The following is a 57,671-nucleotide window of genomic DNA, read 5'->3' on the forward strand; positions in this document are numbered from 1 at the left end:
TGGGATAAAATGGGATTAGGGTTGGAATGGGTGGGAGAGGTTGTGGGGAAAGGGATGAGGGGGTGTTGGAGGGGTGTTGGAGTTGGGACAGACTCTAATGTTTGTGTACAAAGTAGGAATTATAAGTCTTACGATCTATAATTAAAGTGTTACTTAGTTATACTTTAACTTAAATTTACAAATGTTAAAGGAAATAATAATCTTGTGTTGAATTTACACAGTAGATAGCAAATAATTATTAGAGCAAAAAAAAGAGGGGATAAAAATGATAAGCTTTATTTATGATGAACAATATACCACTTCTAATTTTAATGCGGATAAGAGAAAGGCAGAGGGAATAATTAAAAAATACTTTTTGGAAAACTTTGGGAATTACGCTGAACTTAATCTTAAATTAATATTTCTACCTAATAGTGAATTTGAAGTTCTTAGGTGTGTTGCTTCAGCTAATCCCTTTGAAATGAGTATTAAATTTAATTTTGATACATTTTGTATATATTTATTGAATTTGAAACCCCGACAGGGCAAGTTAATTATGGCTGACATAAAGAAAAAAAAGGATTTCCAATATTATATGTTTAATTGCTTACATCATGAAATGCAACATATCATAAATAATATAGAATACCATGAGGCGTTTGCTTATATTAATAGTATAGATAGTTGCGATTATGTAAAACTTGGTATATCGAATCTTCTTGATGAATACAAGGCATCATATTCTGCTCAAAAAAAGTTCTTTAATAAATCTGGGTATGCGGATGGTGGTTTAGAATGGTTATGTGGAAAAAACAATATGATAATTACAGCAAGTAGTGAAGCAGAAAAAATTACCTTGTACAATAATATTCGTGATGGGCTTTCTTATGCTATAGCTGAATGCAAGGTTCTAAGTGAAACAAAAGGTATAAATGATAAATTTGATAATATATTAGGAAATGAGAATGTTGCTGATTTTAAAGATATATTTGCAAATATAAGATTATTACTTGAAAATTTTAGTGCTAATAAATACAAAGAATATACGGTAGCTTGTGAAGATGAAATAAAGAAGTTTATAACAGTGTTACATATTGATATTGAGTCATTAAAAAAAATTCATAGTTAAACAAATAATAATTAAATACAAATATTATTTACTATGCCAAATCTCAATAATTTATTATACAATAGGCGTTAGTATATATGAATAGCATCCTTAACACTATCCATTCCCATCTTATAATAAAGTTCCCCAAACTCATAATAAAGTTCGGGAAAAATAGATGATGGACAGCCCTGTATTTAGCTTTTATCGGCTAAATGCAGGGCTTTTATTTTTGCCTATAATCTAACATCAGACCATCCCGAAAGCCCTCCATTATCCATTTCAAAGCATGAATAAAGCTCCTGATTTATACCCTACATCCTTTCATGTTTTTACCCCATAAATCGTAGATTAAAGGATAGAGCTTTTGCTTGAATAGTGATAAAAGTATAGAAGGGAGAAAGTGAGCCGAAGAGTTGGAAATGATAGGATTATGGGTGATATGGTGATTGATTTAAATGCGTGAAAAGGATTGAAAAAGAGAGAGAAAAAAAGAGGTGGAAGAGAGATGAAAGTGTGATAAAAGTGTGAAGGAGAGGGAGGATAAATGCGTGAAATTGGATAGATTAATTTATAGAAAATGAGAGATGAATTACGGAGAAAAAAGGTGAGAAAAGAGGTGAAAAAAGTGAGTGAGATTTAGTGCATATTTTTGGGGAACTTTATTATGATTTCTGGCTTTTATCTTGTTTCTAATCTGTGGATAAGTAGGGAAAAAGGGGTGATTTTTTGCGGGGGACTTTATTATGATACAGAAAAAGGAAAGAGGGTGTGAGGGGAGATGGGAGATGGGAGATGGGATTAGGGGTGGTCGTGGTGGTGGGGATCTTTTTTATGAGGGATCATAGATAGGGAAAATTCTAATGGATTTTCAAAGGTTAAGGTAAAAGTTAAAAAAGCAGTCATGTAAAATAATAAATTGAATTTCTTATTCTAAACTTATATAAGTATAAATAGTAAATTAAAAGTTGTATAATATTGTATATAATAAAGTATTATTGAGCTTGATGTAGAAAACTGGTAGATGATGTTTTTTAAATTTATATGTTGGCAAATAAGTCATTCACAAGTAAAGAAGGGATGTGATTATAATGAGGAACTTGAATGAATTGAATAAAACAAGATTAGATTTAACTGATATAGAAAAATTCTATAACATAAGCGAATATAGAGAATTAGTTCCACTAATAAATGAACTAATAGAAAAAGGTGTTATTATTCCAACAAAAAAGAGTAAAACAAATGGCAAAGACCCCTGGCTATTTACACGATATACTTTAGTTAAGGTTGAGGAGAATAACACAGACCATATAAATGAAATAAAAAACGAACTTTTTATAGGTTTAAATACATCATACTACCTATCCCATATTGATTTGTATAAGGCTGATAGAGAGTATGTAATAGAGTTAAGCAATTATCTAAGGAACAATAGACAAAGCCTCAGTGTGCCTGTTTCTATAAATGAGAGGTCTTTTGAAATTTGGGGAAAGGAAAAGTTTTTAAAAGATAGTAGAGGACAAACAATCATTAAGAATGTTGGTTTAAATATTGAAGATTTTAACTTTTATTATACACCAGAACCTTTTGTCTTTTTTTCTTTTACTAAATGTGAAAATCAAAGAGTTCTTATTATAGAGAATAAAGACACTTGGTATTCTATCCGAAAGCTAATGCTTGAAGGCGATAATAATATTTTAGGAACATACATTGATACTATTATATATGCGTCTGGTAAAGGCAGGTTCAAAGGGTTGTTAGAATACGACCTCATGGTAGAAAAGTATCTTAGAAACCCTAAAGAAGTTCTGTATTGGGGTGATATTGATTATGAAGGTATTGTTATATATGAAGGATTAAAGACTAAGTTTAAAGATATGTTTAATCTTCACATATTTAATGGAGCTTATAAAAAAATGATATTTAAATCGTTAGATAAAAAGCTACCCTCATTTAGTGAAGGACAAAATAAAAACATCACTGATTTATTCCTAAGCGAGTTAGATATGGAGGATAAAAACGAGGTCATTAAAATATTTGCAAATGGATTATATATACCACAAGAAATAATAACTTATAAAGATTTGAAGTACAGGGGGGATTGAATTGCAAGATTGTTTAAAAGATTTTGAAAAAAGAATGAAAAAATTATCGTATCCATTTTTAATAGATAGCCAAGTAATAAGTAAAAGAGAATGGGAAAAGTATGGACTAAAATTACAACAGATAATTAATCTGGTGTATACGGTATTATGTTTAATTATGGAGAATTCGTTAAAAGATGAAGAATGTACATATAAAGATATAAATAAATTTTTGTTGGAGTTACTAAGCCAATATTATGAAATAAATCTAAGTGAAGAACAGATTTATGAGTTGTCTAAATACATAGTTATGAAAGTTCTTAGAAATGAAGGGGCCATGTTTATATTTGAAGCCTATGACTATGAAAATGATTCTAAAAAAATATATCAATATCATTTGGTGAAACAGGAGAATTCAAAAGTAGACGCAACAAAGAGCACCTTTAATTTAACAGATGAAGGCTATAGACTTATGCTTAATAGTTTTGAAATAGACCAAAAGCTTAAAATAGAAATAGAAAGCATAATAGCCGAAGAAAGCATAAAAAGGAAAAACTATAAAGAGGGATTGATGGCTGTAAAGAACCTTGACAATTTAATCACAGCTCAAATATATTCTATTGAAACTTTCATATTAAAGGCTAAGGAAAATGTCCTTTATATAGAAGCCGAGGAATTTAACAATTCATATACCCAAAATTTAAGCGTAATTAGAGAACAAAATAAGAAATTTCGTAGTTTAAAGCAAATGATTATCAATGAGAAAACTAAGGTTGAGAGGCTTATTGAAAACCATATGGAGAAAGAACATATGGAGGCGTTGATTAATTTAGGGAATATAGAAAAAGGGCTTCAAAGAATAATTGAAAAAGCTACCAGACTTATAACGAGACACATGGATTTTAGTGAAGAGTATGTTAATGCTCTGGATAATTTAAGCTATCTATATAGCAATGATAAACTTGATATTAAAGAGAAATTTCTAAAGCCTATTGAAGACGATATTAGTAGAATAGATAATATGCATTTCTTTTTAAATTCTTTATTTTTAAAAAAAATTTCAAAGAAAATCAACTTAGATAAAATATTTGAGGAACAAAAGGTTGATAAAAAGGAAGATGTAGGTGAGGGAGTTATTATAGATAATTTCGATTACCAGGAGGATGACGAAGAAGAAAAGGAAAATGCTTTAGTTCAAGCTAAGTATGTAAAAATAGTAAGAAGTATTTTAAAATACATAGATAATAACAGGAATACGGAACTGAAAAATCTTATCGAGGATTATGAAAAAAAATCCTATCAAGAATATATAGAATTAGTACCTTCTATAAGGCTGTTTACAGAGATAATGGTTGAGTTTATAAGGATAGGTGAAATAGACGTGAGTGTATTCTTAAAAGAATACACTCAAACCTATGCAAATGATAAAATAAAATCTTTAGATATGAGAAATGTATTGTATGAAGTTATTAATAACGATAATAGCCTAAAAAACATAGAATTCATAAGATTTATAAAGAAAAACGATGAAGAAATTGTAGAAATTAAAGAGAGATGTTCGGAAGAAATAAATAGCTTAATACAGACTATGACCGCAAAATGCAACAACTTTTTATTGCAAATAGATTAAGGGGGCTAACGATGGCATATTCATTAGATGACGTAAAAAAAGCTACAGACATATATGTGTATCTTCTTGAAAATGGGGAGCTAAAAGCAGAGCCTAATAAAGAACTCTTTGACACATATGGAGAGGTAAATGTTAAGGAAGTATTAGAAGGTATGGCAGAGCGGTCTAATATCCATATAAGAAAGATAGTAGATGCCATATACCTTATCCCTAATATAGATAATGAGTTTTTAGGATATAAAAGAAGCGAATTAAAAGTAGCTATTTTAGGAAGGCAGTCTGAGTTCAAATTAGAGGATTATTATTTATCTATATATATAATTATTTTGATATTATCAGAATTCTATGGAGGTAAGGGTGCTACTATACAGTTAAAAGATTCTATAGAACTAACCTTTATTGAGAATACTGTTAGTGAAAGATTAGAGCCTCTTACAGAGAAAGACGTAACGGAATTAGAGGGAGAAACTAAACTGGCTATATCTGTTATAGCAAATCTGTGGTTTTCATCTGGAAATGATGATGATTATGCTAAGATTAGAACAAGAAGATGGTATGTAAAGAAAGTTTGTGAGTTTTTAAAGAAAGAAGGTCTTGTTAATATCCTTGATGATATTAATGTAACTCCTACAACGAAATTAAACAGGGTTGTATTAAACCACCTTTTAAATGCAGAAAGATTATACGAAATAAACTCATTGCTAAATCTTGAAGAAGTAGAGGTGGAAAACTAATGCCTAAAATAAGTAAAACTCGAATAATTAATGTTAAATACAATGATGATAGAAGAACTATAGATAATGCGATATTTGATTTCAAGGATGGTAAACATGCACTTTTTTCCATGGATAATGGAATAGGCAAGACTGTGCTAATTCAGTTTTTACTACAACCATTTATAAAAGATGGTTCATATAGAGAAATCGGTGATAGACCTTTCCAGGATTTTTTCAATTCAAACTCACCTACCGTAGTTATGCACGAATTAAAAATGGATGAAGGCGGGGAGTATCTGCTCATTGGAGTTCTTATAAAAACAGAGAAAGATGCCGAGGGTAAGAAAAAACTTAAGTTTTTAGCTTTCACCCACAATTATTCTTACAAAAACAGCTACGACATAGGAAGTATACCATTTGTAGTAAATGAAAATGGAAGAAAGAAAATATTGTCGTTTCAAGAATCGGAAGCTATGCTTAAAAAAGCACAAAAGGATGTAAAGGAATTTAAGGTATATAACTTTACTGACAAACCTCAAAAAGAAGAATATTTTAATAAGTTAGCTGAGTACAGGATAAGTTACAGAGAATATGAAACGTTGATTAGGAAAATTAATCAAAAAGAAGCGGGTTTAATTGCTTTATATGAAGGTATTAGAACCTCAGAGGAATTAGTTAAAAAGAATATTTTGCCTATTATTGAAAAAAAGATTAATAGCGGTAAAGATATTTTAAAAGAATTAAGAGATAGTTTGAATAAGTTTATTGTAAAGTATGTTGACCAAAAACATATATTAGATAAACTACAGCTATTTGATTCCTTTATTATAGATGCTCACACACTCACCCCTGAATTTGAAAAATATAAAATAGAGCATGAGGAATTTAAAAAAACAGAAAACACACTTGCTTATCTATGTAAATATATTTCCGATAAAATTGATGAAATCCAGTCAGAACTTACTGTATATGATGATTTAGTAAGAGAAGCAAATGAAAATATTGAAACCATTCAAATAGAAGAATTATCCTTTAAAATACATGATAAATTAATTAAATTAGATGGTTTAATTGAAAAAATGGAGATTGATAAAGAACAATCAACTGATTTAGAAGCAAAAAAGCATAGTTTAAGTAAAAATATATCTATACAAAGATGTGCAGATGAATATTCTAATCTTAGAAAGAAGAGAAATGAACTTACTGAGGTTATAGAAAGAATATCTAACTTGGGAAAAGGTGACAATGTAATACAACTGAACATAAAAAATTACAGGTTTACTCTAAGAGAATTATATAGTGTGAAAATCACTAAACTTGCAGAACGTATTGAGTTTATAATCAATGAGGTTGGATTATATGAAAATAAAATAATTGAATTAGAAACATCTTTAACAGCAGTAGGTGATACTAAAGTTAATATAAAATCAGAAACCAAAAATAACAATAATATAATATTAGACAATGAAAAGGCAGAGAGTATTTTCGTGAAAACATATAATGACTTCAAACTGCAAAAGAATTTGTTTGGCACATATGATGAAAGGGAGCTAATCTCTTATGAAAATAAACTAAAAAAAGAAATTGAAGAGTTAAAAACTAAATTAATTAAAGATAAACAAAGGCTTCCAGAATTAAAAGAAGAAATCAAATTATTAGAGGTCGAAAGAGGTAAAGCTGATAGTAATGTAAATGAATTAAATAAAAGGTTAAACTTAAAAACATATGAATTACAAAATTTCAACAAAGATACTAAAGAAATTAACTTGATATTTGAAAAACATGAAATAGCTAAAGATATAGTAAAAAACAAAGAGAAGCTCTTGGATAAACTCCAAAGTGATATAGAAACATATAAAGGTGACAGAGAAAACATACAAAAAAATAAATTCTCATTGGAGACTGAACTTTTAAGATTAGAGAGTTGTTCTTTGCTCGATATTCCTAAAAATTTTAAAAAAACATTAGAGGATAATGGGATTGATATTAAACAAGGCCTTCAAAGGTTAAAAGAAAGAAAAGATAGTTTTGAAGAGAAACTTGAGTTAATCGAAAAAAATCCTTTTCTTCCATATTCGTTACTTATGAGTAAGGAAGAAATGAAGACTCTGGCTGGTTTGAAAATTAACACATCAACACCAATACCTGTAATTGATGAAAATAACTTAAATTCACCATTAAACGCTGAAGTTTTAAATAACCTATATTCTGTTGGCTCAATGAACTTTTATATTTCATTTTCAGAGTATTTGCTTGATGATAATAAACGGGATGAAAAAATCAGAGAAATTAAGATTCTGATAACTATTGCTAAAGATGAAATGAAAGATATTGATAAAACAATAATTAATTTAAATTTAGAATTATCAAAAATTAATCAGTATAAATACAGAGGAAATGAAGATATTGTTCTTAATAGTGAAATAGAAACGACCAATATAGCAATTAATTTAGGAAAGTACAAATCATCTGCCATAAATGATTCAATGAAAAATAAAGGAACAGAAGTAGATTCATTAACGGAAGGAATATTAACAGATACAGGTAAAATGTCATCATTAGAGCAAAAGAATGATAAATTTTATGAATTAAAAGAAAAATATGAAAAACATTTGAAATCTAAAAGTGAAAATATAGTTCTTGGCAATAAACTTAAACTGCTTTTATCAGATGAAAAAAAGTTATTAGAGGAGTTGACTAATTTAAGAAATAAGAAGGAGTCCAGTAAAGTTAAGTTAAGCGAAGTTAAGACAAACAAGGGTTTTGCTGAAGATGAATCTTTAAAATATACAGATGCTATTGAAGGTATTATTGTAGATGGTGATATTGGTCAAATAGAGGGGTCTTTGAAAGCTTGCGAAGATAGTTATAACTCCGATTTAAAAAGAGATACAGGAATCCAGGAGGGACTCGAAGCGGATGTAAAAAAATCGAAGAAATTAATAGATAGAGAATCGGAAAACAAAGGTATTGTTTTAGAAGACTATTCTGATTTAAAATACGATGAAGAAACTTACAATCTTCTTAGGGAGGAATACTCCAAAGTTAAAACTCAAATTACAGAATTACAAGAATTATTTGTTAAAAACAAAATTGCTAAGGGCGGTCTTGAAAATAACTTAATTGAACTACGCAAAATATTGAGCGAGCATGGAGTAGAGTGCGAAATCCCGTTAGAAAAAATAAGAAATATGGATTTTCAAAAGAGTATTTGTGCAGAGAAAAAAAGAATAGAAGATTGTAGTGAGGAAACCAAGGACCTTAACAACCAAATTGTTTTATTTAAAATAGAAGCGGGTAAATTACAAAAATATGAAGATGTATCCTTTAGTGAAATAGAAATAGGAAAGTTAAATATCGTTGAAGTTGAAAAACTAATAAAGGAGACTTTATCCAAAGAAGATAAACAGACTTCCTCATTAGTAGTGCTTAGAAAAAATATTAAAACAAAATTAGAAATAATTAATAGGAATTATAGGGATAAACATGAAGTATTTAAACAGCATCTTAGTCATTTAATAATAGAGGATAATACTAATGTAATAGAGAAGGGAACTAATCTTCTAATTTGTATATTAGAAAGACAGATAAATGCTGAAAATATGATAAGACAAAATTTAAATGAATTAAGAAATAGTATTGTAGATGAAATAGAAACCTATGGATATGCAATATATGATGAACTCAATAGCATTGACAACAATTCAATTATAACTGTTAACAATGTTAAAAGAAAAATGCTTCAAATAAGTATGCCAACAAAAGAAAATCTAAACAAAGATGGAATAAGTGCTTATGTTAAAAGCGTTATAGAGCTGATAAGTTCAGATGTAACTCTAAAAAACATAGATGCAGAACTTGAATCACAGATAAATTCCGAACAGCTATTGTCTCAGCTTGTAGGTGGACTAAAGAGAATATCAGTTCAAATATACAAGGTGGAGAAGTATAATATAAAGTTAAAATACTGGGAAGAGTTAAATCACGAGAATTCTGGAGCAGAAAGGTTTGTATCTGTATTTGTTATATTTACTGCACTACTGTCATATGTTAGAAAGAGACCAGGGGATTACCAGAACTTTAAAGAAGGTATGATAATGATAATGGATAACCCTTTTGCAAATACTCAAGCTGAATACTTACTTGTGCCTATGTTTGATATAGCAGAAAAATACAACGTTCAACTAATCTGTTTCTCTGGAATCACTGGTAGCTCTATATTAAATAGATTTGATGTTATATATATGGCAAAAGTAATGAGGGATAAATACAGTCACAATGAAAAAGTGGATTTTTCAAATCTGCATGGCGATAATGGAATTAATGAAACACTTGAAATATCTTCAATAGCCATAGAACAAACAATGATATTCTAAGTCAAGAATATGGTTGAGCTAAGATAACTTTCACTTATTTCTAACTATGTAGAGAACAATTAATGATTTGAAAAATAAATAAAGTCTTGAAAATACAAATAAAGTTATGAACAGTATTGTCCACATTAGACCCTATAAACTGGGTTTTGATGTGGACAATTTTTCTTTCCTTCCATCCCTATCCAAATCCCACACCACCCCCACATAACATCAGTCATTGGAACGGTTTACCGTTCCTTTTCTTTTTTCTTCCCACGCACCAAGAGCCAGATAAAAAGATGGATTAAAGGATTGAAGTATTGATTGAAAAGATCGAATGGATGATAGATTAATTGATTGTGAACAGCCACAAAACTGATGAATGCTTTGATATGAGAGGGTTTAATGGGATAGGATAAGGGGACACGAGAGAATGATTGATAAGATACGGGAGAAAAAATGCCAGAGAATACTTGTGTAAAAGGAGCGAATGATTGATTTTTGAATTGATGGGATGGTCGGCAGACCTTTTGGGGAAAAAGGAGGAAAATAGGAGGAGTTTTTCAAGAGTTTATTAGTATTTTTTGAGGGTAAAAGAGAGGGGTGAGGGTGGAGGTTGGGTGAAATCGTTCAAGACTTTATTTGTATTGGGAGAAATCAGGGGACGTAGGAATGCGGGTTTGAGTGGTGTGTGATGAGTTGGGTTTTCAAATTTTTAATAATAGTCTACATAGTTAGAACGAAATTCTTAAAGAGAGTAGATCTAAGAATAGGAATGGGACAAAAAAAGAGCAATAAAGATGGCAATCCATTGATTGAATAAGATGGATTGGATTAAATATTTATAAGGTTTCTCAGTATGTAAGAGTTGGTCAGGATATGGATTGAAATATTTGAGTTAACAACAAAATGTCCTAAAAGCCACGATAATTAGTAGTTAACTATTGTATATGATGGTATAATTTATTTATTAAGTTATTTATTTATAATTGATAAGTATGAAGTAACTCTATACTATTGGTAAAGTGTCAATTTGGTCAAACACGAGTTTGGAATCATTGATTATCGTGTTTATATTTAGGTGATAACATCGATTTTTAAAAATGAGAAAAACCAGGTAAACCCAAATATTTTTTCAATGTTATTTAATTAGAAAAAAGATTATTCAGTATGCTTCCTTCTTAAAATGTGAATTAAGAAGAGTAATTTTGTACTTACCTAAAAATTTTAATATTACCAATGTTATCTTAAAACATTACATAAGGTAAACATAAACATAAAGTTAAAGAAGCTATTTATGGAGGGATGATATGGGATTATCAGATTTTTTACAACAGGTTAATGATGAAGTGAAAATCATCAATTCAAGTGACTTCAATATTGAAGTAATAGAAACTAAAACAGTTCCCACAAGAGAGGATAAAGAAATAACATACGAGAACATTGACACAAAAACAAAAAAATGTAAGTCTATTGAAACTTGTGTTCTTTATATAGATATTAGAAAATCAACAGAATTGAGTTTAACACACTATCCTAAGACTCTAAGCAAACTATATTCATCTTTTGTTAAAAGTATGTTAAGGGCTTCACGATATCATGGTGGACATGTTAGAAATATTATTGGGGATAGAGTTATGGTTGTATTCGACTCGGAAAATTGTATGACTAATGCTGTAAATACTGCCATTCTACTTAATACAGTTTCTTCAGGTATTATGAATAAGCATTTTAAGAATAATGAAGTGAAATGTGGAATAGGCATAGATTATGGCAAAATGCTTGTAACAAAAGTAGGCACAGTAAATCATGGAATTGAAAACATAGAGTATAAGTCATTAGTTTGGTTAGGTAAGCCCGCAAATATTGCATCTAAGCTAACTGATATTGCAAACAAGACACACAAAGGTAGAAACGAATTTATTAATGAAGGGCTCCACTACCCATTGACAGATGCTTGGTCATGGAGTAAATTATCTTATGGCGAATTTATAGATAATCTTGAGGCAAATTTCACAGTAAATTTAAAGTACAAAAACCCATATTTTAATGCCTTTATTAAGCATTCAGATGATATAACTACTAATGCTATTTTAATTACGGAAGTTGTTTATAATGAATTTAAGAAGAAAAATCCAAATGATGCTACGATAAAAAATAATTGGTGGATTAAGGAAGATATAAAAATACCTGAGTATGATGGGGTCATTTATGGTGGTAGTATCATATATAAAAATGCACTGGATAAAGTGAGGTAAAAATATGAAAGAAGATTTAAAAGCAACGTTGGCGAATATTAATGATTGGCTAAAATTTGCAGAGGCTAAAAATGCAATACTAATTACTTTAAATGGAGGAATGATTTTTGCATTTTTATCCTCTTTTAATGATAAAATGTCGTTTGCAAGTCACAATGTATTTTCATATAATTTTTTTCTAAGAATATATTATTGGGAATTTGTTATATTTGCCATATTAGGTTTAGTTATAGCATTAATTTCCTTTTATCCACAAATAAAAAGAGATATTTTTTGGTTTACTGTTAGAGCTAAGACTACAACGGATAATCTACAATTCTTCGGAGATATTGAAAAGTATACTGCTAATGAGTATTTAGAGTTAATTAAGTCAGATAGCAATTACTCATTTGAAAAACTTGAAAAAGATTACGCAAATCAGATTGTCATAAATTCCAGAATAACCTATCGTAAAAATAAATATGCTCAAGTAGCTGTATTCCTTACCTTGTCTGCAATTGGAACAATCTTTATGGGAATTATATTTAGTCTTATTCTAAATCCAAATGAATAATTATTTTTATTTTCAAAATCATAGGTAAATAAAAAAGAATATGAGAAAACCCCAAAAAGTGAATAGTAATAATAGTTAATTAACTATACATTACATTATGAAACGAAAAAAACATAAAATTTTTTTGTCTCAATTCAGCTATTACACCGTGTAATAAAAAGCTTATAGACTCAGCAGTAATATAGTTTTATGTAATAATCAAGAATTAAGAGGTATGAAAAATGAATAATGTATATCTAAATGTACTATATAATTCATTATAGATCTGCTTAATGTCTATCTAAAGTGTATTAAATATAGTATAAATAGTATTGGAAATGCACTTGTACAAGAACTAAAGTTCGCATATAATATTAAGTGAAGGAAAGTATTGGGAGGTGTAATTTGAAAGTTGTTGCAAAACAGATAGAGATGGTGGCATGGTTTAATATAAAGTTTTAAGTGCCAAAGTCTGATAGATGATGTACTTACGATGTTTGAAATTAAATATGAACTTAGTACTTGCAAGTGGATATTATTCAAGATATAGATATGTGATTATGGAATTCTGAAGATATATGTAAGTTAGTATTAATCCAAAGATTAATAATGGTAGAATTGAAATATACATATACATATACATATACATATATATGTACTTATACTATGCATAGCTTACTATCAAAAAAGATGGAGAGATAAAAATGAATGAAAATAAGTTAGAGAAATTGCGAGAAGAACTTCATAAATTAATTGAGCAGAATACATGTTTATATAATGATAATGTCGTTGAAGTTAGTGAAGAGTTAGACAAGTTAATAATAGAAGAGTATGCAAAGTGATTAATTGAAATATTGCTTAGTGAGATTGCTGTTAAGCATTAAAGTAAGTTTGTTGGTATAGGTGTGGAAAACAATAAAGGATATACAGAGTAAATGAAGGAGATGGAGGGGTAATCCCAGAACTTCTTCATTTTTTATTGAGTCTCACCTAAACCATATATTTATCATATACTCAGGAGCAAAGAGCATCAATAATTTCAGAAGTTATGTTTGATTTTATTGGAAAATTATAAAAATATTGAATATTACTATCTTTAATTTATGTCAGTTTAATGAGATAATTGTTGTATACAGGTTAAATGGGGGGGAGTATATATGCAAAAATGTAGATTGAATGGTGATGCTGTGTATGCTTTTAATGTTGTAGATTCTAATTACATAGTAAACCATGAATATGAGAAAAGCCTAAGACGGGCAAGTGAACGTGGAAATTTGAAATGTGAAGATTGTGGAGCAGATATAATATTTAAATATGGAAAGATAAAGATAGCTCACTTTGCACATAAGTTCGATATTTTAGGTGGTGGGTGTACATATTCAGCGGAATCAGAAGAACATATTGAGGGCAAAAAGTTAATCTTTGAATTAATGGTAAAACATTATTCAAATATAGAAGCTGAAATAAGACATAGATTTAATAATGGAAGATGGGCAGATTTATATTTTAAATTTGAAACTGGAGAAGAACTTGTAATTGAGTTTCAAAGAAATTTAAATAGTTTGTTAAAATTTGAGGATAAAAAGGAGTTTTATCAAAGCATTAATTTAAATAATGTATGGTTAGTAAGTGGCAGTGTAGATGAATTTCAAAGCATAGTTAGAGAATATGATTTTATTTTTTACCATAGGTTTATATTAAATGATAACAATAATAAGTTGTTAGTTTTAGATGTAGATAGGCAAAAGTTATTAATATCGTCTAAGGCAGTAGTCAAAGATAGTGTAAGTGATGAAATAATATTAGATAAGATAATTAGTAGGAGCTATAGTTTAAATGAAATTAAAATATTACCTAACGGGACTATAGAATGTAATTTTGATAGAGAATTTGAAAATGAAAAGAATGGATTTGTACAAGCATATTTAAAAGAAAAACAGTTGGAAAAAGATGAGCAGGAACGTACGGAAAAAGAAGCAAAGAATCGTAAGGAGAAATCAGAGGCACAGGAAAATATATTGAGAGAAAAAATTAAAAGTGAATATAAAGAAAATACTAATAGAACTTATGCATCAATCCCCAAAAAGGATTATCAAAGTTATGATAAAGATAATGAATATTACAAGGATAAAGTAAAAAAGGCAGTTTTGGGATATAGGTACGGGCAAGAAAATTTAATTAGAATATTAAAAAATTGTGGGTCAACTGAGTACAATTTAATAAGGAATCTATTTGAAGAAGAAATAAATAGTGGCAATGATAGAGCAAAAAGAATATATGATGAAATTATAAAATTAGCAGGCTTTAATTAACAAAACAGTTATTGAAGAATATTTAAGATATAATTCATTAGAGAATACAGTTACCTTTTGTAAGAAGTGTGTCTTTCTTTGGGATAAAAAAGGTATGAATTTATGTCCTATATGCAAAACCAGATATAAAAAGATAGACAATAGAACCTGTTATGAGTGTAAAGGATTGTAATATTACTAAATATTTGATTTAAATAATAAATGAGGGGGATTTATATGGATTCAATGTTATCTTTAGCTTATTCAATGTATTCAAATAAAGGTGTGTATGCACTATTACTTGGCTCAGGTATATCACGTTCAGCGGGGATACCTACTGGATGGGAAGTGGTTTTAGATTTAATAGAGGGCATTGCCAAAATAAAGGGTGAGGATATTGGTACTTCAGCAGAAGAATGGTATATAGAAACTTTTAGTAAAGAACCCGACTATAGTGAAATATTAAATGATATAGCTAAGACTGGAACAGAAAGAAGTCAAATTCTAAAGGGATATTTCGATCCAAATGACGAAGAATTTGAACAAGGCATAAAAGTACCGACCCAAGCACATAAAGCAATTGCCAGTTTAGTTAAGCATGGATTTTTAAAAGTCATAGTAACTACAAATTTTGATAGGCTTTTAGAAAGGGCTTTGGAGGAAATAGGAATTACCCCTACGGTTATAAGTAATGATGATAATATTGATGGAGCAATGCCTATTATACATTCCCAATGTACTGTAATAAAGGTGCATGGGGATTACTTAGATACCAGAATAATGAATACTAAATCTGAATTAGAGAGTTACTCAGAAAAAATGAATTCACTATTGGATAGAGTTTTTGATGACTTTGGGTTAATAACTTGTGGGTGGTCTGGTGACTGGGACTTAGCTTTACGTTCTTGTATTGAAAGATGTAAAAGTCATAGATTTACTACATACTGGACAAGTATCACTGAGCCAAGTCAAAAGGCCAAAGATTTAATTGATCTTAGAAGAGGTGAAAAAACCTTTATAAAGGACGCAGACAGCTTTTTTAAAGATTTAGAACAAAAGGTTTTAGCTTTAGATGATATTTACAAACCACATCCGTTGTCATCAAAGGTAGCAGTTTCAATACTAAAACGAAATATAGCTCTACATACTAATAAAATAATTGTGCATGATTTAGTTATGGAAGAAACTGATAGAGTTTGTAATGAAAACATTAAATTTATAATGAATGACACTATAAATGAGAAACTAATGTTAGATAGAATTAAGATATATGAGGCTAATATTGAAATACTATTAAATTTGTTTATAAGTGGCTGTTACTTTGGTGGAAAAGAATTTTCAGATATATGGATAAAGAGCATAGAGCAGGTTGCCAATACTGATAGTAGAAGAAGTGGAAACAGTGCTTTGCTTAATTTAAAGAACTATCCAACACTCTTATTACTATATGCAGGAGGTATAGCAAGTATTGCATCAAAGAACTATTATAATTTATATTCTATTGCTATTGAAGCAAAATGTGGAGATAATGCTCAATATAATAGACAGACTTCAATAGGAAAGAATATTTACAATTACTCTATTTTCGAGACAAAATCAATTGCAGGAAAAGTGCTTAATATGGATAACAATTATACTCCTATAAGTGATTATATACACGATTATTTAAGAGTATTTATGAAAGAAATAATTCCATTAGACTTAAATTACGATAGAGCATTTGATTACTTTGAGTATATGATAGGGCTTATTTATATAGATAGAAAGCATGATACTTTCAAAGAGGGCGAAGAAAGTATTTGGGGTCCTATTGGAAGGTTTCCTTGGAAATATATACATAACACAACAGAGTCGCCAGTAAAACTTGTTAGTTTAGAGCTTGATAAGCTTGGAGATGAATGGTTGCCTTTAAAACATGGATTATTTGATGGAAAAAAGGAAAGAGTAATTGAGATAAAAAAAAGGTATGATGAATATTTTAAAAAATTAGATTGGTATTAGATATGATACTATGGTAATGGAAGAAGGCGTAAGTGTACATCAACAATAAGCATTATATTCATATAATAAAGTCCATCACATTAAAAGAGTTCTTCTTCAAATAAACGCATGATTAAATTAAGATAAAATTCTGCTCCACAGGCGATTAGCTTTTTCCAGGGTATTCCCTAAAAATAAATCAAACCAAATGGTTCCTATTGGAAACTTAGATACTACGTTTTAACTACTTTTAAAGTTTTCTGACAAGATAATTGTTATATCAGATACCATTTGAGGGCTAATGATTAATGATTAATTCTATGAATAACTGAAAAAAAATAGTGAATAATGAGTTGAAGTCTTGATGTCGAAAGGGTTACTGGTGGATAAGACTAAGGCATAAAGTGGAGGTAAATACGGTTGTTGGGATTGAAGTGGAATTGATGATAGACAATGTTGGATATAATTCCAAAGGTGTAACTATATGATATAATAACGTGAAAGAAGAATTTTGTATTTAGGCGGAGGGGAAAATGAAGGAGAATGTAATAAAAATAGAATTAAAAGGTAGAGAAGTAGAAATATCTATATTTTATAGTTTTTGTTCATATAAGATATATCAGAAAATATTAAGTGAAACGAATGATTATAAAGAAGCTTTTTTTAATAGCATATATGAAATGATTTCTATTAATAAAGATAGCATTGAGGTTGATGATTTTAGGATTGAAGATGTGAAAGAGATAAAAGTAGAATATTTAGATATGATAGCAGAATATATTATTAATTCATCAGGACTTAGAGAGGAATTGAATGAAAATGGTGAATTTAACAATGGTGATTGTTTTAGAAAAATATATCTGATGAATAAAAAATTAGTTATAAATAATAGCACAAACCTATCAGAACGTGGGATATATTCGCAAACCGAATGTGCTGTAAATATATGTTCTCAATACTTAAATAGAGTAAATAAGTTTGAGGATTTAGTAAGTCCAGGAATGAAGTCTTTGATGGGATTATCTTCACAAATGGGAAAAATAATCAATCCGATTAATGCTGTTACAAAACTATCATTGGTAGGTGTTCAAAGGGATATAAGGCAATTAGCAGTAACTTCAAATGCCCTTAGTAATAGAAGCTTAAGGCCGCTTAAACCAGTTTTGCAGTCAGGGTTATTAAACATTCAAAGAAATGATTCAAAGAATGTTTTGGGAATAGGGGTTGCACATGTTGAAAGTGTTGGCAAAATTTACTCTCAATACTTAAATAGGCAAAATAAGATTGGGGATTTAATAAGCCCAAGCATGAAGTCCTTGGTAGGACTATCTGGACAAATGGAAAAAACTATGACTCCGATAAATGCTGTCACAAAACTGTCATTATCAGGTGTTCAAAGTGATATAAGACAATTAGCAGTAACTTCAAATGCTCTTATTAATAGAAGTTTTGGCGGAATAACAACGCAATTACAGAAACAGTTAGGACCGCTTGGAGCAGGCTCGCAGTTAGGACTATTAAATATTCAAAAGAATATTCCAAAGGTTGGTTTAGAAATAGGATTTGCTTCACAGGTCTTGAAATCACAAAATATTAGATACGATAAGATAATATCTAATATAAGTAGCACCAAAGAAGCGTTAATGAGCAGTAATATAGAGAGTATAAGGTCTGCTTTATTGGGGTCGCAGGTTGGTACCAGATTATTAGAAAGTCAATTAAAAGGAGTAAAAGAATCTTTAAGTTTAGTAACAAAATTTGATTATAGTGATAAATTAATATCTTTTGACAGTTTAAATAAGAGTATGATAAATGCGATTAGGCCTTTTATCACAGATTTTAATTCTCTAATATTATCACGCAATAATATTAGAGAAAGTATAAAAAGCAAAGCAATGTCATTGAATAATTTTGATTGGTGGCTTATATCATCGTTACCAATAATAAAAATCAATGAAATATATAGGAATAAAGAAAGTTTAAACATAGATGAAGTTGATAATATAATATGTGACTATTATAGTGATAATAATTTCAAAGAATTAGATAAGGTTACTGAGAAATGGGTAGATTTAGATTATTTTAACAATAGAATAGATATATTAAAGGAATCAATTGAAGTGCATAAGTTAGAAAAATATAGATTAACAGTTCCAACTTTAGTTCCTTTAATAGAAGGTGTTATAAGAGATTTTATGTTAGATAAATATAAAATATTGAATGAGAGTTTTAGCCCAACATATAAAATATTTAAAAGTAAGGTTAATGAATTAAGTAACTTTATTGTAAATTATGTTGTTATTTGTATAGATAAGCTATATTGCAGATTTAATCCTACCAAGCCGAATGAAGTTAGTGATTTTAGTAGGCACAAAATTTCACATGGGTTAGCCATAGAATATGGCTCAGAAGCAAACTCTTTAAAAGTAATATTATTTTTAGATGAAATATTTGAAATAATATCCTCTATTCAGGAAATGAAATTAATTGAGGTAAGTTAGGGGTATAAAAAGATATAGTGGAAGAAACATAATATAGGATAAAGTTACACATTAAAAAACAATAATTTTAATATAATTAAAATTATGAAATCCTTATTTGAAAGGAAGTATAGCACTTCTTATGAGTAAAAGATGAAAGTGGGTAAATGAGATGGTAGAGGGTTTTGAACCAATAATACATGAAAACTGTGAGATATTAATTTTAGGTACTATGCCAGGTGCGGAATCTCTAATACATCAAGAGTATTATGGAAATAGGCAGAATCAGTTTTGGAAGATAGTATTCTCATTATTTGGGGAAGAGATGATTGAAAGCTATGATGACAAGATGGATTTTTTATTAAAGAATCATATTGCTATTTACGATGTGCTAAAAAGTTGTGACAGAGTAGACAGTAGTGATTCTAACATTAAAAATCCAGTAGCAAATGATTTTAAGTCGCTATTTATTAAGTATCCTAACTTAAAAAGCATTTATTTTAATGGTAAAAAGGCAGAAGCTCTCTATAAAAAGTTAGTAGTTAAGAATGTAAATAAAGATGATTTAAATCTATTCAATTTACCATCCACAAGTCCTGCTAATGCAGTGAAATTAGAGGCTAAAGCAAATGAATGGAGACGAATACTGTTACCACTTAAGGGGTGGATTAACACCGATATTTTAATCATCAATGCTTGTGTGGGTGGATATGGTGGTGCATCCTATCAAGTAGATATAGATATACTTAATAGGGTAGCCAATTATAAATATATGGAATTTGGTTGTGAATTGACAGTTGAAAAAAAGATAAAACTTTTGCAAGATAAATTAATAGTGTTTATATCTGGATTAGAAAAGAATAAAGTATTTAAATGGAAAAACTCTTATGAACCTTTACATCCAGTTTGTGATGGGACAAGTTGGAGTGTACAAATGGTTACAAAGGAAAAGAACTATATTTTTGAAGGAAACAATGAATATCCTAAAGAATGGAGTAAATTTTGTAGGGACATAAGTTTATTAATTAGCGAAAAATTTTGTTAAAATATTATTTAAAATAAAACCAGTGGGATAAAAAATTAAAGGGTTCATTTTGAGGTGCAAACAGAACTAAACTTAACAAATTAACAAGCATTAAAGACTATGCTTTCACATAGTCTTCTTTTGTTGATATAATTATGTATCTGCACTATTTATTTAACTTTTCTTATACATAATATCACTGCTAATCAATAATATTCTGCTCAATACCATTAGCAAGATGAAGCCTAATGTAACACCTAAAACACTTCCTATTATATTCGTAATAAGATAAAGTTCATAGTGATTTAATGCAATTTTATATTGATAAAATGATATTAATACAAATGGAATAAACGACATAAATATGATATTTCGAACTTTTCTCATTTTGCTGAATAATATTGGGACAAAGTAACCTAATGGTAAGGATAAAAAAGTTGTCGCTATAAATGTGATTAGTAGATTGATAATAATAATATGATCAACTGGCATATTAAATGTACTTACTGGAGTATAAAAATCTACATAGTTAGGCGATGACGATGTCATTCCTATGCCTATTGGAGTAAAAAAACATAATATAAAACTTAACAAAGATAAAAACACACCTATTACTATCAATGGTACTCTTCGATAATTTAACATGGCATTAGCTATATTTTTTTTCAATTCTTTATCTTTTCCAAAACTTTCAATAGCTTTTTTAATAGCTTCATCCTCTACAAAACCACTATTAACATATTCTTGTTTAAGCATTTCCAAATGGTCATTAAATTCTTCAGTTATTTCGTCCTTTTGTTTCCTGCTTATTTTTAAGTCGTTTATTATTGAGTATATATAAGAATCGAACTGGTACATATTAATCCCTCCTTGCAAGATTTTATTAAATCGCTTAAAATATTCCATTGATTTAGTTTTTCGATTAATTCTTTTTTTCCATTTTCAGTAATTGTATAGTATTTACGTCTCCCGCCTGATTCTAAAGTTACCCAGTAAGATTTTATAAAGCTCTTTTTCTCCATTCTCTGAAGAGCAGGATATAAGGTACCTTCCCCCATACTGTATAAATCATTACTCTTTTCCTTTAACATTTTAGCAATTTCGTAACCATATAAGTCTTTCTTTTCGATAAGTGATAGAAGAAGAATTTCGGTACTTCCCTTCATTAATTCCTTATCCATATTTATCACCATCTTCCACTATATTGAATTTGATATTTTCAGTATACCACTATGCACATCGTAATACAATGTATATTAAAAGTTTATTTTTTATTAATAACCCCTTATTTTTATTGTTAATATTGATGTAATTTTACAAAAAATTTTTAATTTTATTAGAGTAATAGCATAAGTGTTTTTTTATTAAGAAAAAGCTTTTGCACCTCAAAGCGGAACCCGTTCATAAAAAATCTTACTGGTTTTTGTTATGTTTAATGCTTTATTAAAGGTTTTAAATAGCATATTATGATAATAATAAATTGAAAGGATGATGCAGTAATGTCATAGAAAGAACTTTTAATATAAAGAAAAGTATCTAAGTGACTACAGAGAAATGATATTTTAATAATAGATGTTTAAGTTTTGAAAATGAATTGATAAGTGGAGATATTGTAGTCTATTATAATCAGCTTAAAAAAGTATCAGAAATAAATGATTGGGTTTATTAGTAGGATTGGAAGGTGAATTCATAATGTATAAAAAATTAAGGTTATTAATATTATTGCTAATTTTTATAATTGTAGCCAGTAATACGAAACAAGCTTATGCGACATCACTTCCTGAAAGCTACAAACTTATAGAAGTAATTGAAAAGGACACTACAGGAAATAAGATTAATGACAAAATTAAAATCCTTGCAGATGAAAGAAATCAAGGTTACGTTGTTGAAATAGTACAACATAATGGAAAAGTATATAGGCTTAAACCCAATGTAAAAAATTATGGGTTTATAGCTCCTTATACTCCATTCTGGAAGTTAAATATGATAGTTGCGGATGTGAACAATGATAATATACCAGAAATAATAACCTGGGGAAGTGTGACACATGAAAATGATATATATTTTTATCAATGGAATGGTTCAGAATACAAAATAATATTTAGTGGATTTTATACGGGGTTTAGGTTCGAGGATATAACAGGAGATACGATACCAGAGGTAGTAATTGATAATAGTCTATATGGGTCGGGGTATGAACAAATATACTATCAATGGCAAGATAATCAGTACAAAAAGATTTATTATGAATTAGATGCAGGTATGGGGTTTGATAAAATAAAGATTTTGTTGAGTATGCTAAATAGTCAATCTCCAAAGGATCTTAGTACAACTGAAGTAAAATATTTAGATGCTATTTTCACAAGAGAATGGATTGCTGATAAACGCAATATTGAATTCTTGAATCATTTAAAATTAAATATATTATCAGCTCAGATAATAGAATATATTGATGATAAAGCAGAGTACAATAGCAAAATTACTACTAATGATGCAATTGCGGTTAAGTGGAGAATTAAGGTGCTAATTTTTAAAATAAATGGTACGACAATATTTCCAGAAGAAAAAACAATTGAAGTAAAAACAAAGCTTGTAAATATTGATGATAAAGAATATAAAATTGATGATATTAAAATTCAATAGCGTTCACTAATTCTATGTAAAATTAAATTAAATGAAGACCATGGCTAATGTGATTATTAGTCATGGTCTTTTCACGTTAGTAGATATTATATATAACTAAAATAACAAATAAGACTATTAAAAATTTAAAAATAAGTTTATAAAGTTGATAATTGTGACTTTTAAGTTGACATCTTAAAACAAATAGGATATTATGTTAATTATAGGGGGTGAATTTAATGGAAAACATAGAAAGAATAAACATAACAAGAGATGAATTGATAGAAAAGGTGTCTAAAACCTTTATTGATTTGAGGAAAGAGTCAAAACTAAGACAAGAAGATATGGCTAATATATTAGGAATATCTAAAAATACAATTGTTAATGTAGAGAACAGTGGTAAACATTATAACTGGTCAGTCGTAATGTGTATTGTATTATTATTTTCATCAACTTCCGCTATTAAAAACATTTTAGGCGAAGGCATTGCTATAGAGACAATAATGCAATGTGCATTTCTTGAAAATAATAAAGAAGATAATTCTAATAAAATGTTGTATGAACATTCATTGACTAATACAATAAGTACTACTGTTAAATTAGCTTCTTCATTAATACCACTTGCTTTAGGCGGAGGAGTATTAATAAAAAACTTTATAGATATATTAAATGATAAAAAGTGAAGATGAATTAGGTCTCATTAATAATTTCTATAAAGTATGAAATTTTAAGTGGTTATATTGGTTAGAGAAACAAGAAGTGATTATAAACTTAGGTTCATTTGAAAAGAAGTATGAGTTACCTTTTGGTACAGTCTGTAATAGAAATTTAACAGTTTGTATGAGAAGTGATAAAAAAATAGGAACAATGCGAAAAGATTTCTAAAAATAAGGGGTTAAATGTACAATGGCTAAGAATAAACTGGAAAATATTATATCATTAGAAGAACATAAAAGGAAAAAGGAGATTTATAATCAAGATGAATCATATATTGATGAGGTTGTTGAACAAGTTGTTGAGGAACAAGAAGAGCATATAGATGAACTAATAAAAAAAATATTAACCAAAAATAAAAAGAGATAAGGGGGAAATTATTATGGCAATACCAAAGAAAGTTATTGAAGTAGGAGCAAAGACAGTAGGTGAAATTGCAAGAAAGGCATATGGAGCAGGTTTTGGGAAGGGATTTGTTCAGGGTGCTAACTTTGTTGGAAAGCAGATTGGACATATAGGAGGGAAAATGATTAAAGCAACAATGAAAAATGGATTACCTAACAAAGAACTAAGGTCAGTAGGTTCAAATCTACTAAATATTTGTAAAAAAATCAAACATCTTTAATCATGTTTTTGCATTAGTAGTATAGCAAAACAAAGCTAATAAGACTGCCAAGTTAACGTCTTCATTAATACCTATTGCGTTAGGGGTATGAGCATTTATAAAATGAATTATGGATATATGGGATGATAAAAAGTAATATAAGGGGGTGAATAAAGTGATAAGAAAAACAAGAAGTGATTGTACTGTTGGAACATTTGAAAAGAAACATGGGTTACCTGAAGGTACAATCCGCAATGAAAATGGTAGAGATACAAGAAGTGATAAAACGATAGGAAAAATACGGCAAGAAGTAAAGAAATAGATTGGGGGTAAAAAATTATGGATAAAAGTAAAATTATACAAGTTGTATGCAATGGTACAAAAATAATCGCAGGAGCTATATGTTGGGCTATATTGGGAAGAGTTGCAGATGAAATAGCAGATGTTGTAGTAGAGAAGGGGAAGCAAGTAGCTCAAAAAACATTTGCTTAATTAAAAAGTAATGATTAAAGAGTGTAAAAAATAGTTGGATTTTAAACAGCAGTTGTGATTTTATCTCGTTGTGAAAATAATAAATTCAAATATAAGAAAATAATGTTGATATAAAAATCAATGCTATTTTAAATAATTTCATAATTTATTTGATACGAAATAAAAACACCGTAAATTCAGTTAGTTATGAATATTACGTTGTTTTATGGATTACTCGGTTTAAGTAGTTGTGACGCTTTATAAGAACATTACGAATTACCTCAACGATAAATTGAAATTTGCATTGCTACTTCTTTATAAGAATATTTAATCCACATTCTATCTATTATTCCATCTTTTTTTCTGCTCCAACCATGAAACAAAGATATCTTTTATAAGGACTGAAGCAAAAAAGAAAAATTGATTCGCAAGTTCTAATGAAAGTCGTTCAAACTCTTGCTTATCCTCATCTCTATTATTTCGACTTATAAACATTGTAATGTTATTTTTCTCTTGTGCTTTAGTAATACTATGAAAACTATCTGAAGAAAAATGGACAAAACCACAGACTTTCTGATATAAGTCATACACTGGTAAGTTTAGATAAGACCCCAACTTCTCGCAGAGATGCTTATCTGTAAGTTTATGGTTGTTCATATCTGTCAGCCTACTTATTCTTATATTATCTATAAGAATAGCCTTACAAAAATCCCCACTATCACTAACCATCGTAGTTGCGAATGACCTCATTGTACAATCCATTTGAACTCTCGTTAGGGTAGCAAGAACTGTAAGATTTCTTTTATCCAACGCAAACAGAAAAGACTCTATCAACTTGATTGATTTATCAATAACTGACATAAAAAATAAATCTTCCATGTATAGGCCTTTAATTTCTATAAGATATGAATTTGCTACTTTATCCAAATTGTTAATTTTCACTCGCAATTCATCTTCATTTTTTATAAATTGATATTTAAACTTACTCATATTATTATCTCCACAAATTATAATTTGTCTACTACACATTTTTTTACCAGTCGGACGTAACTTTTAAGTGAATTATGCCACTAAATACTATTTTACATACCTATAAACGTGACCATATGGGGTACCATACGCTACCCCATATGGTCACGTTACTGAAATCACAAATATTCATTTACATGTTCCTGGTCATAATCTTCCTCACCGTTCATCATATTAATTGCTTGACCAAGTCCTATATTTGAATGAGTATCTGATATTGCACAATCTGCACATATCGCACCTAAAACAAACTGTTCATCGTAATCAATCTCACCACCAAATTCTTCATTATATTCTTCTCTTGCATTTGATACATTAAATCTTTTTCCACACTCGCCACATTTCGCCATATTATCACCTCCTATGGAAATTATTATTTGTTAGATATTATCTTTACTTTGTCTTTTATAAAAATCTCGACTTAAACATATAAAAATTATAACATATTTCATATATATTTACATTAATTTGTTTAAATCTTATACAAAAATCTTTCACAATATCAATTACTCTTATAGTGTGTATTTAAGTATTTAAAACATTGATTTTATTGCCTCTAACTCATTATCCTAATTTGAAACATTTCACATCAAGAGATATAAAATTAACGTTATTTTTTACTTTAAAGTATTTAAACCAGAGAGTTTTATACAACCAGTCTATTATTGGACTATATAAATTATATGTATATCTTCAAAATTTATATTGACATCAGTTACATTTAATTGTACAATCATAACACATTTAGATATAGCTAAATGGAAAAAATATATAATATAAGCAATTGGCATATAGCTGGTTTGCTTAAGAAGTTTTAAAGGTAAGTAGATGATTTTGTCTACTTAACAATTCTAAGATACGCTCACAATAAGTGGGCACATTTTTAAGAATTGTTTTACCAAAACTTTTTAAGTAAGCCAGTTTTTGTTTTTTGAAAAATTAATAAGAGTCAACTTCCTGCGACTTAAGTGGCATTATTGGAATTTGAAAGTTTATAAATAATAGAATTAATTACAAAACATATAGGAAACTAATAAATTTAAAATAAGAGGAGAGATAATATATGGGAAATATAATTAAAATAAATAGTAAATATGCAGATATAGAATTAAATTATGAAAATATCGTTGAAACACATAAAACCTACTATAAGTATTCAAAAAAGGATGGGAAACTAATAAGCAATTTTATTATTAAGTTGAAAGAATTAATTCGAGCAGATGATAATTTGCTATTAAAATGTGAAATTGAGCGTGAGTATATTCAAAATACGGACATAACATTTAACATGATAGATTTTCTTAATTCGAGTAATTTTAAAAAAACATTAGCTTTAAACGATATTAGACTAATATTTACTGGTAATACTGAAGATTTGAACAATATTAAGGGGATTTTATTTCAAAGACTGTATAAGAAAACATCAGGTGTTAGTTATACTGGAGTATTTAATAATAACGGTGAGTATATTTTTGTTGGAAATGATAGTAGTATAAATAAATTGGGAAAGGTCATAAATGATGTAACCTACATTGGAAATAGTGAAATACAATCATCAATTACAAACGTACTACCAATATCAAAGGGTGAGTTAAAGAGAATATCAAAATATATCTTTAATTTTAATGAATTAGGAAACACTGCAACGGTCTTTGGCTTTTCTTCAAGCTGTTTCTTGAGAGAAAAACTGTACTTAGATAATGGAACAAAAAGTCCACATTTAATAATTTGTGGGGAAGCAGGATCAGGTAAATCAGAGACCCTTGAAAGTATTATAATGGAAGTTTTCAGCATGAATCAAAAAATGAGTGCTGACCAATGTACCAGATTTGTAAATGTTAACTATGCTGGTGGGAGTAATACTTTTCCATTTATAATCGAGGAGTACAAGCCTTCAAGATTGAGTAAAATGAGAAGAGATGAAATATCAGCTCTACTGAGAAATGCATATGATAGAACACCTGGATTTAGGGGAAATGCCCAGTAAGGTTTAAACAAATACAATGTTGTCACACCGATAATTCTTGTAGGAGAAATGGCGATTGAAGAAAGTGCTGGAGTAGAAAGAAGTATTTTAATGTACTTTTCAAAACAAAAAATTAGTAGAAAAGAAAATAAAAAAAGCTTTATATATTTAAAGAAGAATAAAGAAATAATTAATAAGTTAGGTAGAGGGTTGCTTGAACAAGCGTTAAATATGGACTCTCGTGTTCTAATAAATAGTTATGAGGAATTAAATGAGGAATATAGCTGTTTACCAAATAGGGTAAGGAATTCTGCTGTTACCTGTATGTTAGGTATACAGCTTATTAGGGACTTATTTGAAGCAAGAGGATTAAATTTTGAGAATTGTACGGGCTATGACTTTAATACACTAAAAGAGGCAATAAAAGAAAATATTGTGGACACCGTACTTGAAGGGAATTCCGAAGTAAAAGGAATAATAGAAAAGAGCATGGATGTTTTAAACGACATGGTAGAGACTGGAGAATTAATTAAAGGGGTAGACTATCAAGTTATTAATTCGGGTACAGAACTGGCATTAAATGTTAAGAAGCTATACCCCAAATTACTAAAATATATAACAAGCCATAATTTAAAAGAAAATGATAAATTGACTCAAAACGAGTTCACAAAACAATTAAAATATAAAGAATACTACATTGAATATAAGACGATAAGATTTGTGCAAAAGCATGAAATAAAAAATGGTAGAGCATTTGTTTTTGATATATCAAAATTAAAAACAAAGGCATGCATAGAGAATTTTTGCTCTTAGGTTATTAACGCCTTTTTAGTTAGGCGTTAATAATAAATAACAATATATTTTTTAAGATGTGTAAGAAATATTGATTGTAATAAAAACTGTAATAATTTATTTTATGATATGGTTGTTATAAATTAGTTATTTTAGTTATTATGAAGCTGATTTACAGCAATCTGAATCAACATATATAAATATTAATCTGAAGTAAGGACTTTTAAACAACTAAAATAACTAAAATAACTAAAATAACTAAAATATTGATAGGTATTAAAAAAATTAGTTGTGATTTAAATATTAATAATGAGAATTTTAGGAAAGTAAATCATTTGGTAATACTAAGTGATTTACTTTCTATTTTTTTGGTTAATAGCAATTATAAAAATATGTCCAAGTGTATATCATATATAAACAAAGAAAATGAAAGGAGTTATTTAATATAACTAATTTAGAAAGGAAGGATGATTAAAATGGAAAACACAGAAGAATCATTTGGTATGCTAATCAAAAAACTGAGAAAAGAGAGAAATTTGAGTTTGAAAGATTTATCCATGATTACAACGCTCAGTGACAGCTATATTTCGAGGATAGAAAATTTCGAGAGAAAAAACCCTTCAATTAATTCAATCAATTGTTTAAAACATGCTTTGAATATTGATATCAAATTAATTGAGAAACTATTTCCTTGCCAAGATCAAGAGGATAAGGAAGATGACAAGACAGAGGATAAAATAGAAGATTTGATATTAAACAATAGTTATCTTTTCTGCAATAAAGTAGCGGGTATCGAAGTTATGTTTGCACTAAGGGAACTGGTTAAGGAAGTTGAGAAATATTCAATGAAAGATATTTGTAATAGAGAAGATGAATCTAACATATTACAATTAGTGGATAATCTTAAAAAAGTGTCAATGGAAATATAAATTAAAAAGGTAGAATAATTTTTACTCCCATATTTTTTATATGGGAGTTATTTTAATATGGAGGGGATATTGTGAGCATTGATGGGAGCAGACCTGAGTATTTATATTCAATATATTTAAAGAAGAATCCAGGGGAATTATCAAGTAAAATTGGATCAATGTTAAATGAAGATGATATTATGCTGGAGCGAGTGTATAAAAATGTTAGGTATAGAAGAAAGGTAGATATAAGTGCAATTGATGGGAAAGGAAGAAGGGTATTTTGCGAAATACAATTATCGAAAGCTGATATGAGACACCACTTGCAAGTAGTAGAATTAATGGATTTAGCAAGTGAACATCACCAAACGGTTATAATATGGATATCATTTTCTTTAGAAAATGAGTATATTAACGAGTTAATTCATTTATTAGCTATTCATAATAAGAAAAACATTGAATTAATATTTTTAGGTTTAAATGAAAAAGTTAAGGAACTACTTACTGAAATAAATATATGTGACCAATATGATCAAATAGAATTGTTAAGTCATCTTAATAACATTGGAGAGCATTTTATATCAACTAAAGGCATAAAAAATTATAACAATAACATATTGATTAATACAAAGGATTTTAGCCTAAATGAAAATTTCTCATATAAGCAGAAAATTTTAATAAAAGTTATAAAAAGATTACGTGAAGACAGCATAGAATATGGAAATGTGTATCAATATAAAGATGTCACTGGAAATTTTTTTGGATTAGGAAGTGGGTATGGAGGGATGGATTTTAAAATCAATATAGATAAGAAGAATTGTATCGGAATTAGATTGTTGTTTAGTAATGTGAAGAGTAAGAAGGTTTACTATTACTTAAAACAAGATATGGAGAAAATAAATAATGAATTTGACTACATTTTAACATGGAATGATGAATATCAGCAGTTGAGCACCTTTCTTCCATTAGGGTGTTTTAGTGATAAAAACAAAATGATTTTAATTTTTTCAAGAATAGTAAAAAAATACTTGTATGGCTTTGACAAATATTTAAAGAAAGGATTAAATGCAATAATGAATAGTAATTCTTACTAAAATAATGGACACAGTGAAGTATAAGAGCGAAGATGATTATATAAATATTGAGTAGAGAAACTTTATTATGAGAGGTCCGTAGTCCTATTTTGCTTGCTGTAAGTTAATTAAGTTTAACAAGCTTAAAATCTTTCTAAAACCTCAAAAATAAGCTTCTTTACGCTATATTATACTTGTAGAAAAGATGGTTATTGTTTATTTATATAAATAACAATTCTAAAAATAAATCAAAAATGCGTTCTGGTAATTATCAGGGGGCATTTTGTTTTTTTGTTGATGTTGTGTTGTCAAAATTATACCTTGAAGGGATGTGAAAAAAAAGCGAAACATTAGCTATAATGCTTACTTATTTAAATGTTAGTATCAAAGCTTGAAGTGATTGGGATTAGTAGGAGATTGAAACTTCTACAGTATTAATTATGTGATCCTTAATGCTAAGAATGACTGCCAGATTACCATCTAATATTCTAAGAGGTGCTTTAGATGTAATTAAAATATGATCTCTTTCTAACTTGTGGTATACGGTATTTTCATTGAGTCTGAATTCTGGCAACACATCAGCTATAGCGGTAAGCACTTTAGTTAATACCCCATAATAAGTCGTACGATCGATATTATATATACTTGTGTTTGCAAATTCCTGTGTGAGTATGTATTGTAGCTTTTCTAATAGTGTCTGATCCATATATGGTTACTCCTTATACTTTTAATTTATTTCCTAATATAATTATATTGCTTAAATAAGATGATTGGAACCTTTTGGAGGTTCTACCATGTTCGAGTCTTTTGAATAAAAGTAAAATTATAGAATAATGCAAAAGATGGATTAAGGCAAAAGTAGATTACTAACTAAATTAGTGTGCAGAGGCATGGAGGAAAATATTAGAGACAATAAGGATAATAGAATTAAGGAATATATAAAAAGTAACATAATGTATAAGGGAATCTATTTAAAGGTTCAAAGAAAATAAATTTAAATTTAGGAGGTTAAGCGATGGAAGAATCCTATTGCTAATTAAAAAAGTGAAGCCTTAGCTTAACAATTATTGTGTTTTGAAGAACATATTAATTATTAGACATAAGGCTTTTATTTTAAAAGATATGAATGTAATTGTGTATATTAATGAATAAATATAAGGAGAATTTATAATGAACATCTTAAATTGTCAGAACATTCACAACTACCCCCGAATCATAATCCTATATACACGTAAAAAGATCCACATTTTATTTTTATAATATTTAAGAGCACGTATATAAAACAATTTAAAGTTAAGCATATTTACAAATAAGTTTATGTACTTAAAGCAAAAATGGGTTATAGATATATAAATTATAATTTATATTGGTACAACCATGTATTATTTATATATAATAGCTCTAAAAGTGATTTAATTGACGTTTAAACCTACAATGTGTATTAGAGTATAATTATCATCAAAGTATATATTGGATGGCGCCTGCATGCCAAATGGTGCATATTATGATGAGGGTGTATATATGTATATAGTATTATTGAATTATAGAGTAAATATATTGGGTAGTACAACTACTTTTGTTATAAGGGTTATTATAAACGCATATACTCACAGCCAGTGTTGTAGTGCAAGGGATTCAAGATGTGGAGTTATGTAATTTAGTGGTAGGAAGTAATATTTTATTGAAAGCCCTATTCAGCTTAACACTGTTGGAGTGGATTACATATTTCGGTGGAATCATATATTTTTTAACTTGTTTAATATATTTGTATAAAGACTCTAACTATGCAACATCTTAAATATTAGGGTTTTAACAAAAAGGTAATTTAGTTTAGTAAATATTATTTTGATAATTTATATATATAAGTATTTTATGCATAGTTATGCAATATGATAACGAAATCAGTCATTTCAATTATCTAAAATTGTAATAAGTTATATTAATAATAGCAAAATGAATTAAAAAAATACGAAGGTTAACCAACAAATGTAAGTTTAACGACAACTAATGTAAATTATTAAACAACTAATGTAAATAGAGAAACACAATATGCTATTGAGCATACCTTTATTTATAATTAAAAATACATTAGGTACGAACCTTATACAAATTGATTCAAATAAGTAATGAGTATGATAATAATAAATTCGTATTATTATGTATAGGATTTAAAGAGCTTATGCTCTTTATTGTTTTTTTGTAAAGGAATATTTGAAAACCACCTCATTTAACTTTGGACTTCATTTGAACTGCATAATTTATGATATTTATAAATAATCCACACCTGCAAATATAGAAAATTAACCCTATCAACTATGTAAATATAATTTTGATTATAAGATCATTAATCGAAAATTGAACAAGGAATTAATTAATAAAAATAAGTTGCCTGCTTTGTTGTATATATCTTTTTTTATATACTGCTTTTTATTTTTTGTATATATAATTCCATAATGCAAAGTTGAGGTTAACACTATGGAAAATTATATATAAATCAAAAATTTAATGAGTAGGTCATTAGTCAAAAATTGCCTAAGCAATTAAATAATAAAATGAGTGAACGTCGTTGTAGCATATATTTTTATGTATATAATGATTTTAATTTTTATAGATATGTAAATTAGTAGTATATAAAAGTTTTACTTTACTTAAGATTATTTATATCAAAAATTGATTAAGCAGTTCAATAATACTAAGCAAAATCAAATGAGAAATCAGTTTCTGTATTATAATTATGTTTTTTATATATATCATCTCTTATCTTTTGTAAAAATATAAACTTATAATAAATAGCAAATTTAATAATTGGTTGAAAACTGTAGTTTAGTATAATTTATTTTATATAAAGAACTGCGTAAGCAGTTCCATTAGTTTAAGCATTAAATGAGTTATCATCATCTTCTTAATAAAGATATTATTGTTAAATATAAAGCTAAAAATGAGGTATTCTTATGAATACCCTTAAAATAATAAGATTTCCTTAAAAGTCTAAAAGTACCACTATATAAAATAAAGCGTTAGCTTTATCAATTAAAAGGAAATAGTAGTACTCAAACCATATAGAACCTCCAAAGTATATGAACATAGAGTTTATTATTTTATAATTTAGGTATAGGGAGCTTACATTCCAATGGTTATCTTTTCTTATAATAATGCTAACGCATAATATTATTCTGAAATAGAAAATATTGAAGTTTGTATTAAGGTAACTAAAAACTAATTATGTATAGTAGTCAGACCCCTAAAAATTAAAATATACATTGGAGGAAGTAAATGGATTTAAGACAAGTGATATTTAGACTGAGCAATGATAAATTACATGCAGTAGATATAAACGATGATGAAAAAATACAGGAAGCTAAGAATAAGCTTTACGCTATAAAAAGACAGAATATACAAAGGGCGAAAGCATATATAGCTCCCGAAAATTCTTACAAGAAATACCTAAAAGAACACATGGATTATATAAAATCGAAGGTAGCATTAAATACTTCTGTAAAAACAACAGAGGAAGCAGTCAGTCTTTTAGTGGGCAAAGTTGACATGAGAGTGCTGTTTGGAATTAATGGTCAATATGCAGAAATATTTGAAAGCGAAGTATTTTTAAAGCAAGAATATTGTGAGGGCTTAGAGAATACCAGGGAAGAAGCAGAATGTGCAATGAGCAATATTATTAACTCCAAGGATGGATTTGTAAATATTGATTATTCCGTGGAAGAGAATATAGCATTAAAAATGTGGATATATAAAGTAGCAATTTATAAAGAAAAATTAAACGGATATACCCTATTTGACACTGCAACTAATAAGCAACTATATTTTCTAAAAACTAATGAAGATTCTAATGATTATAGTTATAGTACTTATTATGATTTGATAGAATTATATGAAATAATAAGCGGTACTTGTGCTAACAGGTATTCTGCAATTAAGGAATTGTGTAAATTATTGAATATAATAAATGAGTATGAGATAGCCCAAGAAAACAAGTATGAAAATAATTTAAAGTTATTACAGGGTGATTACTTAATTAATAATGGGTATTTGATACTTTACAATTGCTTGAAATACCATATCCGCTTACTTGAAGTTATTAATAGTGAGGGTAGGGAACATATTAACTACTCTTCTAATAACTATCGGGGAGAGAATATCGTCTCTTTTTCTAATGAATATATTGGTAGTAAAGCAGGTATTAGTAAAAAGGGAACTTCGAATCCAAAGATAAACCTTTTCTGTGCATTCGGATTGCTGATAAAAATCCCATTCGAGAAGTTGCCTAAATGGAAAAGATTTAAGACGATTGGCTATAACAAAGAGGAAAATTCTTATATAATACCGACTTATACAAAAGAGGTATTAGAGGAAGTGGAGAGACGAATTATTAAGCTGAGTGAGGCTAAAATTAAACCTACTAAACTAAGTGGGGAAAAATGCATGGAAACCTTTGGAGAGGAAGTTTACAGGAGTGTATACGGGAATTACTATAAGATTGGTGCGTAATAATATTAGGGTAAAGAAATATAGTGTATATTCTTATAGGGTACGGTATATGCATAGTAAATATTGACAATGATTAATAGCAGTGCTAATAATATGATAATTTTTAAGGGAAGCCATTTTGGGCTTCCCTTAATTCGTATTTTATGAAAAGTACGTCACTAACTCTATATAAAAAAAGTGTCGCTATAATTAAATAATGAGGCACTTATTTATAATTCTACATACAATTATTTAACTCTAACTTTTGTAATTAACCATGCTTGATATGATTTCCTGCAATTAGGTCTAAAATCCAGCAGATGTACCTGCATCGACAATTTGTTTCTTTTCCACGCTACTCCATGAATAGATTTTTGTTTTAGAAGTATCGTTTTTAAAAACAATAAATACTTGATAAGGAAGTACCCCACCTTTCATTGGGTCATAACGTACTTGTATTTTTTTTATTTCATTTTCAGTATACCCATCTTTAGATAATTTCCAAATAGTTGCATTTAATATTTCTTCTCTCTCAATTTGGTCTCCTAAAAAATATAATTTGCCTCCTAAAAACAAACTACAACAAATTGATATACTAAAAATTATAATCATTAAATATTTTTTCATTACATTATCTCCTTTAATTATAATTGTCTATCATTATGGATTAATTACCTATATTTTCTATACTACTATAATCAAAGTGTATTAATAAGATAACTAAAAGTATTAAGTTAACACCACTAAAACTATATTGTATGGAAATGAAATGCATTATTTTATTATAGGGTGAAAAATGGGCTTGTCCTGAAACAAGACCATTTTGACCATTATATAAATTATAGATATTACAAGTTAAACTGTGAGCTACAGTGCCATTAAGAAAAGCATAGCAATTGACCCTAATGCGATAATCAAAGGAATACTGGAAATTAGCATTAACCATTTCTTCTTTGTTGCTATTCCACCAATAAGCATTAATATTCCAATAATAAGTGTTATTATTATGCTTTGAAATGTCATACGACTTCACTCCTTTAATAAATTATTATATTAGTAAATAATTGTATTTATAATCTTTATTTTACCAATGAATCAGCACTAAAAAATAGTGCTAATTTATACTTGATTCGTCTAAAATTACTAATGCCTACTAACTAAAGAATTGATTTAGTATGTCTTTTATAAAAGTTGCGAACTTTTAAACAATTTTAATTTAAGTAAATTTAAATATATTCCCCATTACCGTAATAATAATTATTACTATACATAAGCCAAGAGTAATAACAATTGTTGAAATACCTCTTAAAAGTAATTTCCAATTGGTTGATGCAGATAGCCCAATTAATCCAAAAATAAAAGTTATAAATGATATTGTTAATACAATATATAGTGGGTGCGTATGCAATAAGTTAGTTACAGTATCTAATGTTTCTTTGGAAGATACTGATACAAAAAATAGTGCAATACAAATTAATGAAAATATAAATGACCAAAAATTGATTTTTAATTTCATACAGTCCCCCTTAAATATTTATAAGTATATTTTTACAGATTGTTTAATGTACAAAGTTTTACTGTTGCGATACAAAGTCATTATTTAATTATACCAATATTACTTTAATTTGGATATAAAAAATATAAATATTAAAATAACTATATGTTAATTATAGTCTGGTAGACAGTTAATCCCCTTCTCCGTTCAAACATAACAACCATAAATATTTTCTTGATATGTGGAAGTATATTACATGTATTCATATAATTCCAATAACTTAATAAAAAATTATCCAGTAATACTTTAGACTTCGCAAGAAGTTTTTTTTAGTGGGCAAGAATATTAAGAATCTGCATATTGCTGTACTCCAGGGGTCAAAGCAGTGTCCGACCGTTTAGCTCTATATTGTGGGTTGCATTTATAACATAATGGATATAGGGAGCTGATGCAAATGATAAATACAACAATTGATGAATTAGTGGGCGATATGAATAGAAGGTGCTACACGATTTATATAAATAAACTAATGAAGAATTTTAATAAATATAAAAGCCAAAGAGAACTACTAATTGTGATGTTTAGAAAAGCATATAATATTGAATTTGATGAGTTAGATAATTATTCGGATCTGAAAGATAGCTTGGGGAAAATAGCAGATGGTTATCCTGGATTGGTTAACATTGTTAAACAATTAAAGAGTAGATTGACAATTAAAGGGTTAAAAATAGGGCATAATGCTACAAGAAATGACCTATTTATAGTTGCTCAACTTTATGTTACTGTATTAAAAAAATATGAAGCTTATTCTAATTTATATAAGCAATTACAGATGAAACCTAATTTAGAAGAGGAAATAAGCGTAAAAAAGCGATTAAAGTTTGCAATTATTACATCAAAGAAAGATGAAAAAAACATAATTACATTACAGAATCCTACATTCAACGCACTGAATATTGAAGAGATTAAGGAGATATTAGGATTTGAAGACCACATTGAGTGCAAAACTGATGAAGAACTAATGGGGTTCATTAATAAAAATGAAAGGGTCTTTAGAGATGGCTTTTCTTCAAATTATTTAATAAAAGGAAATGTTATATACTACAATATTTTTCAAACCGAAATAGGTTTATAAAGGAGATCAAAAAATGCAAAAGATAAGATTTACTGTGGTTGCAATTAAACATGAAGATATAACAAATGACATCTGTAGAGCAAGTGTTAGGATAAAGGACGGTAATAAGGAAAGAATTGCTAATATTACTTATAAATACTCTAAATTGGATCAAAACAAAGAATATGAGGCTGTGGTTAGTGAAGAACTTAGAGACAAATCTTTCGGAGTTAGAGAAATAGCAGGGGTTCATAATGTAGCTACTTTTGCTAAAGAGTCTCTCATTGTTGATAAAAAAGTTAGTGAGGAAGTCTGTAAGAATATTATAGAAATAGTGGGGGAGCGATCCTTAGACATACTAATAAATGATATTGAACCTTTAATTGATTTAGATATAATGACCAAAGATGAGTCGAAATATATTTCAGCAAAAGCTAAAAAACATGCTGAGCTAATAAGGGTAAGAGAATACTGCAAATCCCATTGTATCGAGCCAACAACAGCAGACAAGATATATGACAGGTTAGGGGGAGATGCTATAGAGAAAATACAGGATAATCCTTACATGCTGTTAAGGTATGAAGTTAATTTAAGTACTGTAGATAAATTAGCCAATAATTTAGGATTTGATTATAATGACGAGAAACGAGTGAAATGTGGTGCTTTGGAATACTTAAAATACAGCTCTGATACTTATGGTCATGTATTTATAATACAAGAGGAGTTAATAGAAAACTTAAATGAGTACATGAATAAGTACGGGGGCTATTTAGGGAAGTTTACTATAAATAAAGATCTGATTATTGGAGCTATTGGTGAGTTGGAAAGAGATGAAGAAATTATTATATATGTAAATGTGGAAAATAAGAAGTGTGTATATCTAAAAGAGTTGTATGAATGTGAGTTTGGAATTGCAGAAATTATCTCAGGGATGATGTTGGAAAAAGTGGAAGTAAGTAAGGATATTACAAATAAGATAGATAACTTTGTTAGAAGTTATTCAGATGGAAACTTTAAATTAACAAAGGAGCAAGGGGAAGCAGTAAAAAATGCTATTACAGAGAGAATATCAATTTTACATGGATTCCCAGGGACAGGGAAAACTCAAAGTTTAACAGCTATAATACAGTGTATCAGGAGCATGTACATAGAATCCAAGATCGAGGTGGTAGCATTTACGGGAAAAGCTTGTAGTCGAATTAAAGAGATAATGCCAGAAGATATTGAACCAAAAACTATCCATAGGTTATTGGGGTTAGGAACAAATAAGAAAATTTTTGCAACTGCGATTGATGTAGATTTTTTGATTATAGATGAAGCAACATTGATAGATGCAAAATTATTTCACAATTTACTCAAATGTTGCATTAAAGAGAATACAAAAGTAGTGATTATAGGAGATCTGGATCAAATATCTATGGGCGTAGGAAAAATACTTTATGACTTGATTGGTTGTAATAAAATTAAAAAGGTGAAATTAACTAAGATATTTAGACAGGGGGAAGGCTCAGTTATTTTAAATAATATTCAGAAAATGACTAAGGGAATTGGATTTCAAGTGAATAAGGGACTAAAAATCAAAAAAGGAGAATTTGAATTCATAGAGATAAAAGGAGAAAGTGACTTCCAAAATAAAGTAGAGGGAATTATAAGTTCATTAATTAATGAAGGCGAATCCTTAATGAATATACAAATTCTAAGCCCTATAAAGGACGGAAAAGTCGGAACTAAGAAAATAAGCAAAATGATTCAAGAAAAGTTCAATTATAATTCCAGAAGGATGATCTATGATTTAGTCGTTGGTGATAAGGTTATGCAAAATGTTAATGATTCTAAGCGTCAAGTGTTTAATGGTGAGTCTGGTTTAATTGTAAGAAATGTGGATGACGGAATTAACAACAGAGTAGTAGTAAGATTTAGTAATAATAAGGTTGTAGAATATGCAGGTGATGTGATCAAGGATATAGAAAGCTCTTACTCAATAACTGTACATAAAAGTCAAGGAAGCCAATTTCCTATTGTAATACTTCCTGTTTTTAAAGAACATAGAATGAACTTAAACCTTTTATATACTGCATGTAGCAGGGCAGAGAGACAAGTTATTTTGATAGGGAATAAGGAAGCATTTGAGTCAGCGATAAAGACACCACAATTAATTAAGGACTCAAATCTGACAGAGCTGATAGAGGTTAGGATTAAGGATAGGCTTGGTAGAACGGCATAAGATAAGATTATCAGGTAAAACATATTACAAAGCAAAAGAGGAGACAGAACATATGAATAAATACGGAAAGATCTATTATGAGGATTTTAGAAAGAAATTTGCTTATGCAAAAACTCTTACATTAGTGGTAAAGATAAATGCACTTGTAGGAAGCCTCAATAATAGCAAGAATATGGTGATACAAAAGAAGGCTATAAAAATTGCTACAGAAACTGCACAAGCTGTTGGGAGTATATTATCTATGGAAAGAAGAGACTTTCATTATAAGGTAGCCATTCGATGCACTTATGAGGTTATGAAGGCTGTAGAAGATATGACTACAAATAATGAAGCCAAATATAGAAATGGTAAAGAAATTTTACACAATGCAGAGGAAATAATTAAGCTATTAAGAACTTATAGAAAAAATTTAAGACTAAAGGAGAGTGAGCTAATGAAAACTGTAGATTCTGGAGATAAATTAGATATAAAGAATATAGAAAAGGAATTAGATAGAATAAAAGATTTTAGGGATTTGAATGCCTATAAAATAATAATGGACTTCTTTAAGATATTATATCCCATACTTGCTAAGCTACCAGAATTTGAGCAAAACTCAGTATTTTCTCAAACACAAAGGTCCTCGGAGAGTATAATTTCTAACATGGCAGAGGGTAATGGACGTGGGGCACTCGGGTATACAAAAGTAGAAGCAAATTTCTACTCTATAAGTTTTGGATCTTGTACAGAGACACAATGTTGGTTGGATGTATTAAAGCTAAAGGGGTATATAGATGAGCAGGAGCATAATCAATTAGATAATATTCTGGAGCAGATAAAAAAGCTACTAATTTCTTATATAAAAAGACTTACAGTAGAAGTTGCATGATGGTGGGATAGCCATTTTTTTGTTTTAAATTATAGATATAACATTAGACTGATTAATTTATAAAAGTGCTGTACAATCTTTTGAAATAGTAGTTAGGATAAAATGAGAACATAAATATGGGAAGACAACAACATGGTATTCATTATGTATATGGTTATTAAAGCAACATTATCAATTGGGTCATTTAATGCTAATATTACAGAATAGAGGCATTCTTATTATGAAAGATGTATAAATCAATGTACTTAGTTGATAAATAGACAATAAGTAAGTTTTAGTTTATTTTAAATTTAGATTGATATTGCTTAGACATCCCCAAAGAACAATAGCATTTACAAAATATTGAAACATTTCATTGTCAAAAGTTTATTTATAAATAATTTATTGACAATATGACATGGGAATGATAAAATTTCAAGTACAAAGGAGTGGGTATTACAATGAAAAATGATTATATTGAGGATGTTAATAATGAAAGTTTATCCTTCGGATCGATACTTAAGAGGGAACGTAAAAAATTAGGCAAGACTCTTAAAGAAATCGAGAAGGAGCTAACAGTAGAGGTTGAAGAATTAGAAGATGGAGTTTTAGTTAAAAAAGATAAAGCATTAGTGACGGCCTCCTATATGAATCGTATAGAAAATGGCAATCGGGAAGGTGTGTCATTCTCTATTGCATGTATCCTAATAGAAAAATTCAACTTAGATTTTAATGAAGTTTTAAAGAGTTTTGGTCATGAAAATATTTTAAATGGTAATTCAAGACAAAGCAGTATTGAATCAATGATACGCATAAACGATATAGATATTTCAAAGAAAATAGAAAACAGCAATGAAAAGCAATTATTAAGTAGTACCGAAAAAGAAATACTAATTAGACTGTTAAATGATGTTAATGAATTCGCTACAGTAAATGAAGAGAATACAATGTATGTACTTAAAAAGATAATTGAGGAATTGGATGATTACAGGAAGAGTGTAAGGAAGTTAAAATAAAATATTGGTTGATAAGATACAACCTAATAAGGTGTGTCTTTTTTTTATGCAATTTGTTGACAATATAATATTTTTTAAAAATAAGTTGACAACCGGCAAAAATGTGCATATAATAAAGTCATGGTCAATAAATAAAAAGCAAATTGACAATATGCAATAAAATTAATTGGAGGTGATGTATATTAATAAATCAAAGGAATTTTAAATCGCATAGCAATGGGGTAGATGAAATGCTTGGGATAACATTGGAGTGTTACCCAAGATGCAAATTAAAATGTCTAAACAAATTACAAAACAAATTTTAAATAATATCAAATTTGATGTTGAAATAATTAAAGAAATAGTTCGGCAGAATTAAAATAATCCAGGTAAATTTAATGCTAAAGGAGTGGAGTTCAATGAAAACAACAAAAGAATTTATTGAAAATATAAGGGACAAGGTAATAACGATGGAAATGGTTGAGATGGCAGTTTATTCATTAAATAAAAGGGCTAAAAATTGTAGGGATAATAAGAATAAATATTATGATAAGGGAAAGCAAAGTAACTACAAGCGTTATTTTGACACTGTAGATAAGTACAAAGCTAAAGAACGAGAGTATTATAGCCTAAAGGATTTTCTTCTAAAGAAACTACTTAAACCAACCTGTATACATATGGAAAATCTCATTTATGAAAATGAGATATGTTATTACAGTTACGATGACCAATATGAGGAAATGGTGAAGAAGGCTATATACTGCGGAAGTTATTTTGATGAAGATAGAATGGAAATGGTGGATTTTATAGATGTAATTGAAGATGAAGAAATCAGTAATTATTATCTATTTTATGAAACTAATAATTATTCATTCCATATTCCCATTAATATAAGTGAAGCTAATAAGATGGTCGCAGAAAATAATATCAAAATAATTGAAATTGAGAACTTAGTTACAAAAGGAAAAGAAATAAATGATCTCATATCAGTTCAATTTATAAATAAAATTATTGAATTAATTAAAAGCGAAGATTACCAAGTTGGTTTATAAATAGTAGAAATATAATTTGAACGGAACTTAGAGAATAAAGACAATAATGGTCGAGTGCGATCTCTGAATTTACGGGTAAAAAAATAAATACTAAGGAGATGTTTCTAATGGAAAATACAAATGATAGTAAATTCGACGATGATTTTAATTGTGAAGGGGGTATAATCTGGGGGAAAAGCACACCTTCTTCTTTAATAAACAAGAAAAAGTATGATGTTTCTAATGAAGAGGAAGAAGATGAAATCTATTATGAACCTTATTTTGATAGTGAACAGGAAATACCAGATGGTTATGAGTGGGAATCGTACACGGAGATCCACTAAGAAGTGAATACAGTATAATTAATGAATCAAAAATATTTAATATATTAAAATACTAAAGTTCTTGATATCTCTATAATATAAGCGTTCAGAATATTCAGAACGGGATGATTGAATAAGATATTAGAAATGTAAGATTAAGGAGAAGTTTGATAATGAAAAAAGTTAACGTATTGTGTGAGGATAAGGTAAGAAAATTAGAGGGAAAATTAGCCTTTGAATATTAATCATATTTCTGATGTGCTGAAAAATAAATATTCATTACACTGCGAATGTGAAATTAGTAAAGAGAAATATGGTATTTTCATTGAAGATGAAGGTATTTCAATACATCAAGGTTGTAAAATAGAAGAATTAATAGAGCTTGATGTTGATCTGGAAATACGAATATTAAGAAGAGCATTCTGTATGTGTATTGGAAACGATGAATTTAAGAAGTATGAAGAACAGAGAAAATGAAATTAAATGATTGATGGAGTATAAAAATTTAAACTGTGCAGTGTTGCAGAACTTCATTGATAGCTTATTAAGTTATTAAAAATAGAGATACATACATAATGATTAGTAGGGATAAGAAATATTTCAGAGGAAAATATCAATATGGAATGGATTGTAAACTATAAAAAAACGGAGGAAATTAATTTATGAAGAAACTTAAGGTATTACAATTAACAGACGCAAAGGGATATGAACAAAATTACTATTCAGCACAGCTTGAAGCATTGATAGGGGAAATGTCCATTACCGAAACACTGTACTTCATAACAGAAGGTAATGTAGTAGTTGACGTAGATATGGATATAGATTCAAATAATGTAAATGTCAAGAAGGCTATTAAAATTGGTGCAAAACAGAAAAGAGTTTTTTATGTTAATGATACTAAATTTTTAAAGCATACTGATGGCTTTAATCCAAAGGGAGTTTGGAACTTTGTAGAACACGGAGTTTTGTTTGAAAAAGAAACAGACGCTAAAAAATATGAGAAATATATTGATAAACTTAACGACAGAGATAAATTTATAGAACAATTACAAAGTATTGAAGAAAGAAGTGAAATATTATACTGTAAGAAAATTGGAAAAGTAGTTGCACCAGAATTTACTCACTACTTGTCAACAGATGGTGATAATATACGTGAAATATGTGAATCAAAAATCAACAAAGTATATAAAACTGGTAACATTTGTCCCTTAGGAATGGGGTATTTAGTAGATAGATATGAGTGGCAATGGTTGGAGGAGAGTGATGAAAAAAACTTTGATACCATATATATAACCGTAGAGACATGCAAAGATGAGTTAGAGGAGTTATGCGATTATGCTATTGGTCGGGAGGATGTAGGTGGTAGGTGGGATAAAGAAGTATATATAAAGGAAATCATATAAATAGAAAGAACGCTGTAATACATCTTCATATTACAGCGTTCTTTCTATTTATATGCATATTATAATTTTTATCTTAGGAGTGTAGTATAAAAAAACAATCAGTATTAAATGCATTAAATTAGTTAATAAAATCTTTATTACAAATTCAAATTTTTAAAATAAGATTATATACCCTGCTATTATAAACTTATTCAAATATGTGGTAAAATTATAAAGACATTTGCTTTAATTGGATTAACACTAATGCCAGTAGTGAATAGTCAAATAAGTGTATTATATGATAGAATAGAGGGACCTAAAGTAAAAAAAAGATACAACATATTTGGTCAAGGATGTGAATATATTATGATAAAAAAACTTGAATATACTTCAACGTTAACCAGTGCTTCTTTCTCATACTATGAATTAAAGCAGGTATTGAAATTGAAGGTTGAAGGATTATCTGATAAAGAAATAAAAGACAAAGTTAATGAAGAAAACATATTTCAATATAAATCTAAGAGTAGTTCTAATAAAATAATGTCTGCAATAATTGTAAGGGTAAAAGTATTAGATGAGTATTTAATTAAGACTATAATAAGTGAGCCAATGGAAATAGGTAAGATAGTTAATTTATATATTATTATGAAAACTAATAGGCTCTTTTTTGAGTTTATGAATGAAGTGATTAGAGAAAGATTGGAATTTAATAATGATATTTTAGAGAAAAAAGATATAAATATTTTTTTTATAGCCAAAGCAGAACAAAGCGAAACAGTTGCCCAATGGTCTGAGGTGACTAATAGAAAGTTAAAACAAGTGATACTTAAGATATTGACAGAAGTAGGGATACTTGAAAATATCAAAACAGGAAAACTAAGTAGATTAATAATACCACCAGAGCTTAAAGACTATCTCATAAACATAGGAGATAGAGGGTATATTGAAGCAATGGGAGAATATATAAGATAAGGAAGTGAAGAATGTTGAATGATGTATATGATAGACTTCAAAAAATTGTAGATAAAGTTAAAACAGAAAAATTTATTCAGGGAAGAGGCCTTGGCAATGAAATTAGTTACTACATATTTGACTATGATCCAAAAGAAGAGTTAGTTGTTAGGCAATATGTTCAATATATAAAGAAGGAACTAAATAAAGTGGATTCTAATAGAAAAGTTATAGAGTTTGATTTATATAAAATTTTTATAGAGCTTTTGAAAGAAGAAGATATTTTTGAAAAGATTATTTATTTAGAGCAAGAAGAGGGTAAAGAATATGTGCTTAATGCGGTAACACCATTTATAACATCTGAGATGTTTGCTCAAAAAATAACTAAAGAATCAGAAGGCCATGACTTAATATTTTTAACTGGTATAGGAAAGTGTTATCCTTTTATGCGTTCTCATAACATCCTTAATAGTTTACAACAATTTCTAAGTAAGAAGCCATTGGTAGTATTTTATCCTGGCCATTTTAGTGGACAGGACTTAACGCTATTTAATTTATTTAAAGATGAAAATTATTATAGGGCATTTCCATTAATTACAGATAAATAATCTTACAAAAAAAAGTAGCTTACATATAAAGACAAGAGCGAGAAAACAATAATGTTCAAGTACAGAATGATGAATTTCAGGAGGGGTTAGCATGATTATTAGAGATATGTTTAGTAGAGATATAGAGCGTGAAATTAGTGGGGTTATAAAAGTAGGGCAAACAGATGAAAAAAAGATTTACCAAGAGTTAGATGAATATGTTGTTACTAAAGAAATATCTAAGCATTTATCAAAGTTCTATGAGAATTATAGTAAAGGTCTTAATGGAAATACAGATAAAATGGGAGTTTGGATTTCAGGTTTTTTTGGAAGTGGTAAATCACATTTCCTTAAAATATTATCATACTTATTAGACAATCAAAAAATTAAGGGCGAAGAGGCTATTGATTACTTTAAAGACAAAGTAGTAGACCCAATGATTTTTGCAGAAATGAAAAAGGGTGCTAATACTGATACAGAAACCATAATATTTAATATTGATTCTAAAAATCCAATTAACAATAAGAGCAAAGAAGACGCTATATTGAGGATATTTGTTAAAGTTTTTAATGAACATCGTGGTTTATGTGACGAAATACCAGGGGTAGCGTATATGGAGCAACAGCTTATAAAAGATGGTGTTTATGAGCAATTTAAACAAGAGTTTTATAGTATCAGTGGAAAGGAATGGATATATAGAAGAAATGGGTTCTTTTTAGATAAAGACTTTGTTGCAAAGGCTATATCTAAGGTTTTGAATACATCTATTGAAAGTGCAAATGAGTTTGTAACGAAAGGCGTTAGCGATTATGAGGTAAGTATTGAAAAGTTTGCAAAAGAAGTTAAAGAGTATATAGATACTAAAGGAAAAAACTTTCATCTCATATTCCTTATAGATGAAATAGGTCAATACATAGGAGATAATCCTACATTGATGCTAAATCTTCAAACTGTGGCTGAGGATTTAGGTACATATTGCAAAGGTAAAGTCTGGATAATGGTAACGTCTCAAGAAAGCATAGATTCCTTATTTAAAGTTAAAGGGAATGACTTTTCAAAAATACAAGGGAGATTTGACACAAGGTTAAGCCTATCATCAATATCCGTAGATGAAGTAATAAAGAAGCGTATTCTTGAAAAAGGACAGGATGCAGTATATCTTTTAAAGGATTTATACAAAGAAAAAAGTGCTATACTAAAGAATCTTATAAGCTTTGATAATGCAAGGAAGGACTTAATAGGATATGTTGATGATAAAGAATTTGCAGAAGTATATCCATTTGTTCCATATCAGTTTAAAATATTGCAAAATGTATTTGAGCAGGTAAGGAAGCATGGAAGTTCAGGAAAGCATTTATCTGAAGGTGAGAGGTCAATGATTTCTGCCTATAAAGAATCGGTTCTTAAATATGCTGATGATAAAGAAGGAATTTTAATTCCTTTTCATGCTTTTTATGATACCATAGAAGAATTTTTAAATCCTACCATTTCGCGAGTTATTGAAAGAGCTTCTGAAAATCCAGAACTTAAAGAGAATCCTATGAATTTAAAACTTTTAAAAGTGCTGTTTATGATTAAATATTTAAGCGATGAATTACCTGGAAACTTAGAAAATATTGCAACACTTATGGTTAATAGTATAGATGAAGATAAATTAGAACTAAAAGATAAAATTAAAGAGTCATTAAGAAAACTTCAATCTAATACTCTTATTCAAAAGAATGGCGAAACTTTCACTTTTTTAACTGACGAAGAACAAGATGTTAATAGAGAGATTAAGTTTGAAAAGATAGATGAAGATGTTATAAAGAAGGAATTATCAAATTATGTTTTTTCGGGTATATACGAGGATACAAAATTTAGACACACAAAAACATACTTATTCCCATTTAATAAAATGATGGATGAAAAGCCTTATGGTAATCAAACAAGTAATATAGGAATAAATATTCTTACCCCGTTATCAGATGATTATTATAAGAGTGATAATGAACTTATATCCAAGTCATTTTTAAATAAAGAAATGATTGTTAAGCTGGGTGGTAGTGAGGGGTATATTGAGGAATTAACTGAAGCAATGAAAATTGATTCATATATTAAAAAGAAGAATGTAAATTCTCTACCAGAAAACATACAAATTATTATTACAACAAAGCAGGGAGAAATGAGGTTAAGAAAATTAAGGGCTAAAGAGTTATTAGAAAGTGCAATATTGCAAGGGACATATTTTGTAAATGGGGAAAAGGTAGATATAAAAGGAGCAAGTTCTAAAGAAAAAATAAACTATGGATTTAGTATACTTGTTAATAGTATATTTAATAAACTTGGGTACATTAAATGCAATCTATCAACTGAAAGTGAAGTAGTATCACTTCTAAAAAACAATGTTGAGCAGTTAGGTTTTGACGCTGTAGAGCAATACAATAATGAACTGGCTGAAACTGAGGTATTTAATTTTATATGCCTTCAAGAAGATAATCTTCAGCAAATTAGAATGAAGATAGTATTAAACAGATTTAAAGATGCACCTTATGGTTGGAATGAAATAGATATTTCTGGAGTAGTAGCAAAGCTATTTAAACAACAGAAAATAAAATTAAGATTAAATGGAGAATTTTTAGAAATAGATAGTGCGAATAAAGTAGTCGATGCTTTAACAAAATCAACAGAAGTAGATAAAGTTATAATTAATAAGAAAGTAAAAGTAGATGAACCGCTTATAAGGGCTGTTAAAAATATAAGCTTAGAGGTATTTGGGAAAATTAATCTACCAGATGATGAAGACGGATTAGCGAGGGCTGTAAGAGATAAAATTATTACAAAAATTCATGATTTAAAGGAATATATAAACAGATTTGGAAGCAGGAAATATCCAGGGAAGAGCTTGTTTGAAAAAGGAGTAAATACCTTTAAAGAAATAATTGAAAATAAAGATAATTTAACTTTCTTTACATCATTAAAAGAGAAAGAGGATGAATTGCTTGACTGGGTAGATGATAGTGCCTATGCTGTTGCTTTTTTTGATAATCAAATTGATATATTTGATAAAGGATTAAATATTTCTAAGAAGTGTCAAGAGAATAAAGACTATTTAAATGAAGCACTTATTCAAGATATAAAAGACTTGGATGATATTTTACATGACCCAATCCCATATAAACGTATAAGAAATATTATTGACATTGCTCAAAATATAGAAAAAAAGTTTAATACTATAGTTGAAGAAAAAAAGATGAAATCCAAGGAAAAAATAAAAGAAGATTTTGATTATTGTTTGTTAAAATCAAATCAGTATGGCGTAAGTAGTGATACAGAAGAACTAATTAAGACTTATTATAATAGCTTAATTTCAAAAATAGATGAATATACTGATATATTCAAGATAGATGCTTCTATAACTCAAAGCAGTAACAAAAGAGAATATTTTGATCAATCAATTAATAAAGAAATTTCAGAGTATCAAAGGAAGAAAAAAGCAGAAGAGAATAAAGGGATAACAATTGCAGACCCTGCAATAGTACAACCAGAATTAATACCGAAGGAAGTTGAAAAGGTTAATGTTGCAAGGTTAGTAGAAATTAAATCATTAAAGACTGTAGATGACATCGAAGTGTATATTAGGGAACTAAAAAATAAACTCAGAAGCATTATAAATGATAATAAAGAAATAGAGATTGAATAATTAATGTTAGTGGGAGATTATATTTATCTCCTATTAATTTATCTAATAAACGGAGGTTTAAGATGAATAAGAATGCACTTAAGATTTTTGCAATTGAGTCCAGAAAAGAGTTAATAGAAAAAATAAAAATAAAAGCGATGCAATATGGAATAGAAAAGGATAAAATCAAAAATTCTCAGACAGTGAGTAGTGATTCTATTGTTATTAATGGAAAACCACTTAGTAAAGAAGAAAAACAACAAAGGGAAAAACTTATAGAGAAAATAAAGTCTATAAATGAAGAAGGCGGAGATGGTTACAAGCAAATTATCGAAGAGGTTGCTTATACTTGGTTTAATAGATTTACAGCTCTAAGATTTATGGAAGTAAATAACTATCTTCCAACAAAAGTAAGAGTGTTATCTTCTGCTACTGAAGGAAATGTCGAACCAGAATTAATTAAAGAAGCCAGTAACGTAGACCTACCTGTAGATAAGCATAAGATTTATGAAATGAAATTAAATAATGATATGGAAGGGCTATTTAAGTATATGATAATAGCTCAATGTAACTCTTTAAATAAAATCCTTCCATACATGTTTCAAGAAATAGGTCACTATACAGAATTACTACTTCCAAATGGTCTTTTAAATGAGGGGGCTTTTGTTAGAAGGCTTACAGACACTAAAACTATGGAAGAAAGCGATTGGGAAGATGTAGAGATTATTGGGTGGCTTTATCAGTATTATATTTCTGAAAAGAAAGATGAAGTTTTTGAAAATTTAAAGAAAAACATAAAGATTACTAAAGAAAATATACCATCAGCTACACAATTGTTTACACCAGATTGGATAGTTAAGTATATGGTGGAAAACTCATTAGGTAGATTGTGGATTGAGAGCCACCCTGATGAAGAGTTAAAGTCTAAATGGAAGTATTATTTAGAAGAGGCAGAGCAGGAGATAGACGTTCAAAAGCAATTAGAGGATATCAGGAATAAAAATATAAATCCAGAAGAAATAAAAGTTTTTGATTGTTGCATGGGCTCAGGGCATATTTTGGTGTATTTATTTGAAGTTTTATATGACATATATAAATCAGCAGGGTATACAGAGAGAGAAATTCCTAAACTCATACTTACAAAAAATCTTTATGGTTTGGATATAGACGATAGAGCTTCACAACTTGCTTATTTTGCTGTAATGATGAAGGCAAGAAGTTATAATAGTCGCATATTTAAGGAGCGAATTGATTTGAATATATGCTCTATTCAAGAGAGCAATGGGTTTCCAGAAGAAGCAATAGAATTTTTAGTTAATTCAAAGGAAACTGAAATTGAAAAGAGAATTCATAGAGATGATGTTGAATACTTAATTAATGTATTTAATGATGCGAAGGAATATGGTTCTATATTAGAAGTTAAAGAAATTGATTTTGATATAATTGGGAGACGAATAGAAGAAATTAGGAATGGAGATACAACTGACTTATTTGAATTACAGTATAAGAATATTATTTTGGAGAAGATACCTGGATTACTTAAACAGGGTAGGATAATGAGTAAAAAATATGATGTAGCTTGTACTAACCCGCCTTATATGGGAAACAAAGGAATGGGAAATAAGCTATCTAATTTTGTTAAAGAAAATTACCCTGATTCAAAATCAGATATGTTTTCTTGCTTTATTGAGAAAGCTTTAAACTTTGTGAAATCAGAAGGATATATTTCTATGATTACAATGGAGAGTTGGATGTTTTTATCGAGTTTTCAAAATCTTAGAGATAAGATAATTAAATTGAAGACCATTACCAATTTAGTCCATATGCCATATTTAGGTAAGGGTGGAACAAGCTTAGGTATTAGTTTTGGAACAAGTGCATTTATAATGCAGAACTCAAAAATTAAAAACTACAAAGCTCAATATTGTTGTATTAGATATTATGAAACAAATGAAGAGGGGGTCCCATTTGAGTTTCCTACAATTAATGAAAGGTATAAAGCAATAACATTAGAAAGTTTCTCTAAAATTGCTGGAATGTCTATTGCATATTGGGTTAGTGAAAATTTTATTAAATGCTTTGAAAATGGGAGATTACTTGGACAGATTGCAGAACCAAGATTGGGTATGGCTACTGCGGATAACAATAGATTTATTAGATATTGGTATGAAGTAAATATCAATAAATGTGACTTTGAATGTCAATCAAGGGAAGAGGCTAAGTGCAGTAATAAGAAGTGGTTTCCATATAATAAAGGGGGAGACTTTCGTAAGTGGTATGGCAATAATGAAATATTAGTAAATTGGGAAAACGATGGATATGAAATACAGAACTTTAAAGATAAGAAAACTGGAAAAATTCGTTCGCATAATTACAACTTAGATTATATTTTTAATGAAGGATTAACATGGACATTTATTAGTTCAGCAAATTTTGGAATAAGATATTTTCCTAAAGGATTTCTCTTTGATGTTGGTGGTTCGTCAATGTTTATGGACGCAGATAGGATTAAATATGTTTTGGGTTATCTAACTACAAATTTAGCTTTTGAAACATTGAAAGCTTCAAATCCAACATTGAACTTTCAACCTGGGAATTTATGTAATATGCCTATAATAATTTCGGATATTTATAAAACAAAAATAGAAAAAATTGTTGATTGTAATATAGCAATTTCAAAAGTAGATTGGGACAACTTTGAAATATCATGGGACTTTAAAACTCATCCGTTCTTGAAAAATTATGATAAGGATGTTAGAAACAATAAAATTGAAACAAAATACAATATATATGAGACGAAAACTGCAAATGAGTTTTCTCTACTCAAATCCAATGAAGAAGAATTAAACTACATATTTAGTAAGATTTATAATTTACAGGATGAAATGATGCCTGAAGTTCAAAAAAAAGATGTTACAATTCGAGAGGCTGATAAAATCCGTGATATAAAGAGTTTTATTTCTTATGCGGTAGGTTGCATGTTTGGACGCTATAGCCTTGACGTAGATGGCATTGTATATTCTGGCGGAGTATTTAATCCTTCAAAGTATACTACTTTTAAAGTATATGAAAATAATATTATTCCGATACTTTCAGAGAATTACTTTCAAGAGGATATGGTATCTAAATTTATAGAATTTGTAAATGCTACTTTTGGAGAAAAATATTTAATAGAAAACCTTAACTTTATAGCAGAAACTCTTGGAAAGAAGAGTAGTGAAACATCTAAAGAAACTGTAAGGAGATACTTCGTTAATGATTTCTTTAAAGAACATCTAAAAACATATAAGAAGAGACCTATTTATTGGATGTTTACATCAGGAAAACAAAAGGCCTTTAATTGTTTTATTTATATGCACAGATATGATAAGACTACATTATCAAGAATAAGAACTGACTATTTGCATGAACTTCAAGATAGATTAGATACGGAAAGAAAGTCATTGTTTGATGTAGTTGAAGGAGATTATACAACAAAAGAAAAGAGTGAATCTAAGAAGAAACTTACCCAACTTGATAAGCAGATAGATGAATTAAAGAAATATGATGAAGTTCTTCACCATATGGCTGATATGCAGATTGAAATTGATTTAGATGATGGTGTAGTTGTAAATTATGAGAAGTTTAATGGTTTATTAGCCAAAATTTAATATATAATTGTATAGTCCCTATTATAAACGTTATAATTATAATAGGGACTTATTTCTAATTGAATTACTTTATATTGTTCACATTAGAATGCAACGGTATGAATGAAACAATTTTACTTTAGGGAGATGAAGGAATGGCAAACATTGATGTAATAGATTCTCTTAGAAATGAATTTAATCTGCCTTTGAAAAATGGGGAAAAACGAAAGATTATCTTTTGGAATGATTATGAAAAAGAATTTGAGGATGTAATTGATGAGGTTAATATAGAGGGAGTTAGGATACATAAGCTAACATCTGAAAATAGTTTTTACAGTAAATATCTTATCGAGGAAGAAGATGTTGAATCTAATTTTTTAATATATAACACAGTTAAAATCCAAGATAATAAAGAAAACTGGCTATTAGATATAGTTGTATACTCAGAGCAATTCTATGCTGATAAAACTTCTTTAACAATGAAGGAACTTGAAATAGATATTTCCCTAAGGGAAAAATTTAGTGAATATAAAGAATTTTTTAATTCCATGGAAAGAAGAAATAAGTTTGATAAATTTGAAGAAAGTATTGATACACCAGAAAAATTAGAATTAGGCATTTTAGGAGCAGTATGTAATTCAAAGACTATAGAGTTTGAAGAAGTTCTAAAAATTGTTTTGATGGAATCATTAAATGAGCAGGACAATAAATATTATACTGCTTTTGAAAAGTACAACATAGAGAAAGTATTTTGGAATTATGCAAAAATAAAGTATGGATATGACAAAGCGAATAAAACTTTAAAAAAATTATTGGTACATATAATATCTACTGTGTTAGGTAGCTATATTAATGAGGATAAATTAAGCAGAATTAGTGAGTTTATCGGAAAAAATAAACCTAATTGTGTTGTTTTTATAGACCATTGGATGAATCATAAAGCGGATTATATTAAGTATGATTTGTTATCAGAAGAGTATGAGAAGGAAATTAATGCAGTACAACTTATAGAAAAATTAGATATTGAAGATTATAAAAATATAGATATATTAAAAATCTTTGATAGGGCAATAATTAGAAATATAGTGGATAGCTTGGAAAATAAAAGTGAAGATTATGATAAATTTATAGAACTTATAAGAGGAAGACGGACTAAACATTTCTATGAACAATATGAGGGGGTTTACGAGGCTCTACTAAATGTTGTTGAAATGCACAAGTTTTATAAAAAGTATAATATGGGTATTCCCCAAAAGAATAATGAAAAGTTATTTAAGGACTACGTTACAGAGTATTATAAAATGGATACTTATTATAGAAAAGTTTATTATTTTTATGACTTACAACCAGAGAGCAATGTAATTAATAGACTTAAATCATTAGCAGAAAATTTGTATGTGAATTGGTATTTATCTGAGATTGGAACTAATTGGAGTTCTGCTATAAATGAGGATATGAAAAAGGATTGGAGAATACCAGGAATAGTTAATCAAAGGGAATTTTATAGCACTTACGTTAATCCTTTGCTTTCTAATGGTGATAGAGTATTTGTAATTATATCGGATGCACTTAGGTATGAGGTAGGAGCAGAAATAGCTGAAAGGCTTAACGAACAAGTAATTAATTCAACGTCTATATATTCAATGTTATCTACTGTGCCATCAATAACTAAATTAGGAATGGCTTCATTGCTTCCACATGATAGTATAAGTATTAAAGATGATGGAAGAGTATTTGTAGATGGGAATGACAGTAGTGGAGTACAAAATCGAAGCAAAATATTAATCAAAAGCTTTGATAATAGCATAGCTGTTGATTATCAGAAATTACCTAAAAATAAAATAGAATTTATGGATTCTCTAAAGGGATATAAGCTCGTATATATCTATCACGATACTATAGATGCAACTTCAGATAAGGGATCAACAGAAATATATACTGTTGAAGCGGTGCAAAAGGCTGTAGATGAAATATTGGATTTAATTCATAAAATAACTGATTGGCTTGGCGGAATAAACGTTCTTGTTACAGCAGACCATGGATTTATATATCAGAGAAGCGATTTAGAAGAGAGTGACAAGATAGGTAAAGAAGCTGTTGAAGTCATTGATAAGAACAGAAGAAGTTTCATTACAAAAGAAAATAGAGAAATTGATAATCTTCTAAAAATAGATATGAAGTATCTATTAAATGAAAATGATGTATTTGCTTATATGCCAAAATCAAATATTAGGTTTAAAGTTCAGGGCGAAGGTAGTAAATTTGTACATGGTGGAGCTACTCTTCAAGAGTTAGTTGTTCCAGTAGTTTCATTTAAGAATATAAGAAGTTCATATAAAAATAGCATTAAGGCTGAAAAGGTGAAAGTTAAACTAACAAATGAGGTTAGAAAGATTACCAATAGTATATTTAAGCTTAATTTTTTTCAAACAGAAAAAATAAATAAAAAGATAACTTCATCAACGTTAGAAGTATATATGATGGATACTGAAAAGAATATTGTTTCTAATATTGAAACCATGATAGCTGATTCAAATAATGATAGACCAGAGGAACGAGTTTTCAAAATTAAGTTAACATTAAAAGCCATGAATTATGATAGAAATAAGAAATATTATCTTACTATTAAAGATAAAGAAACAGGAATTGTATTAGAAGAAATACCATTCGTCATCAATTTAGGAATAGCAAGCGATTTTGATTTTTAAGAAAGGTTTGGGGAGGATATAAATGGAGAACGATGGAATTAGTTTAGATTTAGATAAGAAGCTCAATAAATATTTTTCTGGTAGGGTAGTTAGAAAAGACCTTACGAAATCCATTAAAGAAGGGGCAAACGTACCAGTTTATGTACTTGAATATCTTTTAGGAATGTATTGTGCTACTGATGATGAAGATACTATAAATGAAGGTGTGGCACGGGTAAAGGATATTCTTTCTCAAAACTTTGTACGACCAGATGAGGCGGAGAAAATAAAATCTAAAGTTAGAGAACTCGGACAATTTACCATAATAGATAAACTTACAGTAAAGCTAAATGAAAAAATGGATAGGTATGAGGCAGAGTTTTCTAACCTTGGACTAAAAGGTGTGACTATATCTCCGAGCTATGTTAAAGAATTTGATAAGCTACTTCAAGGTGGTATATGGTGTATTTTAAAGATGGATTATTTCTTTGATGAAGAGATAAAAAATTCAAATCCATTTAGTATATCAAGTTTAAAGCCAATTCAAATGCCTAATATGGACATTACAGAAATATTTGAGGGAAGAAAAAACTTCACAAAGGAAGAATGGATAGATATTATTGTCCGTTCAACTGGGATGGAATGCACCCAACTTGAAGATAAAGTTAAGTGGCATTTACTTGAGAGACTTGTACCGTTAGTCGAGAATAATTATAACGTATGTGAACTTGGACCAAGAGGTACAGGTAAATCACATGTTTATAAAGAAATTTCACCTAATAGTATATTAGTTTCAGGAGGTCAAAGTACCGTTGCTAATCTTTTTTATAATATGTCTACCAGAAAAGTTGGATTAGTTGGTATGTGGGATGCGGTTGCGTTTGATGAAGTTGCTGGGATTAGTTTCAAAGATAAAGATGGAATACAGATTATGAAGGATTATATGGCCTCTGGTTCTTTTTCAAGAGGAAAAGAAGAGAAAACTGCTTCTGCATCCATGGTTTTTGTAGGAAATATTAATCAAAGTTTAGATTCACTGATAAAAACTTCTCATTTATTTGCTCCATTCCCAGAAGAAATGGCTAATGATTGTGCTTTCTTTGACAGGATGCACTTTTATATACCTGGTTGGGAGATTCCTAAAATGAGACCTGAGTTTTTAACAGATAATTATGGATTTATTGTTGATTACATGGCTGAGTTTTTTAGAGAAATGAGAAAACGTTCATTCTCTGATGCTATAGATAGATACTTCAAACTTGGTAATAATCTAAATCAAAGGGATGTTATAGCTGTTAGAAAGACTGTTTCAGGACTTCTAAAACTAATACACCCTAATGGAGAATTTACTAAAGAAGATTTAGAAGAGGTATTAAAGTATGCCCTTGTAGGAAGGCGAAGAGTAAAGGAACAGCTCAAGAAGATAGGTGGAATGGAATTTTATGATGTTCATTTCTCTTATATAGATAAGGAAAGCTTAAATGAAGAGTTTGTTTCAGTTCCAGAACAAGGTGGAGGAAAGCTTATACCAGAAGGACTTGGAAAGCCAGGACATGTGTATGTTGTTGGACATGGAGATTCTGGAATGATTGGTGTATATAAAATTGAAAACCAAGTAGTAAGTGGAAATGGAAAATTTGAAAAGTC

Annotated in this window: 47 protein-coding genes (1 of these 47 running past the window's edge); 39 read left to right on the forward strand and 8 right to left on the reverse strand. The window is 28.7% G+C overall.

Annotated features, from left to right (window positions below):
• The first annotated feature begins 265 nt into the window (after positions 1-265).
• The 12 genes from LGK97_RS13805 to LGK97_RS13860 all read left to right on the forward strand — a co-directional run bounded on the left by LGK97_RS13805 (position 266) and on the right by LGK97_RS13860 (position 20,458).
• Complete coding sequence (locus LGK97_RS13805) at positions 266-1,108, forward strand: hypothetical protein (protein WP_226260337.1); 843 nt, start codon at positions 266-268, stop codon at positions 1,106-1,108.
• Positions 1,109-2,178: 1,070 nt separating this feature from the next.
• Positions 2,179-3,192, forward strand: coding sequence for a Wadjet anti-phage system protein JetD domain-containing protein (locus LGK97_RS13810; RefSeq protein ID WP_226260338.1), 1,014 nt, complete (start codon positions 2,179-2,181; stop codon positions 3,190-3,192).
• A 1-nt stretch (position 3,193) separates the two neighbouring features.
• Positions 3,194-4,801 carry a hypothetical protein gene (locus LGK97_RS13815; RefSeq protein ID WP_226260339.1) on the forward strand — a complete coding sequence of 536 codons (1,608 nt, stop codon included), beginning with the start codon at positions 3,194-3,196 and terminating at the stop codon, positions 4,799-4,801.
• An 11-nt stretch (positions 4,802-4,812) separates the two neighbouring features.
• The gene (locus LGK97_RS13820) at positions 4,813-5,535 is read left to right on the forward strand and encodes a DUF6063 family protein (RefSeq protein WP_226260340.1); all 723 of its coding nucleotides are present in this window, start codon (positions 4,813-4,815) and stop codon (positions 5,533-5,535) included.
• The gene (locus LGK97_RS13825) at positions 5,535-9,893 is read left to right on the forward strand and encodes a hypothetical protein (protein WP_226260341.1); all 4,359 of its coding nucleotides are present in this window, start codon (positions 5,535-5,537) and stop codon (positions 9,891-9,893) included. Before LGK97_RS13820 ends, LGK97_RS13825 begins: the two co-directional genes overlap by 1 nt.
• Before the next feature lie 1,289 nt (positions 9,894-11,182).
• Entirely contained in the window at positions 11,183-12,130 is a 948-nt protein-coding gene (locus LGK97_RS13830; RefSeq protein WP_226260342.1) for an adenylate/guanylate cyclase domain-containing protein, read from the forward strand.
• A gap of 4 nt (positions 12,131-12,134) precedes the next feature.
• Positions 12,135-12,683, forward strand: a complete 549-nt coding sequence (locus LGK97_RS13835; protein WP_226260343.1) for a Pycsar system effector family protein — start codon at positions 12,135-12,137, stop codon at positions 12,681-12,683.
• A 683-nt stretch (positions 12,684-13,366) separates the two neighbouring features.
• Positions 13,367-13,504: a Spo0E family sporulation regulatory protein-aspartic acid phosphatase gene (locus tag LGK97_RS13840; protein WP_226260344.1), complete on the forward strand. Its 138-nt coding sequence runs from the start codon at positions 13,367-13,369 to the stop codon at positions 13,502-13,504.
• A gap of 315 nt (positions 13,505-13,819) precedes the next feature.
• Complete coding sequence (locus tag LGK97_RS13845; protein WP_226260345.1) at positions 13,820-14,974, forward strand: competence protein CoiA family protein; 1,155 nt, start codon at positions 13,820-13,822, stop codon at positions 14,972-14,974.
• A 216-nt stretch (positions 14,975-15,190) separates the two neighbouring features.
• Positions 15,191-16,954 carry an SIR2 family protein gene (locus LGK97_RS13850; RefSeq protein ID WP_226260346.1) on the forward strand — a complete coding sequence of 588 codons (1,764 nt, stop codon included), beginning with the start codon at positions 15,191-15,193 and terminating at the stop codon, positions 16,952-16,954.
• A 512-nt stretch (positions 16,955-17,466) separates the two neighbouring features.
• Positions 17,467-19,434 (forward strand): hypothetical protein, encoded by a 1,968-nt coding sequence (locus tag LGK97_RS13855; protein ID WP_226260347.1) that lies wholly within the window; start codon positions 17,467-17,469, stop codon positions 19,432-19,434.
• A gap of 151 nt (positions 19,435-19,585) precedes the next feature.
• On the forward strand, positions 19,586-20,458 hold the full coding sequence (locus LGK97_RS13860; RefSeq protein ID WP_226260348.1) for a DNA-deoxyinosine glycosylase: 873 nt from the start codon (positions 19,586-19,588) through the stop codon (positions 20,456-20,458).
• 153 nt (positions 20,459-20,611) lie between these two features.
• On the opposite strand, the gene LGK97_RS13865 is transcribed toward LGK97_RS13860, so the two are convergent.
• Positions 20,612-21,295, reverse strand: a complete 684-nt coding sequence (locus LGK97_RS13865; RefSeq protein WP_226260349.1) for a permease prefix domain 1-containing protein — start codon at positions 21,293-21,295, stop codon at positions 20,612-20,614.
• Complete coding sequence (locus tag LGK97_RS13870; RefSeq protein ID WP_226260350.1) at positions 21,262-21,618, reverse strand: PadR family transcriptional regulator; 357 nt, start codon at positions 21,616-21,618, stop codon at positions 21,262-21,264. Before LGK97_RS13870 ends, LGK97_RS13865 begins: the two co-directional genes overlap by 34 nt.
• 511 nt (positions 21,619-22,129) lie before the next feature.
• On the opposite strand from LGK97_RS13870, the gene LGK97_RS13875 reads away from it, so the two are divergent.
• The 7 genes from LGK97_RS13875 (at position 22,130) to LGK97_RS13900 (ending at position 24,869) form a co-directional block, all read left to right on the forward strand.
• Positions 22,130-23,080: a hypothetical protein gene (locus tag LGK97_RS13875; protein WP_226260351.1), complete on the forward strand. Its 951-nt coding sequence runs from the start codon at positions 22,130-22,132 to the stop codon at positions 23,078-23,080.
• A 218-nt stretch (positions 23,081-23,298) separates the two neighbouring features.
• On the forward strand, positions 23,299-23,742 hold the full coding sequence (locus tag LGK97_RS13880) for a helix-turn-helix domain-containing protein (protein WP_226260352.1): 444 nt from the start codon (positions 23,299-23,301) through the stop codon (positions 23,740-23,742).
• Between the two features lie 76 nt (positions 23,743-23,818).
• On the forward strand, positions 23,819-23,944 hold the full coding sequence (locus LGK97_RS19825) for a hypothetical protein (RefSeq protein WP_264175044.1): 126 nt from the start codon (positions 23,819-23,821) through the stop codon (positions 23,942-23,944).
• Positions 23,945-23,965: 21 nt separating this feature from the next.
• Entirely contained in the window at positions 23,966-24,142 is a 177-nt protein-coding gene (locus LGK97_RS13885; RefSeq protein ID WP_226260353.1) for a hypothetical protein, read from the forward strand.
• 13 nt (positions 24,143-24,155) lie between these two features.
• Complete coding sequence (locus tag LGK97_RS13890) at positions 24,156-24,398, forward strand: hypothetical protein (protein WP_226260354.1); 243 nt, start codon at positions 24,156-24,158, stop codon at positions 24,396-24,398.
• Between the two features lie 154 nt (positions 24,399-24,552).
• Positions 24,553-24,699, forward strand: a complete 147-nt coding sequence (locus LGK97_RS13895) for a hypothetical protein (RefSeq protein ID WP_226260355.1) — start codon at positions 24,553-24,555, stop codon at positions 24,697-24,699.
• 17 nt (positions 24,700-24,716) lie between these two features.
• On the forward strand, positions 24,717-24,869 hold the full coding sequence (locus tag LGK97_RS13900) for a hypothetical protein (protein ID WP_226260356.1): 153 nt from the start codon (positions 24,717-24,719) through the stop codon (positions 24,867-24,869).
• A 318-nt stretch (positions 24,870-25,187) separates the two neighbouring features.
• On the opposite strand, the gene LGK97_RS13905 is transcribed toward LGK97_RS13900, so the two are convergent.
• Together LGK97_RS13905 and LGK97_RS13910 are read right to left on the reverse strand one after the other, a co-directional pair.
• The gene (locus tag LGK97_RS13905; RefSeq protein WP_226260357.1) at positions 25,188-25,838 is read right to left on the reverse strand and encodes a hypothetical protein; all 651 of its coding nucleotides are present in this window, start codon (positions 25,836-25,838) and stop codon (positions 25,188-25,190) included.
• Between the two features lie 158 nt (positions 25,839-25,996).
• Positions 25,997-26,227, reverse strand: a complete 231-nt coding sequence (locus tag LGK97_RS13910) for a hypothetical protein (RefSeq protein ID WP_226260358.1) — start codon at positions 26,225-26,227, stop codon at positions 25,997-25,999.
• Positions 26,228-26,940: 713 nt separating this feature from the next.
• On the opposite strand from LGK97_RS13910, the gene LGK97_RS13915 reads away from it, so the two are divergent.
• From LGK97_RS13915 to LGK97_RS13930, 4 genes are all read left to right on the forward strand, one after another.
• The gene (locus LGK97_RS13915; protein WP_226260359.1) at positions 26,941-27,864 is read left to right on the forward strand and encodes an FtsK/SpoIIIE domain-containing protein; all 924 of its coding nucleotides are present in this window, start codon (positions 26,941-26,943) and stop codon (positions 27,862-27,864) included.
• 48 nt (positions 27,865-27,912) lie between these two features.
• Positions 27,913-28,656 carry a hypothetical protein gene (locus tag LGK97_RS13920; protein WP_226260360.1) on the forward strand — a complete coding sequence of 248 codons (744 nt, stop codon included), beginning with the start codon at positions 27,913-27,915 and terminating at the stop codon, positions 28,654-28,656.
• 455 nt (positions 28,657-29,111) lie between these two features.
• Positions 29,112-29,564, forward strand: coding sequence for a helix-turn-helix domain-containing protein (locus LGK97_RS13925; RefSeq protein WP_226260361.1), 453 nt, complete (start codon positions 29,112-29,114; stop codon positions 29,562-29,564).
• Positions 29,565-29,635: 71 nt separating this feature from the next.
• A complete protein-coding gene (locus LGK97_RS13930) occupies positions 29,636-30,637 on the forward strand; it encodes a hypothetical protein (protein ID WP_226260362.1) in 1,002 nt (333 codons plus the stop codon).
• Between the two features lie 385 nt (positions 30,638-31,022).
• On the opposite strand, the gene LGK97_RS13935 is transcribed toward LGK97_RS13930, so the two are convergent.
• Positions 31,023-31,322 (reverse strand): hypothetical protein, encoded by a 300-nt coding sequence (locus tag LGK97_RS13935; protein WP_226260363.1) that lies wholly within the window; start codon positions 31,320-31,322, stop codon positions 31,023-31,025.
• Between the two features lie 779 nt (positions 31,323-32,101).
• On the opposite strand from LGK97_RS13935, the gene LGK97_RS13940 reads away from it, so the two are divergent.
• Positions 32,102-32,272, forward strand: coding sequence for a hypothetical protein (locus LGK97_RS13940; RefSeq protein ID WP_226260364.1), 171 nt, complete (start codon positions 32,102-32,104; stop codon positions 32,270-32,272).
• A 1,617-nt stretch (positions 32,273-33,889) separates the two neighbouring features.
• Complete coding sequence (locus tag LGK97_RS13945) at positions 33,890-35,119, forward strand: hypothetical protein (RefSeq protein WP_226260365.1); 1,230 nt, start codon at positions 33,890-33,892, stop codon at positions 35,117-35,119.
• A 285-nt stretch (positions 35,120-35,404) separates the two neighbouring features.
• Here the strand turns inward: LGK97_RS13945 and LGK97_RS13950 are convergent, their stop codons facing one another.
• The 3 genes from LGK97_RS13950 to LGK97_RS13960 form a co-directional block, all read right to left on the reverse strand.
• A complete protein-coding gene (locus LGK97_RS13950) occupies positions 35,405-35,725 on the reverse strand; it encodes a DUF3139 domain-containing protein (RefSeq protein ID WP_226260366.1) in 321 nt (106 codons plus the stop codon).
• Between the two features lie 240 nt (positions 35,726-35,965).
• Positions 35,966-36,121, reverse strand: a complete 156-nt coding sequence (locus tag LGK97_RS13955; protein ID WP_226260367.1) for a hypothetical protein — start codon at positions 36,119-36,121, stop codon at positions 35,966-35,968.
• Positions 36,122-36,314: 193 nt separating this feature from the next.
• Positions 36,315-36,614: a hypothetical protein gene (locus LGK97_RS13960; protein WP_226260368.1), complete on the reverse strand. Its 300-nt coding sequence runs from the start codon at positions 36,612-36,614 to the stop codon at positions 36,315-36,317.
• Positions 36,615-37,047: 433 nt separating this feature from the next.
• On the opposite strand from LGK97_RS13960, the gene LGK97_RS13965 reads away from it, so the two are divergent.
• The 14 genes from LGK97_RS13965 to brxL form a co-directional block, all read left to right on the forward strand.
• Positions 37,048-37,728, forward strand: a complete 681-nt coding sequence (locus LGK97_RS13965) for a hypothetical protein (protein ID WP_226260369.1) — start codon at positions 37,048-37,050, stop codon at positions 37,726-37,728.
• Positions 37,729-37,741: 13 nt separating this feature from the next.
• Positions 37,742-39,931: an AAA family ATPase gene (locus LGK97_RS13970; RefSeq protein ID WP_226260370.1), complete on the forward strand. Its 2,190-nt coding sequence runs from the start codon at positions 37,742-37,744 to the stop codon at positions 39,929-39,931.
• Between the two features lie 52 nt (positions 39,932-39,983).
• Positions 39,984-40,799 carry a four helix bundle protein gene (locus LGK97_RS13975; protein ID WP_226260371.1) on the forward strand — a complete coding sequence of 272 codons (816 nt, stop codon included), beginning with the start codon at positions 39,984-39,986 and terminating at the stop codon, positions 40,797-40,799.
• 440 nt (positions 40,800-41,239) lie between these two features.
• Positions 41,240-41,794, forward strand: coding sequence for a hypothetical protein (locus LGK97_RS13980; protein ID WP_226260372.1), 555 nt, complete (start codon positions 41,240-41,242; stop codon positions 41,792-41,794).
• A 398-nt stretch (positions 41,795-42,192) separates the two neighbouring features.
• Positions 42,193-42,825 (forward strand): hypothetical protein, encoded by a 633-nt coding sequence (locus tag LGK97_RS13985; RefSeq protein ID WP_226260373.1) that lies wholly within the window; start codon positions 42,193-42,195, stop codon positions 42,823-42,825.
• 107 nt (positions 42,826-42,932) lie between these two features.
• Positions 42,933-43,148, forward strand: a complete 216-nt coding sequence (locus LGK97_RS13990) for a hypothetical protein (protein ID WP_226260374.1) — start codon at positions 42,933-42,935, stop codon at positions 43,146-43,148.
• A gap of 213 nt (positions 43,149-43,361) precedes the next feature.
• A complete protein-coding gene (locus tag LGK97_RS13995; protein ID WP_226260375.1) occupies positions 43,362-43,604 on the forward strand; it encodes a hypothetical protein in 243 nt (80 codons plus the stop codon).
• Positions 43,605-43,789: 185 nt separating this feature from the next.
• On the forward strand, positions 43,790-44,530 hold the full coding sequence (locus LGK97_RS14000; protein WP_226260376.1) for a hypothetical protein: 741 nt from the start codon (positions 43,790-43,792) through the stop codon (positions 44,528-44,530).
• Between the two features lie 243 nt (positions 44,531-44,773).
• On the forward strand, positions 44,774-45,481 hold the full coding sequence (locus tag LGK97_RS14005; RefSeq protein WP_226260377.1) for a DUF1819 family protein: 708 nt from the start codon (positions 44,774-44,776) through the stop codon (positions 45,479-45,481).
• 11 nt (positions 45,482-45,492) lie between these two features.
• A complete protein-coding gene (locus LGK97_RS14010) occupies positions 45,493-46,068 on the forward strand; it encodes a DUF1788 domain-containing protein (RefSeq protein ID WP_226260378.1) in 576 nt (191 codons plus the stop codon).
• A 91-nt stretch (positions 46,069-46,159) separates the two neighbouring features.
• Positions 46,160-49,729, forward strand: coding sequence for a BREX system P-loop protein BrxC (brxC, locus tag LGK97_RS14015; RefSeq protein ID WP_226260379.1), 3,570 nt, complete (start codon positions 46,160-46,162; stop codon positions 49,727-49,729).
• A gap of 62 nt (positions 49,730-49,791) precedes the next feature.
• Complete coding sequence (gene pglX / locus LGK97_RS14020; RefSeq protein ID WP_226260380.1) at positions 49,792-53,358, forward strand: BREX-1 system adenine-specific DNA-methyltransferase PglX; 3,567 nt, start codon at positions 49,792-49,794, stop codon at positions 53,356-53,358.
• A 134-nt stretch (positions 53,359-53,492) separates the two neighbouring features.
• On the forward strand, positions 53,493-56,045 hold the full coding sequence (pglZ, locus tag LGK97_RS14025; protein WP_226260381.1) for a BREX-1 system phosphatase PglZ type A: 2,553 nt from the start codon (positions 53,493-53,495) through the stop codon (positions 56,043-56,045).
• A 22-nt stretch (positions 56,046-56,067) separates the two neighbouring features.
• Positions 56,068-57,671 carry the 5' portion of a protease Lon-related BREX system protein BrxL gene (gene brxL, locus LGK97_RS14030; protein ID WP_226260382.1) on the forward strand. The gene runs 445 nt beyond the window's last position, so the window shows 1,604 of its 2,049 coding nt (coding positions 1-1,604); the start codon lies at positions 56,068-56,070; its stop codon lies off the right edge, out of view.

The sequence above is a fragment of the Clostridium sp. CS001 genome, assembly GCF_020443565.1.
Lineage (GTDB): Bacteria > Bacillota > Clostridia > Clostridiales > Clostridiaceae > Clostridium_AD.

Coding starts and splice junctions, on each gene's coding strand:
- LGK97_RS13805 (WP_226260337.1), top strand. CDS start 266: ATGATAAGCTTTATTTATGATGAACAATATACCACTTCTAATTTTAAT.
- LGK97_RS13810 (WP_226260338.1), top strand. CDS start 2,179: ATGAGGAACTTGAATGAATTGAATAAAACAAGATTAGATTTAACTGAT.
- LGK97_RS13820 (WP_226260340.1), top strand. CDS start 4,813: ATGGCATATTCATTAGATGACGTAAAAAAAGCTACAGACATATATGTG.
- LGK97_RS13825 (WP_226260341.1), top strand. CDS start 5,535: ATGCCTAAAATAAGTAAAACTCGAATAATTAATGTTAAATACAATGAT.
- LGK97_RS13830 (WP_226260342.1), top strand. CDS start 11,183: ATGGGATTATCAGATTTTTTACAACAGGTTAATGATGAAGTGAAAATC.
- LGK97_RS13835 (WP_226260343.1), top strand. CDS start 12,135: ATGAAAGAAGATTTAAAAGCAACGTTGGCGAATATTAATGATTGGCTA.
- LGK97_RS13840 (WP_226260344.1), top strand. CDS start 13,367: ATGAATGAAAATAAGTTAGAGAAATTGCGAGAAGAACTTCATAAATTA.
- LGK97_RS13845 (WP_226260345.1), top strand. CDS start 13,820: ATGCAAAAATGTAGATTGAATGGTGATGCTGTGTATGCTTTTAATGTT.
- LGK97_RS13850 (WP_226260346.1), top strand. CDS start 15,191: ATGGATTCAATGTTATCTTTAGCTTATTCAATGTATTCAAATAAAGGT.
- LGK97_RS13855 (WP_226260347.1), top strand. CDS start 17,467: ATGAAGGAGAATGTAATAAAAATAGAATTAAAAGGTAGAGAAGTAGAA.
- LGK97_RS13860 (WP_226260348.1), top strand. CDS start 19,586: ATGGTAGAGGGTTTTGAACCAATAATACATGAAAACTGTGAGATATTA.
- LGK97_RS13865 (WP_226260349.1), bottom strand. CDS start 21,295: ATGTACCAGTTCGATTCTTATATATACTCAATAATAAACGACTTAAAA.
- LGK97_RS13870 (WP_226260350.1), bottom strand. CDS start 21,618: ATGGATAAGGAATTAATGAAGGGAAGTACCGAAATTCTTCTTCTATCA.
- LGK97_RS13875 (WP_226260351.1), top strand. CDS start 22,130: ATGTATAAAAAATTAAGGTTATTAATATTATTGCTAATTTTTATAATT.
- LGK97_RS13880 (WP_226260352.1), top strand. CDS start 23,299: ATGGAAAACATAGAAAGAATAAACATAACAAGAGATGAATTGATAGAA.
- LGK97_RS13885 (WP_226260353.1), top strand. CDS start 23,966: ATGGCTAAGAATAAACTGGAAAATATTATATCATTAGAAGAACATAAA.
- LGK97_RS13890 (WP_226260354.1), top strand. CDS start 24,156: ATGGCAATACCAAAGAAAGTTATTGAAGTAGGAGCAAAGACAGTAGGT.
- LGK97_RS13900 (WP_226260356.1), top strand. CDS start 24,717: ATGGATAAAAGTAAAATTATACAAGTTGTATGCAATGGTACAAAAATA.
- LGK97_RS13905 (WP_226260357.1), bottom strand. CDS start 25,838: ATGAGTAAGTTTAAATATCAATTTATAAAAAATGAAGATGAATTGCGA.
- LGK97_RS13910 (WP_226260358.1), bottom strand. CDS start 26,227: ATGGCGAAATGTGGCGAGTGTGGAAAAAGATTTAATGTATCAAATGCA.
- LGK97_RS13915 (WP_226260359.1), top strand. CDS start 26,941: ATGGGAAATATAATTAAAATAAATAGTAAATATGCAGATATAGAATTA.
- LGK97_RS13920 (WP_226260360.1), top strand. CDS start 27,913: ATGGCGATTGAAGAAAGTGCTGGAGTAGAAAGAAGTATTTTAATGTAC.
- LGK97_RS13925 (WP_226260361.1), top strand. CDS start 29,112: ATGGAAAACACAGAAGAATCATTTGGTATGCTAATCAAAAAACTGAGA.
- LGK97_RS13935 (WP_226260363.1), bottom strand. CDS start 31,322: ATGGATCAGACACTATTAGAAAAGCTACAATACATACTCACACAGGAA.
- LGK97_RS13940 (WP_226260364.1), top strand. CDS start 32,102: ATGCCAAATGGTGCATATTATGATGAGGGTGTATATATGTATATAGTA.
- LGK97_RS13945 (WP_226260365.1), top strand. CDS start 33,890: ATGGATTTAAGACAAGTGATATTTAGACTGAGCAATGATAAATTACAT.
- LGK97_RS13950 (WP_226260366.1), bottom strand. CDS start 35,725: ATGAAAAAATATTTAATGATTATAATTTTTAGTATATCAATTTGTTGT.
- LGK97_RS13955 (WP_226260367.1), bottom strand. CDS start 36,121: ATGACATTTCAAAGCATAATAATAACACTTATTATTGGAATATTAATG.
- LGK97_RS13960 (WP_226260368.1), bottom strand. CDS start 36,614: ATGAAATTAAAAATCAATTTTTGGTCATTTATATTTTCATTAATTTGT.
- LGK97_RS13965 (WP_226260369.1), top strand. CDS start 37,048: ATGATAAATACAACAATTGATGAATTAGTGGGCGATATGAATAGAAGG.
- LGK97_RS13970 (WP_226260370.1), top strand. CDS start 37,742: ATGCAAAAGATAAGATTTACTGTGGTTGCAATTAAACATGAAGATATA.
- LGK97_RS13975 (WP_226260371.1), top strand. CDS start 39,984: ATGAATAAATACGGAAAGATCTATTATGAGGATTTTAGAAAGAAATTT.
- LGK97_RS13980 (WP_226260372.1), top strand. CDS start 41,240: ATGAAAAATGATTATATTGAGGATGTTAATAATGAAAGTTTATCCTTC.
- LGK97_RS13985 (WP_226260373.1), top strand. CDS start 42,193: ATGAAAACAACAAAAGAATTTATTGAAAATATAAGGGACAAGGTAATA.
- LGK97_RS13990 (WP_226260374.1), top strand. CDS start 42,933: ATGGAAAATACAAATGATAGTAAATTCGACGATGATTTTAATTGTGAA.
- LGK97_RS14000 (WP_226260376.1), top strand. CDS start 43,790: ATGAAGAAACTTAAGGTATTACAATTAACAGACGCAAAGGGATATGAA.
- LGK97_RS14005 (WP_226260377.1), top strand. CDS start 44,774: ATGCCAGTAGTGAATAGTCAAATAAGTGTATTATATGATAGAATAGAG.
- LGK97_RS14010 (WP_226260378.1), top strand. CDS start 45,493: ATGTTGAATGATGTATATGATAGACTTCAAAAAATTGTAGATAAAGTT.
- brxC (WP_226260379.1), top strand. CDS start 46,160: ATGATTATTAGAGATATGTTTAGTAGAGATATAGAGCGTGAAATTAGT.
- pglX (WP_226260380.1), top strand. CDS start 49,792: ATGAATAAGAATGCACTTAAGATTTTTGCAATTGAGTCCAGAAAAGAG.
- pglZ (WP_226260381.1), top strand. CDS start 53,493: ATGGCAAACATTGATGTAATAGATTCTCTTAGAAATGAATTTAATCTG.